Below are 53,529 nucleotides of genomic sequence, written 5' to 3' on the forward strand. Positions count from 1 at the left end.
CACTTCCCTGCGACCTGATCCAAACGACAGGCCCTAGTCGCAGTCGCGCGGCATGCCGCCTACCTGCCCGAGGAGATCCGTGAGCGGCTCGGCCTGCGGGCCGCCCCGCGGGCGACCACCCTCGGCCGGGTCCTGGCCCGCCTCGACGGTGACACCGTCGACGCCGCGATCGGTGCCTGGCTCGCCCCGTACTGGGGGAGCGCGTGCGCGATCTTGACGCCCACGTGGCCGAGACCGCCCAGGCCGATCACGGCGACCTTCTTGCCGGGGCCCGCGCCCCACGCTTGAGCGGGAGTATGTGGTGATGCCAGCGCACAGCAGCGGCGCGGCGATGTCCAGGGCCAGTCCGTCGGGGATGCGGACGACGTAGTTCTCGTCGACGACGACGTGCGTGGCGTAGCCGCCGTTGGTGGGCTCGCCGTCACGGCCGATGGCGTTGTACGTGCCGACCATGGGGCCGCCGGTGCAGTGCTGCCCCAGGCCGGCCTTGCAGTTGTCGCACTCGCGGCAGGAGTCGACTGTGCAGCCGGCTCGTCGCTGTCGCAGCTGCCAGGCCCCGGGATACACTGCTCCGCTCCACCTGACTGGAGGTCATCTGAGTGTTCCGCGCACGGGTACTTGCCGGTGCTCCGTTGGCTCTGGTGATTCTCGCCCTATCCGGCTGCTCTTCTCCCTGGGGCTGCACCGACACGACGGCGGAGCGCGGTGAGGCCGGTGTCAGGGTGCAGGTCGAGGACACGTCTGGGCGGCCTCTCGGCGTCACCGCCGAGGTCGTTGACTGGCGCCTTGAGCCCCACCCGCAGGTGCCCTCCGAGGGTGACCAGGTCCACTTCCACTACCGCTTCGACGGCGCTGACGAGACATCCGGCCCTGCAGTGGACGCCTGCGCGGTCGACAAGGAACGCGTGGCGCTGGGATGTCAGACGGTCTATTCGTCGGAGGCGTTCGGGCCGGACGGCGACCTCACAGGCGACGTCTGGCTCGCCGTAGAGCACCCTGAGCAGGTTGCCGGAGTGCTATTGATCCCCAATGACCAGTCCTACGACGGACGAACCTGCGAGCAGGACATCAAGGACGGTGGCGGGCCGCACCCTCCGGAACCAGCCGGCATGGGGGACCAGCTGTAACAACGGCCGACCCACTGAGGTGGATCATTTACCTGGGCCGGCGCGGTGGCGTCCACGCCAAGGCCGGTGACTGTGCCCGCCTGCCACCAGGGCCGAACGCCCTCGCCCGATCATCCTCGTCGTGTTCTCGGTGGCAACCGACGTGCCGCTCGTACCGGCCATGTGTCCTCGGAGCGCGCATGCCGCCCTTCACACCGAGTTGGGCAGGTCCGTGCTGGGAGCGCTACCTTCACATGGACCACGGCTTGGGAACGGGGGCTACGGGTGACGATGTCCAGCAGGGCCAGGGCATGGAGGTGGGGCTCGGTGCTCCTGTGCGCGGGCGTGTGCGTCGCCTTGCTGGTGGCTGCTCTCGGTGACCTGGGCACCGCCGATCGGGTGGCCAGTGTCGTGGGCGCGGTGCTGAGCGCGGTCGGTCTGGCGGTATCCCTCGTTCAGCTCTTCCGGGCAGGCGGCCCTGGGGCCACTGCGGCGGCAGGCGCGCGGTCGGTTCAGGCGGGCGGCAGCATCGGTCGGGCGGTCACCGGCGACCGTAACCGGCTGTCCGGCAACGCTCCGTCCCCGCCCGGCTCCGGCACTGCGGCCGCGTCGAGTACGTCGGGGCCACCGGGTGAGCGAGGCGTGTCGGCTGCCGGATCGATCGGTGAGGCGGTCACCGGCGACGACAACACGCAGTCATGAGGTGGTGGAGGCGACGGGATCCCCGCACCGGCCCTCACGGCCTTCCAGACGGGGATGCGGTGAACGACACGGCGGAGACCGGAGCCGAAGGTGAGCCTGCCGCCCCGGGCAACGGCACAGCCACTGCTGTTCAGTTGGGGCCACGGGCAGCCTATGCCGGCGGGGATCAGCACCTGGTCGTGACCGGTGACCGGAACCGGATCACCATCAACGGGGCGGTGCCACGCTCGTATCGACCGCGGGTACCCCGGTCCACGTACGAGTTGGAGGTCCGGGCCCTGGAGGCTGCCGGGTTCGAGGGACGCGAGGCGGAACTGGAGGCGATGGCACGATTCGCCACCGGCGGGACCCCGTCCGCCATGGGGTATTGGCGATGGCTGGCCCCGGCCTGGGCCGGAAAGACCGTGCTCATGGCCAGGTTCTACCTTCACCCACCGGCTGGGGTCGATGTGCTGGGCTTCTTCATCACCTCCCGTATGGCCGGACGTGCCGACCGTACGGCCTTCCTGGCGGCACTACAGCGTCAGTTGCAGGCCTATCTTCAGGACGCCGACTTGGACTGTGGCGGCTACGACGGGTTTCAGGACGCTCTCCAACTGGCCGCTGCCCAGGCCCGAGCCGCCAAGCGCCACCTCGTCCTGCTGGTTGACGGATTGGACGAGGACACCGGTGTCACCTCGGGCAGCTCCGGCTACAGCATCGCGGCGCTGCTGCCACGCACCCCGCCACCCGGACTGCGCATCATCGTCGCGGGCCGGCCGAGTCCACCCGTACCCGGAGACGTGCCCGACGGACACCCGTTGCGGGCAACGTCAATCGATCACGCCCTGGCCGCCTCGCCGGCTGCCCGCGCAGTCCGGCGAGACGCCGAACGCAACCTCGACGCCCTCATCACCGGCGGCGGCTTGCCGCAGGACCTCGTCGGCATGATCGCCGCCAGTGGCGGCGGCCTGAGCGCCGTAGACCTTGCGCGACTGACCGGCCAGACCACCCGCCGCATCGAACTACAGCTGGGCGGTGCCGTGGGCAGGGTCTTCCAGGATCGTCCCGCTCAGTGGGCCGTGGCCCCTGACGGCCGACCGGTCCGGCTGTACTCCTTCGCCCATCAGGAACTGCTCACCGGCGCGAGGAACCTTCTGGACCGCGCCGATCTGAACCGTTGTCTTGATCGCATCCACGCCTATGTCGATGAAGCGCGACGGCAGAAGTGGCCGCCCACGACCGCGGAGTTCTCTCTGATCTCCTATCCGCGCATGCTCCTCGAACAGCGTGACACCGTCCGCTTGAGCGAGCTGGGTACCGACTCGGACCGCCAGGAACGGCTCTGGAAGACCACCGGTACGGACACCGAGGCGCTCACTGAGATCAGGGACGCCCTGAGCCTGCACCGTGCTGAGCCTGAGCCGGATCTCCGCGCTTGCGTGCGCCTCGCATGGCACAAGAAGCGCCTGCAGGAGAAGGCGGCCGCGACCTCCCAGGAGGTCGTCCTCGCGTGGGCTGCTCTCGGATTCGTCTCCAAAGCCGTAGCGCTGGCCGGCTTGTGTGGAGATCAGTGGCGCGTCGGCGAGGTGTTCGAAGGCATTCTGCGTTCAGAACACGGTGTACGGCACATCGACTTGATCCTGGCAGCCGCCGGCGAACTGCCGGGTGCGGAACTCCAGGCAAGAGCACGAGCAGCCTGCGTCGGAGCCCTTACGCGGGTGGGCCGGCTCGAGGAGGCCCTGGACGTTGCTCACTCCCTCACCGACCTCGTCACGCAAGTGTCGGCGCTCGTCAGCATCGCCGGCGAACTGACGGATGCGGGACGGGGCGAAGAAGCCGTCGTCATCTGTCGTGAGGCCCTGGAGGTGGCCGGTCCCATCACAGCCGACGGTCCGCAGGTGTCCGCCCTGAGCGCGTTCGCACGGGCGTTGGCCCGAGCAGGTCGTATTCCAGAGCTCCTCGAGGTGGCCCGCTCCGACATCGCCACCTCGCATGCGTCCATGCTGGGTGCGGTAGCAGGGGCGCTGGCGAGCGCAGGCAGGCTCGAGGAAGCCTTCGCGGTGGCGCGGTCCCACGCCGCCGCCTTCCAAGCGTGTGCGCTGGCCTCCATCGCGGAGGCGCTGGCTCGTGCCGGCCGTGCCGAGCAGGCGCTGATCGCGCTTGAGCGGGCGAGGGGCGTGGCCCCGGGGACCGGCACTTTCGCCTGGGAGCAGACTGCGCCGCCGGCGGTTGCCGAAGTACTGGCCGGCGCCGGCCGGGGAACCGAGGCCCTCCGGGTGGCCCACTACATCACCGATCCCGGCCCACGAGCGTCGGCACTGGCTACGGTGGCAGCCGCGCTCGCCCGCAGGGGACAGCCCGAGCAAGCCAGGAGCGCTCTTCACCAGGCCGAGGAGACGGTCCGCACCATCACCTCCCCCGGTGCCCAAGCCGTCGCGCTCGGTTCAATCGCCCCGGCGATGACGGCTGCCGGCCGGACCGAAGAGGCCCTCAGGGTGGCCCACTCCGTCCCCGATCCCGGCCCACGAGCATCGGCACTGGCGACGGTCGCAGCCGCGCTCGCCCGCACCGGACAGCCCGACCAAGCCAGGAGCGCTCTTCACCAGGCCGAGGAGACGGTCCGCACCATCACCCAGCCGGAAAGGCGAGTCTCCCAGGTCGTTGCCGTCGCCCGTGTGCTGACGGACGCCGACCGAGCCGAGGATGCCGTCGATGTCCTTCGTGAAGCAGTGGAGACAGCCCGCTCGATCACCTACCCGCCCTCACAGGGGTCCGCACTGACGAACATCGCCGGAGCGATCGCCCGCGCCGACCGGGTCGAAGAAGCCCTCGCGGTGGCTCAATCCGTGACGGATCGGGTCTCGAAAGCGTCCGCACTGGCCGTGATCACGAACGAGATCGCAAGAACCGGGCAACTGGAAGAGGCCCTGAACCTGGCTCGCTCCATCACCGATCCATCCATCCTGCCGACCGCGCTGGGTGAGGTCGCGCGGGCCATGGCCCGCGCCGGCCGAGCCGAAGAAGGCATGGAGGTGGCCAGAGCCATCACCTCCCCCGAAACACGCGTGCGCGTGCTGTCCGCGATCGCAGGAGTGATGGCCCACTCGGGCCGGGCGGACCAAGCACTGGCTGTTTTTCACGAGGCGGAGGAGGAGACCCGCTCCATCACCAACTCCACCCGGCGAGTTTTGGCACTCAGTGAAGTAGCGGAAGAACTGGCCCATGCCGGGCAGGCCGAGCGGGCCGCGAGTGTCCTGCACCGGGCCGAGCAGGTGGTCTACGCCACCGACTCCGTCGAACGGCACACCATGGTGGGCGCGCTCGCTGAAGCGATGGCCCTCGCCGGCCGGGCTGAAGAGGCCCTTGCGCTGGCGACGTCCATCACCGACCCCGGGCTTCGCGCCTATCAGATAGCCCTGGTGGCCATGTACTTGGCGCCCATCAAGGGGGAAGAGGCCGTGCGAGCGGCCCGCTCCGTCTCCGACCCTTCCCTGCAGCCGACCGCGTTGGGTGCGGTGGCCGAGTCGTTTGCCCAAGCCGGGCGCCCCGAGGACGCCCTGCGGGTGGGCCGCACCATCCCCGACCCAGCCACACGAGCGTCGCTCGAGGCTACGGCCGCGAAGGCGCTGGCCCGTGCCGGGGAGGCCGAGGATGCCCTGCGGGTGGCCCGCTCGATCACCGACCCTGCCTTGCGAGCGTCCGCACTGGGCGCGGTCGCGGAGGCAAAGGGAAGCACGGCAGAGGGCCGGTCACTGCTTGCCGAAGCGCTCGGAGACGGTGATGTCGTCGAGCTTGTGCCCACATTCCCAGCGGTAGCGCCGGAAGCGTTGGATGAAACGGTGCGGTTCCTGCGTGTGACGCCCTGACACTCGCACACCGCGCGGTGCCAAGGCCCGAGCACTTGGACTTCACGGAGACCAGCCCCCGGGGGACACGGTGCTGTTCCAGGGTTCGGGCTGCGTCTCGCTGAGGAGGCGGTGTCTCGCTGAGAACGCAGCACCACTGCACGAACCCGGCGCGAGCGACGTGATCGGCTACGTCGACACGCCGGGCGGGGCACCGAGGAGCGCAAGCTCACCGACGGTCGGGGCGCCGACGTGGTCGTAGAGGTCCGCGCACGGGCACGATCACGCAGTGCCGTACTCCAGCCTTTCGGGCCCGTGAGGTCTGGGAGGCGGCACGTGCTCTGGACCGTCTGCTCGGCTGCCTCCTCCCCTCCGGGCGCGGTCTGCGCCGACAACTCCATGGCGACTCGACGATCCCTCCGCCTGTTGGTGTACGAGGTGCGGGGCCTTGACCTGCGGTGTCTGATGAAGGGACAGCGGTAGGGCATCGGCCGTGAGGCCGGCACGCGGCAATCCCTCAGACCCCCTTGGTGCGCTGGCAGGGGTGGGAGTGGCGGTCATGGCACTCGCGATCTGGACCGGTCTCGTGTCGTTCGAGCTGGTCACCTCTCCGAACTTTGGAGCCGTTCCGTCACAAAAGCCTCTGAGCTGCAGCTCTCTCAAACCGAATTGGTGATGCAGGAGAAATCACAGCGCGATGCTCAGCCGCTCCGCTTGCCGCGTCAGTACTGTGACTTCGCATGACCGACACCGAGATCGAGATCACCGCAGACCTGGTTCGCGACCTGCTGCAGGAGCAACATCCGGACCTTGCGGGGCTGGCCATCCGCGAGGTTGCAGGCGGCTGGGGCAACCAAATGTGGCGCCTCGGGGAGGAGTTGGCGGTGCGCATGCAGCGCATGGATCCCACACCGGAGCTCCAGCTCAAGGAGCGGCGGTGGCTGCCCGTGCTGGCCCCGTGCCTTCCGCTCCCGGTGCCGACCCCGGTGCGGTTCGGCGAACCGTCCGAGCGCTTCCCCAAGCACTGGACCGTGATGACGTGGGTTCCCGGCGAGCCGCTGGACCACGGCTCGATCAGCCGCGGCGACCACGCGGCCGACACGCTGGCGGGCTTCCTCCGGGCGCTCCACGTGGAGGCGCCCGCCGAGGCACCGACCGGCTCGGACTTCGGCGCTCATCCCAAGAAGTGCACCGACGGCTTCGAGAACTTCTTCCAGGCAGTTGCCCCCGACGACCTCGCTGCCGACACCCGGGCCGTGTGGGACGATGCCGTCGCGGCCCCCGAGTGGGATGGTCCGCCGGTATGGGTGCATGGCGACCTCCATCCCGCGAACGTCGTCGTCTCGGACGGAACGCTCTCGGGCATCGTCGACTTCGGTGCCATGTGCGCCGGCGACCCGGCCTGGGACCTCGCCGCCGCATGGGTACTGCTACCCGCGGGCTCGGCCGCACGATTCTTCGACACCTACGCGCAGGCAGACGAGGCGACGATCCGGCGCGCCCGCGGGCTGGCCGCGATGAAGAGCCTCTTCCTGATGCTCATGGGGCAGAACGGAGATCGGGGTCTTCCCGGCGGCAAGCCGAACTGGGGCCCTGTAGGCCGGGCGGCACTTGATCGTGTTCTGAGGGGCGTTTGACGCGCGCTTCTTCCAAGGTCATCGGCCGTGTGCTGCCCGTGGCCCTGATCGTGCTGGCGGTGCTTCTCCTCGGCGCCGATGGCGCCGGTACGCGGTCGCGGACCCGGCGGACGATGCTGGGCCAGGAGGCCAGCGAGCTCGGGGCTGACGAGCGCTCGATGCGGGCGCCGGTGTGGCGCAGGAACTCCACCGTTGTCCAGGCCCAGGAGGCGCGGTGCTCGGCGAGGTCGAAGTGCAGGAGCGTCCTCGGCCCGAGCGGAACTGCTCGATGAAACGGCCGGCAGTGCGGATGCCCGGGCCGAGCCCGGACGCCTGGGCGGCCTTCGCCCGGTGCGCGCTAGTAGCTGTCGTAGCTGGGCTTACCGTTCGGCCGGTAGACGCCGACGATGGTGCCGCCCTTCGTCGTCGAGACGCTGACCGGCTCCAGCGCAGTGGGGATCGCTCCGTCGGCGAACAGCCGCTTGCCGGTGCCGATGATCACCGGATGGATGGTCAGCCGGTACTCGTCGACGAGGCCGTGCTGCATGAGGGTCTGGGCGAGGTCGCCGCTGCCGACGACGTTGATGTTGCCGCCGTCGGACGCCTTCAGCTCGCGTACGGCATCGACGATGTCGCCCTCCAGCAGCGTGGAGTTCCGCCACTCGACGGACGTCAGCGTCCGAGACGCCACGTACTTGTGCATGCTGTTCATCCGATCGGTGAACGGGTTGTCGGGATCGGCGGTCGGCCAGTACGACGCGAAGATCTCGTACGTCTTGCGGCCGAGCAGCATCGCGTCGGAGTGCTCGTACCAGCCGGCGATGGCCGTGCCGACCTCCTCGTCGGCCACCGGTTTCTGCCAGCCGCCGTACTCGAAGCCGCTCTCAGCGTCCTCGTCCGGACCGCCCGGCGCCTGCATGACGCCGTCCAGCGTGAGGAACGTGCAAACGATGATCTTGCGCATGGTGCGCTCCCTTCGTCGACGAATAGACCGCGCGACCGCCGGAAACTCATCGGCGGCGCTTCCGCGTCTGCAGCACCAGGGGGTGTCGTCTGGATCAACCCAGCTGTGAGGTGCGGTACCTCTGGGCCGATCCGCGGGAGGTCTGGGGCGTGGGTATCCACGGGGGCACCGCGTAGGTGGAGGTGCCGAGGACGACGGAGATGCCGCGCTCGTGGGTGACGTCGAGCTCGAGGCGACCGTTTTACGGTTCCCAGGTAGCCCAGAACGACTCGTCGACGCGGGAGCCGCTCGCCCTGGAGGAGAGGTGGGTCCCGCCCGCCGGCGCCCCTGGCGGGCGGTTGCGGGGTGGCGTACGTCGTCACATGGCTGGTAGCCCCTGGCCGAAGTGTCGAAGCGCTTCACCTCACAACTCAAGTTAGTGAGGATCCTCTGGCTAATCAAGAGGAATGAAGGCAAGGCAGCCTTGCTTCCCGCAGGCATTGACACCACATCTAGGGCGATGGGAGCGTCGAAGCGCTTCACCATCTGGTGTCGCTTCCTCCTCTTGAGGATTTTCGTACGCCGTTGACCACAGCAACCACCGTGCCTGCCACTCCGGTTCGCCAGGCCGACCGCGAGCATCGCCCCCGCCGCGCCGGATTCCAGAAAGGACAGCGTCGTGTCCCGGAAGCCCAGGAAGAGAAGCGTCAGAGATTTCCTCGTGGCCCTGCTGATGGCGATCTCGCCGCTGATCGCGGCGTTCGGCCTGACCGGCGCCTCGGCCACCACCGCGTCGGCCGCGTCGCTGACCGAGGTGACCAACTTCGGCAGCAACCCCGGAAACCTGCGGATGTACGTCTACAAGCCCGACAGCGCTCCGGCACGCCCGGCGGTGCTGGTGGCAGTGCACTACTGCACCGGCACAGGGCCCACCTTCTACTCCAACACGGAGTTCGCCCGCCTGGCCGACCAGTACGGGTTCGTCGTCGTCTACCCGGACGCGAACGTCAGCGGGCAGTGCTTCGACGTCTCCTCGCCCCAGGCGCTCAAGCATGACGGGGGCAGCGATCCCACGAGCATCGCCCAGATGGTCCGGTACACCCTGCAGAACATGAACGCCGACGCCAACCGGGTCTACGTCACCGGCGCCTCGTCCGGCGCGATGACGACCAATGTCCTGCTCGGCGACTACCCCGACCTGTTCAAGGCCGGTGCGGCGTTCATGGGCGTGCCGTTCGGCTGCTTCGCCACCAGCGACGGCTCCGGCTGGAACACCGACTGCGCCACCGGCAAGATCACCAAGACCCCGCAGGAGTGGGGCGACCTCGTCCGGGGCGCCTACCCGGGGTACACCGGCCCCCGGCCGCGGATGCAGCTGTGGCACGGTACCGAGGACGAGGCGCTGTACTACGCGAACTTCGGTGAAGAGATCAAGCAGTGGACCAATGTGCTCGGGGTGAGCCAGACCCCGGTCTTCACCGACTCCCCGCAGTCGGGCTGGACCCGCACCCGCTACGGCTCCGCCGGCACCCAGGCACCGGTCGAGGCGAACAGCTTCCAGGGTGTCGGGCACAGCCTGCCCGCCAGCGGTATGGCGGCCCGGGCCATCGCCTTCTTCGGACTCGACGGCTCCGGCGGGACCACCACAGGTCCGATCCGCGCCGCCGGTTCGGGCAAGTGCCTGGACGTGCCCGGCTCTTCGCAGACCAACGGCACCCAGACGCAGATCTGGGACTGCAACAGCGGCGCGAACCAGACCTGGACCAGAACGTCGGCCAAACAGCTCACTGTCTACGGCGGTGCGAAGTGCCTCGACGCGGCCGGCACCGCGGCCGGCGCCAAAGTCGTGCTGTGGGACTGTAACGGCGGCACCAACCAGCAATGGAACCTCAATTCCAACGGCACCATCACCGGTGTGCAGTCGGGCCTGTGCCTGGATGTGACCGGTGCCTCCACCGCCAGCGGCGCTACCGTCGGACTGTGGGACTGCAACGGCGGCAGCAACCAGCAGTGGGGCCTCGGCTGACACCACCGGCCAGGACGGAGAGGGCTTCTCGAAACCACACTCGGTTTCGAGAAGCCCCTTCCGCTCGCGCGGACGCGGACCTGGTCCTCACCTCGCTGGAGTCGCACCTCCGGCGCTTGATCGCCTCCGTCGTCGAACTTCCGTGGGAGATCCGGTCGACCGATTCGCAGTTCCCGTGCAAGAACGGGATCGCGTCCCAGGATCCGTCGTTCTTCGGGCCCGTCGCTGCCGACGTTCGAGGGCTTCACCGATCGCTGGGTCCACACCGCTCGGGCGTGGGCACTGCCCGGGCGGTGGACGGCCACGCAGGGTCCCGAGCGTGAGCAAAGGGATCAGCGCCCACACGACACTTCCCACGGACTCGTCCTCCCGACCGGGGTGTCGGCGCCGCTCATCCGTGCCACAACCTCAGGCCAACTCCGAGTGTGCTCGAAATTCTGTGCCTGGTCCCTGGTACGGCTCCGTCATCGGGCAGGCACCCCATGGGCCATCGGAGGGCGGCTGGGCAAGGCCAGTGCTGTACTGGTAGGGCACAATTTCCTCCCTTGGAGGGCGCCATGTGCCCTTCTCCGCCGCCGGACCCGAACTCCTGGCGTGACCAACCCCGGCGATCCCGCCCGGGCGGGCCGCGTCGTCCCAGAGGGCCCCAGCACCTCAAGCATCCCTGGATCACCGCAATCCTGGTGATCTTCGGTCTCCTCTTGGGCCTAGGCGGCGTCGGCGCACTGCTTGATGAGGGCCAGGAGCGCACCTCTGGCACGACTGCGCCGGCACAGACCTCCACGACTCAGCCGTCCGACAACCCCCGACACGACTCGCCAGCGGGTACGACGAAGCCGCCTGCCGAGCCCTCCGACGGCCTCGCGGACACCCCCACCACGGAGCCGAACCCGCCCTCGACAGCTCCGCCGGGCGTGGTGGTGCTCCGCATCATCGACGGTGACACCCTCGAGGTGCGCGGCGACGGCCGGATCCTGCCGAAGGACGCCGTGGCCCGGGTGCGGCTTCTGGAGATCGACACCCCGGAGCGCGGTGCCTGTTTCGCCGACGACGCCACCGCTCGCACGACCACGCTCCTGCCGCCGGGCAGCCGTATCCGCGCCGAACGCGACGTCGAACTCACCGACCGCTATGACCGGTACCTGCTGTACGTATGGAACGAGCAGGGCACCTTCGTGAACGAGTCCCTCGTCCGCAGCGGTCACGCGGAGGCTGTCCTCTACCCGCCCAACGACAAGTACTGGACCAAGATCTCTGACGCCGAGGACGCCGCCCAGCAGGCCGGAGCCGGCCTGTGGACCGCATGCCCCGAGCAGCCGGAGACCCCCATCGCTCCCCCGGGCTCGCCTGACCCGCCTGCCCCGGACACCCCGACACACCCAGATCTCCCCGACGGACCTCCCGCTGGTGTCCCCGATGTGGACTGCTCGGACCTGTCAGGCCCTGTCTGGGTCGGCCCCGACGACCCTCACCGCCTTGACCGGGACGGTGACGGCATCGGCTGTGACGCCAACTGACCCGCTGACAGACCACGGTAGGAATAGCGCACGCTGCGAATACCGCCCATGCACCGGTTGGACGGGGTGTGAAGGCGGCAGAGTACGGGGCGTGGGTGCGGGCCAGGGTCTCCGCTTCACTCAAACCGCAACAGCACACCAGTTGCGGCTGGACGGCACCTACCAACCGGCGGCGAGGGGTTGGCGGAAATGCACATGGCGCGGGAAACGACCGAGGGCGATCGTCGGCGCGGTCACCGGCGCTCTGGCTTCTCCCCGGAGTCTGCTGCTCAGCAGGTACGACGACGGTGGGCGACTGCAGTACACCGACCGCACCACCACCCTCACCCAGAAGGCCGGCCGCACGGTCGCCGGCCCCCTCGCCCCGGCCGGGCCCTGACACCCCTGGACGGGCTGGTCGTTCTCCGCCGGATGGGGCACCAGGGAGACGCTGGACGTCACGCTCCGGCGTCCCGAGTTCGTGGTGGAGGTCGGCGTCGACGTCGACCGTGGCGCCGCCGGCCGGTGGCGCCACGCGGCGCACCCTGCACCGCTCCAGCACCGACCTCTCCCCCACGGAGGTGCCCCTCCTGACACCGCCGTCACCGTGATGGCGACGCAGCGCGGCGGCCCCGCCGGCGCGCAACCCCGGCGGGGCGGCGCCCCGATCCCCGGGCCGCGCCTGCGCCGCCCATCGCCCCTCAACTGCCAGCACGGACGGGCGCAGCGGCCGCAACGGGATGTGAGCTCGGATCGCGGATTCGAGGCGCTGCGCCAGCAGGTACCGGCGTGCATTCGCTGCCGACCAGATACCGCGCTCGGCATCTTCGACCGGCTCTGAGGTGAGCGAACGGTGTGGGTGCGGTCGGCGGTGCGGCGTGATTGATCGTTCAGGGATGCCTTGGCCGGAGACGCAGGGTCTATCGGAAGGCGGCGATGTGGCGTAGGGCCCAGTCGGCGAAGGTGCGGGGCGCGCGGCCGAGGAGCCGCTCGACATCGGGGCTGATGCGCTGCTCGGCGGGGGTGGGCTCACCGAGGATGGACAGTGTGGTCTCGACCACGGGCTCGGGCATAAACCGCAGCATCTGCGCGTGGGCCTCCTCACGGGTCTGCTCGATGAACCGGACCGGTTCGCCGAGTGCGTTGGCAATCGCCGCGGCCCGCTGGCGGGGCGTACTGAGGGCGGGCCCGGTCAGCTCGTATGTCTGTCCGGCGTGGCCGTCCTCCCGCAGGGCTGCGGCGGCGACCTCGGCGATGTCGTCCGGGTCGATGGTCGGCAGGCCGATGTCGGCGAACGGCGCGGCGGCGGTCCTTCGGGCGCGGACCGTCTCGGCCCAGGCGTACGCGTTCGAGTTGAAGCCTGCGGGTCGCAGGATCGTCCAGTCCATGCCTGACTGCTTGACGGCGTCCTCGATGGACCGTCCCAGGTCCCCGTGAGAGGCCGATTGCGGTCGGGTCGCGACTCCTTGGGAGGACAGCAGGACCACCCGCCCGACGCCGCCGGCCTTGGCGACCTCGAGGATGTGCTGTGGACTCAGCAGGTGCGCACTGGCGCCACCGCTTTGCAGGAACAGCGCGTCGGCTCCAGCGAAAACGGGCCGAAGGCTCTCAGGATCGACCAGGTCCGCCTGCGTGTACTGGATGCTCTCCGGCACGTGCGCATCCGAGATCCTCCGGGACGTCGCGGTGACCTGCGCACCGGCAATCGCGAGGGCCTGCACGAGCGATCGGCCGACGTTACCGGTCGCACCCGTCACTACGAACATGAACAACTCCCGTGTCAATTCAGCATGGTTGTCGCCGCCCGAGCGGGCGGGACCGCCGCGGAGAGCTGCTCTCCGGGCGACACGGGGACGCTAACACCGCCGATATAGTAGGTACCTATAGGAAAGTGACTATCCTGAGGGGTGTGCATGGCCAACGATGCCGACTGGGTGTCAGCCGCCACGACCGAGCCGGAACTCGCCTGTCCGACCAGTGCGGTCGTGGACATCGTGTTCAGCCGGTGGACCACGCCGATCCTGTGGACCCTCAACATGCATGGTCGGCAACGGTTCGTGGAGCTGGAGCGACGGATCGGCACGATCACACCGAAGGTACTGACCCAACGGCTGCGGCAACTGGAACGCGACGGCATGGTCGTGCGTACGTACCACCCGGAGGTCCCTCCTCGGGTCGAGTACGAGATCAGCGAGCTGGGCCGCAGCCTGGCCCCGCTCTTCGCGCACCTCGCCGAATGGGCTGCCGGCAACCTGGACAAGGTCGAGCAGGCCCGGCACGACTACGACACCGCTCCACCCCGGTAGCGCGTCAGTGAGAGGGCTGGATCCTTGCCCGACCTCCGGCTGCCTGGCTGCGACAGCGCCTGACCCGCCTCGGGGATGGTGCGGCGAAGGCCAGGAGCCTTGGCGAACTCGGCGGGAGCTGACTGCGGTTGTGGTCAGAGGCCGATGTCGGCCAGCCACTGGCTCGTGGTCCGGGGGGACTCCCAGCAGCTTCTGGGCGGAGGTCTCCGGCGCGATCGAGCGGCCGGGCATGGCGCTCATCGCCTGGTAGGCGCCTGCGATGTCAGCGGCGGCGCTCGCCCTGGTACTGGCCGACAAAGACCACGCCGGTGACGTCCGTGCGGTCGAGCAGGGCGACGACGGCGTCGGCGCTGTCCAGGTGGGAGGCCCAGGAGACGGGGACATCGGCCCGGATCGGGTAGGGCAGTACGCCGCGCTCGCGGACCGAGCCGATGACGCGCGGAATGAGCAGGTTCTCGAGGTAGAGCTCGGGCGCGATGACCCGCGTGGGACACGCCGCTGTCGGCCAGGCCGGCGGCCAGGGTCGCGGCGGCACCGCCGATGGCGGGATCGCTGGGGAAGCCGCTGGTGGAGAACATGACGCGGTCCGGCCGGGCCTCGCGAACGGCGGTGAGGATCTTGTGCGCGTGAGTCTGGCGGTCCTCCTGCGAGGCCACCGGCAGGTGGATGAAGACTCCCTCGGCGCCTCGGTATGCGTCGGTCAGGTCGGCGGCGGAGTATCCGGCGGCCAGGACGCGCTGCGCGCGTGCACGACGGTGTCGGGGTTCCGGGTCAGGGCGGTCACGGGCCTGCCCGCGGCGGCGAGAGCGGCGGCGACGGGAGTGCCCTGGGCGCCGGTGGCGCCAGGTGTCGCCCGGTTCCTCACGCTGCTCAACGGACCGTGGGCCACTTTGATCATGGGCGAGCTGCTCCACGGCCCTCACCGGTTCAACAAGTTGCGCGAGGCCCTGCCCGGCATCAGCCCGCACACCCTGACCGGTCGGCTGCGTCAACACGAGCGGCACGGCATCGTCACCCGTACGACCTACGCCGAGATCCCGCCGCGCGTCGAGTACGCGCTGACTCCTCTGGCGAGGGCTGGTCACGCTGAGGATGCGAGCCTTGCCCGCAGGGCGTCATTGTCGTCGTGGTGGACGACCTCTTCGAAGCGCAGTCGCAGTCCGTGCTTGTCCAGCAGCTCCGCCACGATCGCGTCGAGCTGTTCGCGGTGCTCCTTGGTCCGCGCCTGGAGGTACGCCTCGCGGACGTCTTCGGGCTCGTCGGCAAGGACCTGGTCCATGCGCTCACGGATGTAGCGCTTGAGGTTGATGTGCTCCATGAACACCTCACCGACTCCCGCCTCGACGAGCTGCCCGAAGAGGTCGTCCACAAGCTCGGGCTGGGTGGCGAAGTGGGGCAGGAGCGGGCCGACAAAGGCGTAGGTGCGGACACCGGCCTCGTTGAGTTGGGCCAGGGTGCGCAGGCGGCGGGAGGCGAGCGGGGCGCGGACCTCCAGCCAGCGGCTGACCTTGTCGTCGCTGGTGGTCACCGTCATGCCGACCTCAGCGCGCGGCAGACCGGCAAGTATGTCGATGTCCCGGGTGACGACGGGCGACTTGGTCAGGATGCGCACCAGGCCCGGGTACCCGACCGCTTGCAGTTCGCGCAGGATGCCGCGGGTGAGCCGGTATTTCGTCTCGTGGCCCTGGTAGGGGTCGGTGACCGAGCTGAGCAGCATCGTGCCCCGCCGCTTGTCCTGCGGCATCTTCGCCAGCTCTGTGCGGGCGAGCTCGACCGCGTTCTTCTTCACGTACAGGTAGTCGCCCCACTCCTTGACGGACCGGCCGAACTGCCGCCCCGCGAAGGAGGCGAAGCAGTACGCGCAGCCCAGCACGCACCCCGTGTAGGGGTTGATGACGTAGTCGTTCGACGGGGTCTTCGACTTCTGGATCAGAGTCTTCGCCTCGATCTCGACCGGTTGCATGGCCGACTTCCTTCCTGCTGTTGACCGTCCGCCTCCACGGCGGACGGGCTCTTGTGCTGTCCATGGGCGGCCGGCGGGACGCCGCCGAACCCACATCCTGGAACAATAATCCTAGGAAGTTGATTCCATGGAACATAAATGGTTGGCTGGGTGGCAGCTCGAGGCTCGCGGTCACGACTCCCGGGTCGGCTCGCGGAGTCGACGCCGGAAACCCGCCGTCACCCATCGATTCCAATCCGCCTCAAAGTGTTTCTGCGCCCTACGGGGGTGAGGAGTGAGTGTCATGACCGTTCCCGCCGTCAGCTCGGTCGCCTGGTTCGAGATCGGCACCGACCAGCCCGAGAAGGTCAAGGAGTTCTACGGCGAGCTCTTCGACTGGAAGTACGTCCTCAACACCAACACCCCGGGCGTCACCTACTACTCGGTGATGACACCGGGCGCCCAGCACCCGACCGGCGGAGTCTGGGACTCGGAAGGCCGCTTCCCCGACTACGCGGTCTTCTACGTCGTCGTCCAGGACGTCGCCGCGACCGTCGCCCACGCCGAACGACTGGGCGCTGAGGTGCTCATGGCGCCGGTCTCCGACTCCGCGGGCTTCACCTTCGCCCGGCTGCGGGACACGGCGGGCAACCACTTCGGTGTGTTCTCCGCGCCTGCCCCCTGACCGGTTCTGCAGGGCCGCGTCCCGCCCGTACTCCGCCTGGAGGTTCCGATGCCCGGCGCCAGCGCCACCAGCGAACAGATCCCCGTCCGTGTCCACGGCGGACCAACCGCCGTGATCGAGTACGGCGGGCTCATGTTCGTCACCGACCCCACCTTCGACCCGCCCGGTGAGTACCCCATGCCGCTCCCGGGCGACCACAGGCTCGTCAAGACCGCCCCTACCGCCGTCACCGCCGCCGACCTGGGCCGCGTCGATGCCGTTCTGCTCTCCCACGACGAGCACGACGACAACCTCGACCACGCCGGCCGCGCCTGTCTGTCAGAAGTCCCTGTCGTGTTCACCACGGTCAGCGGCTCCGGTCGCCTGGGCGGCAATGCTCGCGGGCTGGACGTCTGGGAGACCGCCGAGCTCAAGCGGCCCGATGCCGGCACCGTGACCGTCACCGGCGTGCCCGCCCGGCACGGCCCGGTCGGCTGTGAACCGATCACCGGCGACGTCATCGGCTTCATGCTCACCTCCGACGACCTGCCCCCGGTCTACGTCAGCGGCGACAACGCCGCCCTGGAGCACGTCAAGGAGATCGCCGAACGGTTCGCCCCGGTAGACACGGCGATCCTTTTCCTCGGCGGCGCCCGCATGCCCTTCGCCTTCGACGGCGCCCTGCTCACCCTCGACAGCGCCCAGGGCGCCCAGGCCGCGAAGACGCTCGGCGCCCGCCGGGTCGTCCCCGCCCACTTCGACAGCTGGGCCCACTTCACCGAAGGCCGAAAAGAGATCGAAACCGCGTTCGCCGACGCCGGCCTGGCCGGATGCCTCGACTTCGCCCGCTAGCAGCCGTGCCCGCACAACACTCTGGAGAACACACCATGACCAGCACGAACATCGACATTGCCGGCACCTACTTCCAGGCCGTGCAGACCGGCGACATGGCCACCCTCGGCGAACTCCTCGACGAGGCAATCGTCTGGCACCAGCCCGGTGCCAACCAGTTCTCCGGCGAGCACAAGGGGCAGGGCGCCGTCTTCCAGATGCTCGGCGGCATGATGGAGGCCAGCCGGGGCACCTTCGCCATCGACAAGATCCACTCTCTGATGGGCAACGGCGACCTGGTAGCCGCCACCATCCATTTCACCGGCCGCCGCGGCGACACGTCCCTGGCCATGGACGGCGTGGATCTCCTGCGCATCCAGAACGGCAAGATCACCGAGATGTGGCTCTTCTCCGGCGACCAGAACGCCGAGGACGCCTTCTGGGACCGCTGAACCCCACTTCGTCATGCCCGGCGGCCAGCCCGGCCGCCGGGCATGACGAACGGTCCCCACCAGAGTGAGAGGCATCGCATGCGGAAGATGACTGACGAGCAGTGGCGGGCGTTCGTCACGCACGGCACCCGCACCGGCAAGCTGTCGACCGTCCGGGCCGACGGCAGCCCGCACGTCACACCGGTCTGGTTCCTTCTCGACGGCGACGACATCGTGCTCACCACCGAAAAGGACGGCGTCAAGGGCCGCAACCTCGCCCGCGACGGGCGCTTCGCCCTCTGCATCGACGACGACCATCCCCCATACGCGTTCGTCATCCTCCAAGGACACGCCGAGACCTCCGCGCACCCCGACGAGATGCTGCACTGGGGCGGCCTCCTCGGCGCCCGCTACATGGGCAAAGACCGCACCCAGGAGTACGCCGCCCGCAATGGCGGCCCCGGCAACCTCCTCGTCCGTGCCCACATCGACAAAGTCATCGCCTTCAACGGCATCGCCGACTGAACGGCAATGGGCGGCTGGTGCGGGACAGGCGAGCATTGTCGTCTGCATCGCACCAGCCGCCCATTGGCGTGCCCGAGACGCCCCGGCTCACGAGGCCGACCGGCCGGGCTGCTTCGGCGCCCGCATCGCCGGAACCGGCTGCTGCCCCGCGGCCTTGCGCTCCGCGTCCAGAGCACGTCCGGCCGCCCGCAGCGTACTGAGGACCGCGGTCACCTCGCGTACCGACTCCTCGGGGATCACCGACCCGATCCGCAGTTCCAGCTCCTCCTCGAAGACCTTCAGCGCCCCGTCCACCAGCTTCCGCCCCTCAGGGGTGAGCTCGACGATCGAGGAACGGCGGTCGTTCGGATTGGCCTTCCGACCACACAGCCCCGCCGCCTCCAGACGGTCGACGACCTTGCTCGTGCCGCCCACCGTGATCGAGAACTCCTCCGCGATGTCCTGGATCCGCCGCCCAGGCCACCTCAACAGCAGGTGCAGCACCTCGAACGAGGTCAGCGCCAGGTCGTACTCCGCCCGCAACCGCTCCTCGATGCCGCCCCACAACTCGATCTCCAGCGAGACCAGCTCCCGGTACAGCAGCTTCAGGTCAGCGTCAGCCATTACTCATCTTCCAAAGAATTATCTTCCATAGACAGTTAATTGTAGGTCACCGCTATCGGGACTCTCCACGAATGCCGGGTGTACGTACCGACGTGGACGGGATGAAGCCAAGATCTCAGCCGGTCGTCGGTGGCAAGGGCCTGTGCTATGGGCCGAGCGTGGCCCGTCGAGCGCGGGTGTCACGAGGTCGCCTCCTGGGTGGTGCGGTAACGGTGATGCTGGGCGGCGATGTCGCGGTGGCGCAGGCGTGCGGCCAGCGGTGGCGGGGTGAGGGGCGAGTCTGCTTGGTGTTCCAGCGTCGCGGCCTGTGCGAGTCCGCCGTTGCCACCGTGCTCAACAAGCAGGACAAGAAGAAGCTCGTCCTCGCCCCCGCCCGCGCCGCGCGAACCTGGTTGGCCATGCACCGGCACCGCTGGCACACCCGCCACCAGATCCTGGCCCGAACCAGCCACTACCAAGCCCGAGCTGCACGGACTCACTCACCGTGAAACCACCGGCCGTCACACTAGTGGTGCCAAGCTCGCCCGCCCGTGTTGTGGATGAACCGCTGCAACACCTTGAGGGTGGTCAGGTACTCCTCGTCGGAGATACCCGCATGCCGTTCCGCCCAGAGCTCGTCCTGAAGGGCCGCGGCCTTGTCGTAGAACGCCCTGCCCTCAGCCGTGAGGCCCAGGCGCCCCTCGGCATCCTCGGTGATCCAGCCCTGGGCGATGATCGTATCGATCTCCGACTCCATGGTTTCCGGGCCGACGTCGAGGTAGTTCCGAAGGAGGCGGGACACTTCGTCACGGGTCTTCACGTTGTCGGCGCTTGCCACCTGCGCGAGGACCCACCACTGCGGTTGGGTGGTGCCGATCCCGGCGAGGGCGGCCCGGGTGCGGGCGATGACAGCCTTGTAGGCCGCCCAACTCCAGTAGCCGATGGGCTGCTTGATCAGGTCGGTGTCGCTGTGCGAGTACTCCATGGCCAGGATCCCTGTCGTTGTCTGAGTCGGTCCGACGAGATCGACCGTAGAAACTCAACTGGACTTGAGGTCAAGGGTGTACCGGTCGAGTCGTCCGAGAAGGCCTAGTTGCTACTCACTCACCGCGAGACCACCGGCTGTAGTACCAGCCGCCCTGCTGGCCCGCTCAACAGCGACCTGTGTCCATGCCGGCAAGCCCGAATGCCCGTGCCCAAGGAGACGCCGGTAATGCCCTGCAAGGGCGGCTCCGGGCCTTCGAACGGCGCATCACTGCCCTAGGGGTCTGAGCCAAAGGCAGCTCAGGGCCCACGCAGGCTCTGTGACGGGGCCGGTGACGGCTTGCCGAGCAACCGCTCACCAGCACGTCGACGATCGCCGCGAACAGCGTCTCATCAGGCGTGTCCTGCGTCCCGCCCCCTGCGGACGCATCGTCGGTGGAAGGATCAACGGCTTCGCGATCTCCCACAGTCCGTCCGGAACGATCCAACTCCATCTTCTACGCCCCGTACCGGCGTCAACGACCGCCTCACCACGAAGGACACACTCTTACTCCCCTGGACCCGCAACCGTGAAAGGTCCCACAGCGGAGGCGACACACGCGGAGATGTCCGTTTCCACGCCCGCCGCCAAGCCCTCCTCACAGAGACGGCCTCCCCTCTCGCGCAGGTCCAGGTAGAAGCGCGTGAACTTGCCGTCCTGCCTGAGGCCGTGGATGCGTTCGTCGATGTAACCAAGGTCGTTCAGGACCTTCCTGACCTTTGCAGGGGTGGGCTCCGAAACCGCCTGCAGCGCCTGGCCGATGCGCTGTTCGTGCTGGACGCTCATGCACCGGTCTCGGTCGTTCAGTTCCGCCTCGGGGCCCGTGGGGGCGCCAGGCTCGATCGGGACAGCCGGAGGGGTCTCGCCGGGGGCGAGGCTCTCCCTCCCCTCCTTCCCCGAGCCGGTTGGCCTCTTGTGAGACGGGCCTGACTCGGTCTCGGTCTGGGTCTCGGACTCGCTCTCAAGACACGGCTGCGCAACCTTGTGCAGCATCGCCATGAACCCCGCCTGCTCAGGCTCCGACGATGTGGCACTCTCAGCGGCGCTGACGCTGCTGGCCGGCTTGCTCTCAGACCCACCGTCACTCGGGCTCTCGCTCCCACAGCCGGCAAGCACCAAGGTCGCGAGCGCGGTTGCCGTCAGGGCACGTCGGGGGCGGACAAGTGGGCTGATGGAAGCGGAGATCCGTGTCATGGGCGCAGTCTCCGGCCGGCGTCGCGCGCCCCGCATGAGTGTGCGTACTCATATACACAATCACTCACGGAACGTGGCTGTGAGATCTTCCTACGCCTCATCCGCCTCACCACGTAGGACACGGCCTCAGACAGGTCAGCCCCTGGGCGCTGGTAATGCGCCTGCTTGACGCTCCTGGTTCAGTTCAGGCTCGCTGTCGCCATCCGTTCGGACCTGCCTCGGAAACAGCGCCCTGCGATGCGGCAGCCAGTGATCCGGAGCACGCCACGCCTGCGGTCCTGTCACTTCGAACAGCCTCCGCAGCTGTACGGTAACGGGTGGTCGACCGTGCCGTACCTGAGGTCCAGCCGTCCGGAAATGCGCGCACCCGTCAGCTTCAGGCCTGCGATCCCACCGTCGCGCGCCGGCCCGCCGACCAGCAGCGCCCGCAGGTGATCTCCATCAGCGGGATGCTGGCGCCCGCCTGATCACGCTGACAACTCGGCACCGGTAACACGCCCTTCCAGCGGTGCGTTGCCAGCCCGACCGGTGTTCAGAGGCGGGTACAGGTGTGAACGCGGATCTGCTACCTCGGCGGCGTTCTCTCCGGACGGCCGCCTCCTCTCCACCGTCGGCGACGACACGACCGTGCGCCTGTGGGAGCGGCCGGGCGACCCGTTCCCCTTGATGCGGCGTGCGCTGCTGCCGCTCGCGGCACGAACTCACTGGTATGACGGGCCGTCGGAGAAGTGTTCTCCCGGGTCCATATGGTGGTCGTGGGCGGCAACAACGTATCGGTGTTCACGGCCCGCGGTCTGCTCCACGTTCAAGGTATTGCCCTCCCCAACCCACCGTGCTTAAGGTCACCCCGCTTGTCGAATCGATTCGATCGATTCGATCGATGCGACAGAGCCGACGAATCCCGAGACGGGCCTGGTGGAGGTGGGGATGACCACGATCAAGGACGTCGCCCAGCGGGCAGGCGTCGCGCCGAGCACCGTGTCGTACGTCCTGAGCGGGTCGCGCAAGATCTCCGAGGACACCCGACGCGCGGTGCAGGTCGCGATCGACGAGCTCGGATACCACCCGCGCGCGAGTGCTCGTACGTTGCGCAGCGCACGGACCCGGGTGCTCGCGCTGGCCGCGCCGCGTGTGCCCGGGGCGTACCGGGCGGTCGACGGTCGGTTCGCGATCGACGTCACCGACGCCGCCCGTGTGCACGGGTACGACGTGCTGCTGATGACGGACAGCGACGGTGTCGCTGGGCTGCGCCGGGTGGCCCGCAGCAGGCTCGCGGACGCCGCGGTGCTGATGGCCGTCGAGGACCGCGACCCCCGTGTCGAGGTCCTGCGCGAACTGGGCTTCCCCGGGGCGCTGCTCGGTCACGACGATCACGCGGCGCTGCCCTGGACCGACCTGGACTGGGATGCCGCCGTCGCCCTCGCCGTGCGCGAGACCGCCGCTGCCGGACACCGGCGGATCCTCTTCCTCTCGTCGGCCGAGCACGAGGTCGCCGCGCGCCGCGGCTATGCCCTGCACGGTCTCGCCGGCGCCCGGCGGGCGGCCGTCGAGACCGGGGCCGATGTCCGCGTGATCCCGTCCCACTGCGACCCGGACGTCCTCGCGCGGCGGCTGAGCGAGGCGCTGGCCGCGCGGCCCGTCCCGACCGCGCTGGTCGTCCAGCACCTGATCCTCCTCCCCCGCCTGCTGGACGTGGTGGCGGCGGCCGGGTTGCGGGTCCCCCACGACCTGACCGTCGTGCTCGTCGGCAGTCTCCCGGACGAGCTGGGCATCCGGCATCTGCCGCGGATCGATCTGCCCGTCGCGGAGATGTCCACGGCCGTGACCCGGCTCGCCATCGGCGCGATCGGTCCCGGCCTCGACGACCGGTCATCGACTTCGCAGGAGCTCACCGCGGCACCTGCCTCGAGCATGCCTTCCGGCACGCCGCACCACGTGATCCAGCCGCGGATGGCCGGACCCGTTATCGCCCCGCCGTCGCCCAGCTGACCATTTGGACCGCCCGTACGGCACGGCCGGCGACGCACCGTCGTCGGACACCGCAGTCCAGAGCCGCACATGTAACGGAGGACCGCCTTGCCGTTGTTAGCAGGACGCATCAGAACAAGACGCGGACGCGTTCCCGCACTCGCCGCCACGCTCGCCGCCACCCTTGCCTGTGCTGTCGTCGCGCCATGGCTGACCGGCTGCGCCGCGGAGCCCGACCCGGGCACCGTCACCGTGCTCAACTCGGCGACCGACACCGCCGAACACACCGCCAACCAGCGGTTCTTCGACCGCTGCGGCAAGCCGCTCGGCTTGAAGGTCGAGCAGATCAGCGTGCCCGCCGACCAGATCGCCTCCAAGGCGCTTCGGATGGCGTCGTCCGACTCGCTCACCGATATCCTGGAGCTCGACGGCTCGGAACTGCCCCAGTTCGCGCAGACCGAGGGCCTGCGGCCGCTCGACGAGGTCGGGGTCGACACCTCCGGCCTCTCCGCGAGCGCGAAGTCCCTCGGCTCGTACGACGGCACCCAGTACGGCATCGCCCGTTCCGTCAACTCCCTCGCGCTGATCTACAACACCGAGCTCCTCGAGGACGCGGGCATCGCCGCGCCCACCACCTGGAAGGAGCTGCGGGCCGCCGCGAAGAAGCTGACCGCGGGTGACACGTACGGGATGGCCTTCAGCGCGAGCCCGAACGCGGACGGCGTCTACCAGTTCCTTCCGTTCTTCTGGTCCGCGGGCGGTGACGAGACCGAGATCGACAACGGCAGGGGCGAGGCCGCTCTCCAGCTCTGGAAGGACCTGGTCGCGGACGGTTCCGCCTCCAGGTCCGTCGTCAACTGGAACCAGCAGGACGTCAACGACCAGTTCGTCGCGGGCCGCGCCGCCATGATGATCAACGGGCCGTGGCAGGTGCCGGTCCTCAACGCCCAGAAGAACCTGGACTGGGCGGTCGCGAGCATTCCGGTGCCCGAGGCGGGCAAGCCGGCGGTGCCGCCCATCGGCGGCACCGTCATGGCCGTACCGAAGAACGACGAGGACCCGGCCCGCGAGAAGAACGCCGGCAAGGTCCTGAACTGCCTCAACTCCGAGGAGAACCAGCTGCAGTGGGGCGAGTCGGTCAACAACGTGCCCACCCGCGCCAAGGCCGCACAGGCGTACGCGAAGCAGAACCCGAAGCTCGCCGCCTTCGCCGAGCTCGTCACCACCGCCCGCTCCCGTACCGCGAAGGTCGGCACCGGCTGGCCGGCCGTCGGCGACGCGCTCGCGGGCGCTTTCCAGTCCGTGCTGACGGGCCGGACCAGTCCGGAACAGGCCCTGCACCGGGCCCAGCAGCAGGCTTCGACAGGGAAGTGAGGAACCGGCCATGACCGCCATCACCTCCTCGGCGCCCGCCACGGGCACCGCTGAAACGAAGTCCGCCTCCGGCCGCGCTCCGCTGCGCCGCGAGCTGCTGCGCTGGCTCTTCGTCGCTCCCGCGCTCGCCTACATGGCGCTCTTCTTCGGCTACCCGCTCGTCCGCAACATCGTGATGAGCTTCCAGCACTACACGCCGAAGACCTACTTCACCGGCGAAGCCCCGTTCAACGGCTTCGACAACTGGCGGGCCGTCTTCGCCAACGAGTTGTTCACCGACGCCCTGTGGCACACGGCCCTGTTCACCGTCGGCTCGCTGCTCGGCCAGTTCACCGTCGGCCTGGCCCTCGCCGTCTTCTTCTCCCGCCGCTTCCCGCTCTCCGGCTTCGTGCGCGCCATCCTGCTGCTGCCGTGGCTCGTGCCCATGGTCGTCTCCGCCGTCGTCTGGCGGCGCATCCTCGACCAGGACCACGGCATGCTGAACACCGCTCTCCACGCGGTCGGCCTGGTCCCGCAGGACGGCGTGCCGTGGCTGAGCAGCCCCGGCGTGGCACTGCTGTCGGCGGTCCTGGTCAACATCTGGATCGGCATCCCGTTCAACATGGTCATCCTCTACGGCGGCCTCCAGGAGATCCCGCGCGACCTGTACGAGGCCGCGTCGCTCGACGGCTCCGGCCCATGGCGGACGTTCCGCAGCATCACGCTGCCGATGCTGCGACCGGTGATCACCGTCGTGCTCGTGCTGGGCTTCATGTCGACGGTGAAGATCCTCGACCTGATCCTGGCACTGACCTCGGGTGGGCCCGCGGACTCCACCCAGACCCTGGGCACCGTCACGTACCAGCTCTCCTTCCTTCAGCTCGACTTCGGCCAGGGCGCCGTGGTGGGCAACGTCCTGATCCTCATCAGCGCGGTCTTCGCCGTGCTGTACCTGCGGGCCAACCGCGCCGACTTCGGCAAGGGGAAGTGACCGTCGATGAACCGACCGATGAACCGACCGGTGACCCGACCGGTGAACCTTCTCCGCGTTCGTTCGGTGTGGAACACCGCCGCCGCGCTGCTGATCCTCGCCGTGCTCCTCTTCCCTGTGTACTGGATGCTCAACACCGCCCTTCAACCCGAGTCGAGCATCGCCGCCACCGAGTGGTTCCCCCTCTCGCCGTCCCTGAAGAACTTCGACACGGCGATCAGCACCCAGGGCGGCTCGCTGCTCACCAGCCTCGGCGTCGCACTCGGCGCCGTCGCCGTCTGCCTCGCGCTCGCCGCGCCCGCCGCGTACGGGCTCGCCCAGTTCGGACTCCGCGGCGGGCAGGGCATCGTCTTCGCGACGCTGATCACGCAGATGGTTCCGGGCATCGTCATCGCCAACGCCCTGTACAGCGCCTATGCGCAGCTCGACCTCGTCAACTCCTATCTGGGGCTGATCCTGGCGGACGCCTCGCTCGGTCTGCCGTTCGCGGTCGTACTGCTGCGGGCGTTCATGGTGTCGATCCCGAGCGAGGTCGTCGAAGCCGCCATGGTGGACGGGGCGAACCGCTTCACCGCGTTCGTACGGATCGTGCTGCCCATGAGCCGCAACGCCCTGATCACGGCGGGACTGTTCACCTTCCTCTTCGCCTGGTCGGATTTCATGTTCGCGCTCACCCTCAACACCACTGACGACGTCAAGCCCATCACGCTCGGCATCTACCAGTTCGTCGGCGCACATGTCAGCGACTGGGGCGCGGTCATGGCGACCGCGGTGCTCTCCGCCGTACCGGCCGCGGTCCTGCTCGTCGTCGCCCAGAAGTACATCGCCGCCGGGATCACGGGCGGGTCGGTCAAGTAGGGCGGTTATGTTTCTCCGTCCGGGGCGCCGTCGTCGGTCTGATCGAGTGATCGAGTTCAAAGGGGCGGGCGTATCGCCAGGGCGTGCGTCAGTGAACGGACATCAGTGCGCGGTGAAGCCACCATCGACGGGGAGAGCTGTTCCCATGTCGGCGACCATCGGGGTGTCGATGACGCCGGGGCACACGGCGTTGATGACGCCCGCATCAGTCACTACAAAACGACGCGGACACAGCCCCTGAAACCGTCCAGCAATCAGTGCAAACACCGTTGTGAGGGTGTGCCTCGATGAGCTGGAGTTCGTCGAGGAACACCCTCGGCGGGGGTCGCGGTTACTGGCTGAGTAATTGTGTGCTCGCCAGTTCGCTGTAGAGAGCGTCACCTGTCATGAGCTGGGCATGGGTGCCGACCGCCCGTACTCGTCCCGCCTCCATGACCACGATCCGGTCCGCTCTGGTCACGGTGGACAGGCGGTGAGCGACTACCAACACTGTGGTGTCAAGGGCGGTTTCGGTGATGGTGTCGCGCAGCGCCGCCTCGTTGGCCGCGTCGAGCTGGGAGGTGGCCTCGTCGAGCAGCAGCAGTCCCGGGCGGCGTAACAGGGCGCGTGCGATCGCCACGCGTTGCCGTTCGCCGCCGGAGAGTCGGCTGCCGCGGTGGCCGACGTCGGAGTCCAGTCCACGGGGAAGGCGGTCCGCTACCGTGTCCAGGCGGGCCAGCCGCAGGATGCGGGCGAGTTCCTCGCTGGTGGGCTCGACGGTGCCGAGGGTGAGATTGTCGCGCAGGGTGCCGGCGAGGACGGGGGCGTCCTGCTCGACGTAGCCGATGGACGCGCGAAGCCGGGACAGAGGCCATTGCTGCACGTCCCTTCCGTCCAGGAGCACGCGACCGGAATCGGGCTCGTAGAAGCGCTCGATCAGGGAGAAGACCGTGGTCTTGCCCGCGCCGGACGGGCCGACGAAAGCGGTCAGCCCGCGTGCGGGAATGGAGAAGGAGACCTCCTGGTGGATGCGGGGCAATCCGGGGCGGTAGACGAAGCACACCCGGTGGAACGCCACGCCGAGCGGCGATCCGGCGCGTTCGGAGGTCGTGGTCAAGGAGGTGTCCGGGGCGGCGGAATCCGCCTCGGCAGCGCCGGTTCGCTCGCCGTCGTGGACTGTTGTGTCGCCTTCCCCCACCTGCTCCGCTTCCAGCTTCTCGATTTCCAGCTTCTCGACTTCCCCGATGCGGACGGCCGCTGCCGAGCCGACCTGGAGCTGACCGACGCCTTCGACCAGTTGGCCGATGCGCGGAGCCAGGGTGAAGAGGTAGAGGAGGAACGCGACGAGGGTGGAGATGCTGATGGCGCCGGAGGTGACGCGTGTGCCTCCCACGCCGAGCACCACGAGGAAGCTGACCTGGAAGACCACCGCCGACGACGTGGCCGACACCGCTTCCCACGCCGCGGCGCGTACCCCGGTGCGGCGGGCGTCCTCGGCCGCCCGGTGCAGCGCCGCCGTCTCCCGCTGCTCGGCGCCCGAGGCCTTGACCGTGCGGAAAGCGCCGAAGACCCGCTCCAGCGCGGCCCCGATGTGACCTACCGACTCCTGTGTGTGCCGGGTGGCGCGGCCGATGCGTGGGGCCACGACCGTAACGATGACGCCGACGAAGGCGATCACGGCGAGGGTGACGGACAGCAGCACGGCATCGAGCAGTCCCATCATGACGACAGTCGCCGCGGTGGCCAGCGTGCCGGTGACCGCCGCGGACATCGCCTGGGGCGCGGTCTGGAGCAGCAACGCCGTATCGGAGGTCACGCGGGCGATCAGATCGCCCGGCTCGGTGCTCTCCACCACGGGCACCCGCAGTCGCAGCAGACGGTCGGTCAGCCGGCACCGGGCGGCGCACACGATGGACTCAGCCGACCATTGCAGCACGTAGTGGCTCAGACCGACGAAGAGGGCCCCGGCAATCACCAGCAGACTGAGCACAATCACCGGTCCGGCCGCGGGCTGTCCCAGGCTCATGTCGTCCATCACGCGCTTGGCTGCCAAAGGCTGGACCAGGCCCATGACGCTGCCCATGAGTCCCAGGGCGACACCTGCGGCCATCCGCCCCCGCTGCCCACGCAGCTGACCTGCGAGGGCCCGGTACCCGGGCCGGAAGCCGCCCGGGTCCTCATGTGCACCGGACCCGGCGCGGCTGCCGGGTCCGGGAGGCGTCTCGACGAGGGGTGCCGTGCTCATCGGCTCACTCCACCGCGAAGAAGCGCCGGAAGTAGTCAGGCGAGGCTCCCTCACCGACGAGGACCCCTTCGGCCTCCACCCAAGCGTGTGCCGCAAACGGCGGGCGGCTACGCACTCCTACACACCAGGTGGGCCACTGGCCGTATACACGGCACAGCAGGACGGTGGCCAGGGACCTGGACAGGCATCCCTTGTGGCCTCCTGCGGCGAGGCTCACGGCGAGCACTGTCTCGCGTGCCGTGCTTGCCTCGGCGAGGGTCGCGGGCCTGGCGCCGCGGCGCAGCCGACGCAGGACAGCGCGGATACGGTCGGGCGGTTGCGTGGCCAGCACATGGGCGCAACACACGACCACCCGGGCCAGGAAACGGCGGGCCGGTGGGACGGAGCGTGGGCGGTACGGGACCGCCTCCGACGTTGACATGCGTGGCTCTCCGGTCTGGACGGACGGGGCTGGGCAGACGGCCTGTACGGCCATAGCCGAAGGACGGATCAGGCGGACGCATGGATTGCGCACCGACAGGCCGGGATTGGGGCTCAAGAGATGAGGAGTCCTGCGGAACACAGCTCTTCGACGATGCGGCGGACGTCCTCGGTGGCCCGGTCGACGTCGACGTTCTCGTACCGTGTGGTCAGGACCTCGACTGCGCGCTCCGCGCCGTGGCCGTCGAGGAGCGCCTGCAGGACGATGGCAGCGGTCGGGTTGAGGGTCCAGTACTCGGTGCTCCGCTGGTCGAGCAGTGCCATGCCGTACTCGGTCTCGGTCATCAGGACGCCGGGCTTCAGGGCAAACACCGGTTCACCTCTCTCGGTTCTCTCGGTTGGCGGCGGACAGAGCCGCGGATACAGAAGAGGGGTGGGGCGGGGCGGTGTTCCGACGGCTGGACGGCGCGGCCCGGCGAACGGGTGGTGGCGTCATCTCCCGTGAGCGCAACCAGACTTCGCAGGCGATGGTCGGGTGCAGCAGATAACTCTCCTTCTCTGCGGAGAGAGCACGACGGCACCATTCACGCAGCACCCGCTCGTCGACCAGGCCGAGCCGGGCGAGCCGGGAGTCCTCGCACAGGGCCAGCAGTGCACGGCGATGCTCGCGCAGCCCCGCTTCCTCCTCGAGCGTGGCGTTCGCCTTGGTGTCGCGGCTGCGGCTGGCTTCCGGGACGATGCCGCGCATGGCCTCGACGATGAGCGGCTTGTAGCACCACGGGGTGATCCGCTCTTGCGGCCGGACGGCGAGGGCCGCCTCGATGACGCGGGTGTCGTAGTAGGGGGCGCTGACGGCGATTCCCAGCGGAGCGGCCATCTGCCCGATGTGCCGAGCCACTTGGGAGATGCCGTCCATCGCGACCAGCTCGCGGTGTTCGCCGTGTCCCCTGCCCCGGGGTCGGACCTCGGACCTCGCCGCACGGAGTAGTTCGCGCGCTGCGGTGAGGGCATCGGGTGTGGCCCAGGGCGGCATCCGGGGCGGAATCGCCCAGCCTAGCAACGGCTCGTTGTCGGGCACCGCCGGTTCGGTCAGATCGCGGGCCACCTGGTCGAGCCACGCCCGGTAGGGGCTCCGGTCCAGAAGCTGGCGCAGCACTCTCCGCCGGGACCAGCGGTACTTGGCGGCGTATCCCCGCACGGCCTGCACGGCGATGAGGGGGTGGGTGAGCAGCAGCGTATGCAGACGGGCGGGCGTGCCGGCCAGGAGCTCGTCGCCGCCCAGGCCGATGAGGTGGAGGCCGGACCCGCGGGCGGCCGCCAGTTCCACGATGCCCATCCGGCGGTTACGGTCGACGGTGAGGATGCTGGGTGTGTCCAGGACGTCCTCAAGGGCGTCGATCCCGAGAAACGTCATGGCCACTTTCTGGGCGGGTACGACGTGATGTTCGATGCCGTTCAGCGCTTGGACGGTCCGCTCGGCCCAGTACACGTCGTCACCGGCCTCGTCATGGAGGGCGGCGGTGTAGGCGACGACCTTGGCGCCCCCGCGTGCCGCGGTGCAGCACAATGCTGTTGAGTCGAGCCCTCCCAGGTCCGACGTCACCAGGTCGCGCCCGCGGGTGCGCACCTCGACCGCTTCGGTGAGGGCTTCCCTCAGACGCGCGGCGCCGATGGCGAGCGGGACGACGGGGTCAGGCGGTGACCACCACCGCATGGTGCAGGTTCGCCCGTCGGGGTGGAGCGTCAGACAGTGCCCGCCGGGCACGGCCTGTAAACCGCGCCACAGCGGATCCCCCGCGCTGGGATACGGCGCGCCGAGGGTGAGCAGTTCGAGGGCGATTCGCCTCTCGTCCAGTTCGGCACCCACCAGTTCGGCGAGTACATCAGCCCGGTCAGACGCCACGCTCACCGGTCCGTGGCCGGGCGTGCCGGTCCGGGCATGAAACACACGGCGCAGATCCACGGCACCGGCCCGCATCCGTACACGGCCGCCGCCGCTGACAATCAGGTGGAAGCTGCCGGGCCAGTCGGCCGCGCGGTCCACCGCTGTCAGCGAGGCGGCGCCGTCGGCCGCGGCGGCGGCCCGCTCGGCGTCCCGCGCCGTGACGGCGTGTTCGCCGATCACCGCGACGCGCGTCCCGCCGTGCTCCGCCATCACGACGGTCTCCGGTGCCCAGCGGCCCACCAGCCATGGGCGCCCTGACGCATGCGGCAGGCTCCGGTCCGAGTAGCAGAGCGCCTTGGCAGCGAGGGCCCCGGCCGCGTCGGTGTCGGGCAGGACGACGAACCAGGCGGATACGGCCTGGAGTGACAAGGACTGATCCATGGGCCACGGTCTCCGGTCGGCGATGCTCGGAACAGAGGGCGGGTGGCGGCCGGCTGCCGCCACCCGATGGCCGGACCGGCTTAGCGACCGGCCGTACGCGCGATGCCCGGACCGCTCCGCGGTCGCGAGTGGCCTCTGTCAGAGGAGCTGCTTGCCGCCGAGGACGTCCTTCGGGCCCGTGTTCTTGATGCCGGTGACCTTGCGGAAGCTGCCGGCCTTGGTGAGGGTGGGGCGCTCGTAGGTCATGGTCTTTCTCCTTTTCACGCAGGGACGGTGTGCACAAAAGGCGCCTGTGCTTCGGATTTCAGCGACTGCCATCACGGAAGTCGAAAGCGGGAAATCCGAAGGACAACAATAAGTGCGACTAGCGTGATATCGCAATAGCATTCCATTGACATTGAGTGGCACTTAGGGGGCGCGCATTTCAAGTGCGCTACGGGTGGACAACCCTTTGCGCCCCCGCGACGGCAGGGCGAGCGGCCGCGAATGCACACGTGCCGGCATCATGAGTCCGTCACCTCGGACGACGCCACAATCAAATCGCGTGATGACCCGGCAAGCCCTACCATCCAGTCGCCTTCTGCATTTCTCCTGGTCAACGGCCTGACGGTGGGGACTACAACAGGCGGGTGGCATCCGTGAGGCGGGCCATGCTGTACGTCCTGTCGTGTCAGCCAGGCTGCGGCCAGCGCTGCCGTGCGCGCCACGATTCAGGCCATTTCAAGGTCTCAGCGTCGCAGTACGTTGACCCGCTCGTTTCGTGCCGTCCTCGCAGGCTCGCCTGGCACCGCGAAGAGCGCCGTCACTGGGTCCTCGCCCGCCGCAGCGTCAGCCGACCCGAGGAGATCTCCCACTACGTCGCCTACTGTCCGGCCGACACCACGCTGGACGAACTCATACGCATCGCAGGCAGCCGCTCGGCTGTCGAGGAATGGTTCCAGACCGGCAAGCAGGAGTGCGGCCTGGACGACTACCGGGTCCGCCGCTATCCCGGCTGGCGCCGCCACATTACCTTGGCGATGCCCGCCCACGCCCGCCTCACCGGCCGCCGTCCCACCCCCCAACGGCCACATCCTGCACTGGTCGACATGGCGCCGTAGACGCCAACACCAAGCCCGCATCAGTCACTGCAAACGACGCGGACACAGCCCCTGAAAACCGCCCAGCAATCAGTGCAAACACCGCTGCAGTATCAGAGGTCATCTCATTGGCTCGGCAGGCTGCGAGCGTGGTGGGGATCCGAGCGTGGTGGGGATCATTGAGCGACTGGTGCGGGATGAGGTGTGGGAGTTGTTCCAGCGTGGTGCCGGCGGCGTCGCCGCGGCCTCGAGGAGTCGGTCGGCGCAGGCACAGTGACCGGGCGGGGCCACGGCCCGGCCTGAACTCCTCCCACCGCCTGGTGTGGGCGGACGGCGGTTATGCCGGAAGCCCAGTCGACTGGGCCCGCGAGAAGCTCCGCCTCTCGCGGGAGATCGTCAGACGCACCGACGACACGACGGGGTCGTGGTGGTGCCGCGCAGGTGGGTAGTGGAGTTGCAGGGCGAGCCGAAAATTTCCTCCGCCCATAGAGGCACTTGGCCAGTGCGAAGGCCGTGGGAAGTGAGTTCCTGCAAAACGGCGTCCGACGGAAGGCGTCCTCAGTGGCGTCACACTTCCGGGACGACTTCTTCGACTGCCTGCCCATGCGTGGGACACGCACCTCTCTCTTAACCGGGAGCCGGTGGGCGAACTACCTGAGCACACGGGTCCGAACTCCTGGTCAAGCCTCGCCCCGCCCCGAGTCGGCTTGTAGTGCGTAGGCACCAGGACAGGTGAGTGGCTGGTCCGGGTGCACCAGGCCAAGACGGGTGCGGGGGACGATGCCCGTCAGGGCGCCGGAGGGAAGTGTGGGAGGCGCGCGGGATCTCGCGCATTCCTCTTGTCCAGTGGTGTCTGGAGTGATTCGCAGGTGGCGGCTTTTCTTTACCGGATCGGGCGGTGGGCCTTCCGGCGGCGTCGGCTCGTGGGTGGTCTGTGGCTGGGGGGTCCTGGCGGTGCTGGTCGTCGCCGCTGCCGCCGTGGCGCCGGCGGGGGCGGAAGAGGGCCTCTTCATGCCCGGCGCCGAGTCTCAGAAGGCGTTCGATTTGCTGGACGAGCGACAGTGAAAAGGGCGTCCCTGTCCGAAGCCGTGGTCTCCCCGGCCCGCATCGGGTGGCTGCCGATCGGTGTCCTCGGCATCTTGGCACTCGCCCTCGGCACCCTGCAGTCAGTGGTGGAGCCTGCGCTCCCGCTGCTGCAACGTGAGCTGGGGGTCAGTCCTTCCGAAGGGGCCTTGATCGGCAACGCATTACTCATCACCGGCGCGGTCATCACACCCGTCGCAGGAAAACTCGGCGACCGCTACGGCGGAAAGCGGGTGTTGGTCCGGCTGATGGGTGTGGTCTCGGTGGGTGGTCTGATGGCCAGCCTCGCGCCGAACCTGCCGGTGTTGTTGGTCGGTCAGGTATTGCAGGGCGTCATGGTGGGTGCGCTGCCCCTCTCATTCATCCTGGTGCGCAAACACCTCACGGCAGGAGAGTCACAGGCGGCGATCGGGCTGGTCGTCGCGCTGTTCACGGGCGGCGGCATGGTGGGGACGTTGTGTGCCGGGCCGATCGCGGAAGGACTGTCCTGGCAGTGGATGTTCGCGCTACCGACGATCGCGATCATCGCCACCACGTTGGGCGTGACTCGGCTGATGCCGCATGATCCGCCGATCCAATCGGACGACGGGATCGACTGGCCTGGCACGGTTCTGCTGAGTGGCACGTTGCTCGCGTTCATGCTCGGGCTCGTGACGGTGACGAGGGACGGCGGCGTGCCGTCACTTGCGGTCGGTGCCATCGCGGTGGTCGTGGTCGCCCTCGCGAGCGGGTGGGTCGTCGTCGAGCGCCGGGCAGCCTCGCCGATGGTCGATCTACGCATGCTGGCAAAGCCGGCTATGTGGAACGCATGCGTGCTCACCTTCGTCATGACCGCCAGTTCCGGGATGGTGCTTTTCTCCTCCCGCAGTTGTTCGCGGTATCGGCCGAGGGGTACGGATTCGGAGCCAGCACCACCGACATCGGACTGTTCCTGCTGCCCGGCGCCATCGCCGGGGCGGTAAGTGATTCGGTCGGCGGGATCGCGGCGCGGCGTTTCGGTCCGCGTGCCGTGGTCATCGTGGGCACCGTCGTCACGGCCGCCACGATGATCGCCCTGGCGTCGCTGCACACCGCGGAATGGCAGCTCGTCCTCGCGAAGGTGCTGACCGCGTTCGCCGCGGGCGTCGGTACCACGGCGTTGCTTGCCGGCACGGCCACCGCCATCGAGACCAAGGACATCGGCATCGCCACCGGCCTGCTCGTGGTGACTCGCGTGATCGGCGTCGCCCTGGGCGCCCAGCTCGCCGGCGCGATCCTCGACGCCGGAGCCGAGCCGATGACGGGCCGGCCGGCCGAATCGGCTTTCGTCACAGGTTTCGCCGTCGCCGGCCTCGTCGCCGCGCTGTCACTGCTCGTTGTCCGCATCACGAAGAAAGGAGTCCAGGCATGACGTCTACCGGGCTGTCGATGGACGTGAGTACTACCGCGAAGCGCACAGTTCTGATCTCCGGGGCGAGTATCTCCGGACCCGCGCTGGCGTACTGGCTGCACCGGTCCGGATTCGCGGTCACCGTGGTGGAGAAGGCAGGCGCACTGCGCGACGGTGGTTACCCGATCGATGTCCGCGGTACCGCGATAGAGGTGGTCCGGCGGATGGGAATTCTGCCGCACCTGCAGGACGCGCACATCGACTCGCGTCGCTTCACTTTCCTCAACGCCGATGGCAGTGAGGTGGCTTCGCTCACCCCGCGTGCCGTTGCCGGCGGTGTCGAGGGACAGGACCTCGAGGTGCGTCGGGGGGATCTGGCCGCGAACCTCTACGCGATAGTTCGCGACGACGTGGAATTCCTGTTCGGCGACTCCATCGACACCCTCGACCAGTCCGAACGAGGGGTCGAGGTTCGTCTGCACAGTGGGCAACGGCGCACCTTCGACCTGGTGGTCGGCGCCGACGGTATGCACTCACATACCCGGGAGTCCCTGTTCGGCCCCGAGGAACAGTTCCACCGCTACCTCGGCTACTGCTTCGCCATATTCACCATGCCGAACACCTTCGGGCTCGCCCGCGAGCTCGTGTTGTGGAACACGCCGGGGAAAGCCGCGGCCCTCTACGCCGTCGGGGACAACGACGAGTTGCACGCCTTCCTGAACTTCCACCAACCAGAACCGCCGGTCGATGCCCTCCGGGACCCCGACGCCCAGCGGGACCTGGTCGCCACGATCTTCGCAGGAGCGGGATGGGAAGTCCCTGGCCTGATCCAGGCCATGCGCGACGCGGATGACCTGTTCTTCGACACGGCCGGTCAGATCCGTATGCCCCACTGGTCCAGCGGCCGCGCCGCGCTCGTCGGCGACGCCGCGTACGCGCCCTCGTTCCTCACCGGACAAGGCACAAGCCTTGCGTTGGTCGGCGCCTACATGCTCGCCAACGCCCTGGCCACACACCGCGATTACACTGCGGCCTTCGCCGCCTACGAGCGCGACATGCGCGAGTTCGTAGCCATGAACCAGGCACTGGTCGACAACGGTGCGGCCACGCTCTTCCCCACCACAGTGCGGGCCCTGGAGCAACGCAACACCATTTTGCGTGACCTCGTCACCATGCCCTCCGCGAGCGCACGACCGGCCCACTCAGCCCTGACGCTGCCCGAGTTCGCGGCCGATGCCGTGACCTGATTGTCCAGCCGGACTTCTCCATTTCCGCTGTTCGAAGGCTTGGGTGGGGGGAGGGCAGGGGGACGGCAGGCCGGATGTGCGACTACGTGCGCGGCCTGCTCGGCTCCATGGGCCCCATGAACAGCTGGTAACTCGCCGAATTCGCGGGGCACTCCCCCTGGGAGTGACTACAACGCCTGCTGTCCCAAGCCGCGGGGACGTCGACCGCCGCCGCGGCGACCTGTTGCCCACCCCGAACAGCAGGCCCGCTCCCCGATCGAGATGCCGGGTAGCGGTGATGACGGGAGTGGCCAGCGGCGTCCACAATGTCGCGGCCAGGGGTGTTCAGACCGCGGACCGGCACGCTCTGCCGGTTTCGGACTACGAGAGGCGGTCCGCGCCGCCTGCGGGGCCGGCTTGGGCCAGGCCCGTCCGGTAGGCGATGACGACGAGTTGCGCCCGGTCGCGGGCCTCCAGCTTCGTCATGGCGCGCTGTACGTGGGCGCGAACGGTGAAGGGGCTGAGGAACATCCGCTCGGCGATCTCCTGGTTGGACAAGCCGGTCGCAACCGCAGCCACCATCTCGCGTTCTCGCGGAGTGAGCGCCGCGAGCTGTTCGGAGTGGTGCGGCGAAACTACCTCCGGTGTGGCCAGGAAACGGGCCACCAAGGAGCGGGTGGCGGCGGGAGACAGAAGGGTGTCGCCGTCGGCGATCGTACGCACGGCGTCCAACAGGTCCTCGGCCCCGATGCCTTTGCCGATGAAGCCGCCGGCCCCGGCGCGCAGCGCCTGTGCGACGTACTCGTCTGTCTCGTACGTGGTGAGAATGAGGATGCGGCTGGCCCGCAGTTCCGGGTCCGCGCAGATCTCCGACGTGGCGGTGAGACCGTCCACCTCGGGCATACGGATGTCCATGACCACCACGTCCGGGCGCAGCTCCCGGGTGAGTCTCACCGCCTCCCTGCCGTCAGCGGCCTCGCCGACCACGGTGATGTCGTCGGCGCTGTCGAGAAGCATCCGGAAGGCACCGCGCAGCAGGGCCTGATCGTCGGCGAGCAGCACCCGGAGCGTCACGGCGCATCCCTCGTATCGCCGTCGCCCGTCCGTCCGTTGCCTGACCCTCCGTCGCCCATTCGCCCCTCGATGGTTGTTGCTCCGTCAGTTCTCCGCGTCGTGCCCTTGGCGGGCGGGAGGGGCAGCTGGGTGGAGACGAGGAAGCCGCCCTCCGGGCGCCTGCCCGCGGAGAGGTGTCCCCCGACCGCGGTGGCACGTTCACGCATTCCGATCAGACCGTAACCGGGCGGACGGTCCGCCGCCGTGGACGCACCCGGTCCCGTGGATGCGGTCGGCGCCGTGCCGGAGCCCTGGCCGTCATCGGCGACGGTGATGGTCACGCGATCGCGGTTCCAGACGAGGTGTACCCGGGCGCTACCGGTGCCGGCGTGTTTGGTCACGTTGGTCAGGGCCTCTTGGACGATGCGGTAGGCGGTGAGGTCCACTCCCGGCGGCAGCGGCCTGGCCGTGCCCTCCTGTTGGACCGACACCTCCAGACCCGCGCGGCGGAAGGACTCGAGGAGCGTGGAAAGCCGGGACAGCCCGGGCGCCGGTTCGGCGGGCGTGGCCGCGTCCCCGGACTGACGCAGCAGACCGACCGTGGCCCGCAGGTCGTCGAGCGCGTCCGCGGTGGTTTCGACGAGCTCCTTGAGGCTCATGCGGGTCTGCTCCGGGCGGGTGTCGAAGAGGTGGGCGGCGACCGTGGCCTGCGCGTTGGCCAGGGTGATCTGATGGGCCACGAGGTCGTGCAGTTCCCGGGCGATGCGCACCCGTTCCTCGGCCACTCGCCGGCGCGCCTCGCTGTCCCGGCTCTGCTCGGCCCGCCGGGCCCGCTCCTCCACGGCCGCCAGGTAGGCCCGTCGGTTCTGCACCGAGTGACCGAGTACGCCGGCCACCAGAGGAAACACGGCCACCACTGCCATCCGGCTCGCGTCTTTCCACGAGAAGTCCCCGAACAAGGGGATGGAGGCAACCAGCACCGTGGAGGTGAGCAACACCGCGCTCGCCGCGCGCCGTTCGGTGCGCGCGGCGAGCGCGTAGGAGTAGGCGGTGATCACTACGGGGGCCACGATGAGTGGGGTCAGCAGGAGGCCCAGGGGCGGCACCAGCACGCCGACCGCGGTCGTGGCCGTCAGGGCGGCCAGGGGTGCCCGGTGCCGCACCGGCAGTACGGCACAGGACACCACGGCGACGACGTAGGCGGCGGCAGGCGGCGCTGACAGCGTGTCGTCGACCTGTATCACACCACCGAGCAGACAGAACGCGAACGCCGTCGCCGTGATCGCTGCCTCCCGCCACCACGCACCGCGTGGCCGTGGCCCGCCGCCACCCGGTTTCGTCATGGCCGGCTCAGTCCCGGCCTACGGGGAGCCGCCGCACCGCCGCGTTCGGCCCGGTCGCGGAGACCGGGACGTGCCGGCTCAGTGCCTCACCTTCGATATCCACATTCGGCAGCACACGGTTCAGGATACGAGGCAGCCACCAGGCCCGGTGGCCGAGCAGTGCCAGGACCGCGGGTGCGATCGCCATCCGGACCACGAAGGCGTCGAAGGCGACGGCGGCGGCCAGGCCGACACCCATCGTCTGGATGGTCGGACTGCTCATCCCGATGAATCCGGCGAACACGCTGATCATGATGATCGCCGCCGCGGCCACCACACGTCCGCTGTGCCGGAAACCGTTGACGATCGCCTCGCCGGGGCACGCGCCATGGGCGTAGGCCTCCCGCATCCGGGTGAGGAGGAAGACCTCGTAATCCATGGCGAGGCCGAACACGATGCCGATGATGAGAATCGGCATCAGCGACATGACCGGTCCGGTCTGCTCGATGCCGACCAGGTCCGCCGCCCAGCCCCACTGGAAGACGGCGACGAGGACGCCGAAGGCGGCCCCCACCGACAGCAGGAAGCCGAGCGCGGCCTTGACCGGGACCAGGACCGAGCGGAAGACCACCGTCAGCAGGAGCACCGCCAGGCCGATGACCACGGTCAGGTAGGGAATGAGGGCGTCTGACATGGCTTCGGAGATGTCGATGTTCATCGCGGTGGTGCCGGTCACGAGGATGGCGGCGCCCGTGTCGGCCTCGACGCCCAAGACCGCGCCCCGGATCGCGTGCACCAGGTCCTTGGTCTCGCCGCTGTTCGGCGCGGTCTGCGGGACGGCGGTGAGAACCGCCGTGTCCTTGCTCCGGCTGAGCACCGGCTCACCGACCGACGCGACCCCGTCCACTCCCCGTACGGTCTTGACGACCAGCTCCGAGGTGGCCCGGGGGTCCGCGGACTCCGACGTGTCCACGACCACGGTCAACGGGCCGTTGAAGCCGGGGCCGAAGCCCTGTGACAGCAGGTCGTAGGCACGGCGCTGGGTGGTCTCCACCGACTTGGACTCGTCTCCGGGCAGCCCGAGTTCGAGGCTCAGCGCCGGTAGCGCGACGGCCCCGAGACCGAGTCCGGCGATCAACAGCACGGGCACCGGCCTGCGCAGCACGAACCGCGCCCAGCGGGTGCCGAGCCCAGGCCGGCCGACCGCGGTGGGCACCCGGTGCGGGCGCTCGCTCCCCGGCCGGGTGGTCTTGCGGACGGCACGGGACAGTACCCGCCGACCGAAGAAGCCGAACAGCGCGGGGACCAGGGTGAGTGCGACGAGTACGGCAAGGGCCACGGCGCCCGCGCCGCCCATGCCCATCTTGGTGAGTTCGGGTATTCCGACGACCCCCAGCCCGGCCAGGGCGATGAAGACGGTCGCACCGGCGAAGACGACGGCGGATCCGGCTGTGCCCACCGCCCGGCCGGCGGCCTCCTCCGGCTCGCTGCCCCGGGCGCGCTCGTCGCGGAAGCGGGAGGTGACGAAGAGTGCGTAGTCGATGCCGACCGCAAGGCCCAACATCAGTGCCAGGATGGCGACGGTGGACGTCAGGCCCAGTGGAACGGCCAGCGCGGAGACCAGGCCGAAGGCGATGGCCACGCCCACGAGGGCGGTCAGCAGCGACAGTCCGGCCGCGACCAGTGACCCGAGGGCGAGGACCAGTACCACCGCCGCCACCGCCACGCCGATGATCTCCGTCGTACCGCCCGGTTCCTCCTCCGCGTCCAGGGCCGAGCCGCCGATCTCCACGGTCAGCCCCGCGTCCCGGGCCCGGCTCGCGGCGTCCTCGAGGGCGCTCTTCGTCGGCTGGGTCAGGTCGACGGCGTCCGCGGTGTAGGTGATCGTGGAGTAGGCGATGGTGCCGTCCTCGCTGACAGCGCCGGTCTCATAGGGGTTGGTGGTCGACGCGACCTGATCGCCCCCGTCCAGCGAGCCGAGCGTGTCCTCGACGGCCGCCTTGTTCTCCCTGGCCGTCACCCGCTGCCCGTCCGGAGCCTGGAACACCAAACGGGCCTCGGCGCCCTGGGAGTTGCTCTGGGGGAAGCGCTCGTCCAGCAGGTCGAACGCCTTCTGCGACTCGGTGCCGGGCATGGAGAGGTCCTCCTCCTCCCCGGTCGGCGCCATGGCGGCGGCGCCAATGGCCAGCAACAGGACACCCAGCCACAGACCACCCACGAGCCGGCGCCGCCGGAAGGCCCACCGTCCGATCCGGTAAAGAAAGGTCGCCACCTGTCGATCACTCCAGACGCCGCTAGGCAAGGGGAATGTGCGAGATTCACGCTCCTCCAACCCTCCGCTCCAGCGCCCCGCCGGGCATCGCCCCCCGCCACCGTCTTCCCCTGGTGCGCCCGCACCAGCCGCTCACGTGCCCTAGTGCCTGCGCACTACAGGCCGACTTGGGCCGCCGGGCGGGACTTGACCTGGAGTTCAGTGGCCTGGGCTATAGCCGGACTGTCACGGCCGTGACCGAGTGGGGCGCGCCGACGGTGTCCCACCGGGACTCGGGCTGCGACACGGACACCGCATGAGCCATGCGAGCACAACCCAGCCTGCTGGTCCGAGAATCGCAGATCGGGTGGTCACGGTGGTCACGGTGGCCACGCACAGCCTGGAGCAGGTTTGAGCGGCATCAAGCACGTAAAGGTCTCGCTGGACTCCGCGACGAACGTCGCAGCGCCGGGCGATGCTGCTCGACCGGGAAAGCCGAGGACATCCGTGTCGGAACATGAGCCAGCCGTCCGCTACACCGAAGTCGCGAACCAGGATGTGCGCAGTCTGCGGACGCGTTACTGCCGGTTGCACACCGACGGAGGCGCACCGGTCGCCGAACTCGAGGCGCTCTCCTTCCGCGTCCGCTTCGGCGCGGTCGCCGTCGCCGCGGAAGGCATCGGCGGCGTGGAGACCCGGCCCGAGTTCCGGCAACAGGGACACATGAGCCGGCTCCTCCGCCGGGCGCTGGTCGGCATGGCGCAGCGGGTGGACGTCGCGTTCGTGTCCGACGGTGTCGAGGGGGTGTACGAGAAGTTCGGATTTGTCGGCGCTGTGGCGGACGGGGCTCTGGTCGTCCCCGTGCGCAACGTGGAACGCGCGACCGGGAAGGATCTGGCGGCTGCCGTCCCGGGTTTCGACAGCGGCTCGGCCGCGGATCTGCCGGCGATGGTCCGTCTGTACAACACCGCTCACGCTCAGCGGCCCTGGACCCATGAACGGCACGTCGGCTGGAACCGGCTCGTTCCCCAGGCCACGTGGAAGCCCGGGTCACAGACCCTGGTCCTGCGCAACCACGACTCACTCGCGGGCTATGCCGTGCTGGAGGGCCGGGCCTTCGGCGACCCCTTGGGGTCGGTGGTCGTGGACGAGTTGGTGGCCGAGGACGCAGCTACGGCAGCCCGTATGCTCGCGGCCCTCGCCCGGCTGTGTTGGCGGAGACGCTTGAGCGAATTCACGGTCCGGGAGCCGGCCGACAGCCTGGTAGGTCGCGTGGCACGCCATATGGGCTGCACCGAGCAGCGCGGGTTTCGACCGAGCGGCGGCATGATGGCGGCGGTTCTCAACCGGTCGTCGCTGGTGCGCAAGCTCGAGCCCGAGCTGCGTCGGCGGGCCGGCGGACAGCGGCCGGACCAAATTTACGACACGGCGCTCGCCGCACTGCGACGCGGCGATCTGATCCCCGATGACACGGCGCTCGTCCGGCTGCTTCTCGGCCACTGGTCGACCGGCGACGCCGATGCGGTGGGCGTGGCGATGCCCGACCGGTACCGCGACCTCTGCTCGGCTTGGTTTCCCGGAGGCAGCACTTTGCCCCTGCCGGCCCCGTACGCCCACCGCCTGGACCGCTACTAGTACTCCAGCGTAGATCGTGATCTTGTTGCGGGAGTGCGGTGAAGAGGGGGCAGCGGTCAGTCGTCGACGAGATCGAGCTGGGCAGCACAGGCGTCCGCTACTCGAGTCCTTCGAGACGGCGGGCATCTTTGATCTCGCTGATCCTGGCAGCTGTCATCGGGGTCCACTCCCTCCTCTGTCCAGCGGCACGGAGGGCTTCTCCAACCTCGCTGAGCTTCACGGAGGACAACACGCCCGCCCGCTCGATCAGGTCGTCCCGGGCCACGGTGGTCAGCCATGTGCACGGAGTAAAGCCTGGACGCGGGAACGCGAACCGGAGCACGCCGTCGAAGGGCAGTCCTTCCGGGGCTCCTACGGCCACTTCAACGCCCAAGCCGCTGATGTCGACGCCCGCTGGCGCGACGACCTGCATCGCCTGAAACCCGGATGACTCCTCGTCCGAGAGCAGCACGACCGGGCGTCGCTCATCGAAGTCGACCCACCAGACTTCACCGCGTTGCATGTGTCCTCCTGGCACGAGACGGCGGGCGAACGCTGCGTGCCCCGTGCGGGACACGGAAGGGATGCGGCCCCGTCTTCGCACGTCGTGACCGAGGGCCGGTGAAGACGGGCGCAGCCACCGTTGATCATCGGTGTGTGAAGACTGAAGATCATGCGGTGGCCGCGAGTCACAGCGTAGACCCTGCCCGCTGGCAGGAGACGTTCGAAGTCCTGATGTCCCGGACAGCGGGCCGGTTCGCGCGGGTTGAACCCCGGCGTCGGGTGCGGGACTTGGTGCTGGGGCTGCTGTCGGACCTGCCGCGCAAGAACTGCTGGAGCATCGCCGAGCGGGCCCGGCAGGCCAGTCCGCGTGGAATGCAGCACCTGCTCGGCGGGCCTAAGCGGGATGCCGACACCGTACGCGATGACGTGCGCGAGTACGTGCTGGAACATCTGCACGACGACGATGCGGTGCTGGTCGTCGATGAGACCGGGGACGTGAAGAAGAGCACGCACACCGTGGGTGTCCAGCGCCAGTACACCGGCACGGCCGGGAGGATCGAAAACGCTCAGGTCGCTGTCTACCTCGTCCATGCAGGCCGCCGTGGACACGCGGCGAGCGACCGCGAGCTGTACGTCCCGCGCTCGTGGACGTGCGACCCCGGACCGCTGCCGGGCGGCGGGACTGGGCGAGGACACCGTCTTCGCGACCAAGCCGGAGCTGGCCGCCCGCATGATCGGCCGGTTCCTTGAGCGGGCACTGTGTGGGCTGGGTCGCGGGCGATGAGGTCTACGGCGGCATCTTCAAGCTGCGGGCCGCGCCGGAAGGGCGCCAGGTCGGCTACGTGCTCGCCGTTGCTTGCTCGGCCGAAGTCACCACGGCTGCGGGGAAGGCCGGGCAGATGCCCTGGCCGTGAAGGTGCCGAAGTGGGCCTGGCTGAAGCTGTCGGCAGGGGCCGGCGGCAAGTGGCACCGCTTCTACGACTGGGCCGTCATCGGCCTGGCCGAACCCCGCCTCGGCAGCCACCAACTGCTGATCCGCGCCGCAACCGCAGCACCGGTGAACTGACTTACTACCGTTGCCGGTCGCCGGCTGCGGTGCCTTTGGCCACGCTGGTGCGGGTCGCCGGGTCGCCGACGAGCACCAGGTCCGCCGGTTCACCTCGTGGTCTCGCTGGGTCACCCTGGTCATGCTCGCCCGCGCCTTTCTCGCCGTCGTCCGCGCTCACGGACACGCCCGCCATTCCGCCCCGGACGGGCTGATCCCGCTCACCTGCAACGAGATCCAGCGACCGTTCACCACGCTCGTCGTCCGGCCCGTGCACGGTGCAGCCCACCGGCTCGGCTGGTCCGACTGGCGACGCCGCCAGCAGGCCCGAGCCCAGGCCAGCCATTACCGCCGACAAGCAAGCGAATCAGACCCGAAGATCACGATCTACGGCTGGAGTACTAGCCGTTCATCGAATATGGAGGTCACCGAGGCTTCTCCAACCAGTGTTGACGGGTAGGCGTCGAGGTCTTCCAGGATAGGAAATTCCTACACTGAGCCTTTCCAACCTCTCACTGAAGCTGCGAGGTGGAGGGTCCTCATCCTTGATGGTGTTCCAGGACGGGTGGTGGTACCTGGACCCCGCAGGGGAGGTACGCGGCGCGATCGTCCTGGACAACCTCATTCACCGCGGCGACATCCCCGTCACCATCGGCGTTTTCGTCGATCCTGGCGTCTTCCCCGATGCGGAGAACCCGAAGAACCGCAACAACGAGTACGACGCCTTCGACGACCAGTACGTCACCTTTCTCCTCACCGAGATCATCCCGCGAGTTGCGCAGCGCTATACCATCGCCCTGGCGCCCGAAAGGTGGGGCATCTGCGGCGGGAGCAGCGGCGGCAACTGCGCCTTTACCGCCGCGTGGCTGCGTCCGGACAAGTTCCGCCGCGTCATCGGATACCTGTCCAGCTTCGCGCAGATGCCGGGCGGCAATCCCTTCCCAGACCTCATCACCCGCGTCCCCCGCAAGCCGCTGCGCATCTTCATGCAAGGCGGCCACCGCGACCTGCACTGGAATGAGCCGCAGCGGAACTGACTCGCCGAAAACCTGCGCGTGGCAGCCGCTCTCGCTGAAGCGGGCTACGACTTCCGCCTTGTCCTGGGAGACGGCGGACACAGCCCCAACCACGGCGGCGTCCTGCTGCCGGACGCTCTGCGCTGGCTGTGGCGGCCTAGCGAGGATTGATCGATACCTGCTTGTCCAACCTGGCGTCGGCTGCGGTGAGGGGGGCCGCACCCTGGTCGCACAAAGGCGTGAAGCTCCTGGCGGCGAGTTCACAACTGAGATCACTCGCTTGACCAGGGGCCACGGTATACCGCTAAATCCGTGAGGCCGTGGACCTCCTGTCCGCGCTGGTCCCCGAACTGCGGTGGTCCTTGAACCGGATCAGACAGTGATCGAGTGCCGGGTCGCCGAGCCGCATTCACCGATCAGCGGCCAGCACTGCCGCGAGGCCCTCTTGCAGATCTTTGACGAAATACTCGGGAACCTCCAGCGACGGGAAATGTCCCCCGCTTTCGGGCGACCTCCATCGGACGATCTGCCGGTACCGCTCCTGTGCCCAGGGGCGCGGACACTTCTCGACGTCGCGGGGATACATGGTGAGTGCCGACGGGACGTCGACTCGAAGTTCGGGGTCGAGCGAGTTGTGGCTTTCGTAGTAAATGCGGGCGGCCGATGCGCCGGTCCGCGTCAGCCAATACAGGGTGACGTCGTCGAGAACGCGGTCCCTGGAAATCGTCTCGAACGGGCTGTCTTCGGTGTCCGACCACTCCGCGAACTTGTCGAGGATCCACGCAAGAAGCCCGACCGGTGAGTCGACGAGCGAGTAGCCGATGGTCTGCGGTCGGGTCGCCTGCTGCTTCGCGTACGCCGCGCGGTGGCGCCAGAAATCGCGGGTTTCCTCGGTCCACTCGCGTTCCACCGCCGTCAGCCCGTCCGTTGTCAATCCGGGCGGTCCCTCCGCGAACGTCGTGTGGATGCCGAGAACGTGCGCCGGGAACCTGCCGCCGAGAACCGTGGTGATATTGCCTCCCCAGTCACCGCCGTGGGCTGCGAACCTGTTGTAGCCGAGCCTTCCCATCAGTTCCACCCATGCGGCCGCGATCTTTTCGGTGCCCCACCCGGTGGTGGCCGGCTTGTCGCTGTAACCGAAGCCTGGTAGCGACGGGACCACGACGTGGAACGCCGGCGCGTCTGCATCTTTCGGATCTGCCAGCTCGTCCACTACGTCGATGAACCGAGCAATGCTGTCCGGCCAGCCGTGCGTCAAGATCAGAGGAGTGGCATCCGGGCGCGCGGATCGGCGGTGCAGGAAGTGGATTCCCAGATCATCGATGGTCGTGCGGAACTGGCCGATGCGGTTGAGGCGCGCTTCGAACGACCGCCAGTCGTACCCGGTGCGCCAGTAGTCCACGACATCGACGAGGTCGGCGAGAGGAACGCCCTGATCCCATCGGCGAGGGTCTGGCGCGGCGCGATAGACCGTCTCGGCCTCCGGTAGTCGCGCCGCGGCCAGTCGCGCGCGCAGTTCGTCGAGGTCGGCGTCAGTTGCGTGGGCTTCAAATGCTTGCACGTCGCTGGTCGGACGGGGCATGGGACCTCCTGGCCATCGCGGAACCGGCTACGACCTTTCGCGAACCGGCTAAGACGGTTCTAGCGTGTCTTCATGCCGACGCGCAACCAGCTAAGGTGGTTCCATGCGTGCTGGATTCCCTGACTTCCGCCTCGGCAATGTGCTGGCGACCAGCTTCACGGGCACTCTGTCGGAGCGTCACGGCAACGCCGTGGAGCGCATTCCCACGCCACACCGACTCGTCGACTGGCTGGCAGTGAACGGCCTCGCCGTGGACTCCTGCACCACTGCGCAGCTCGACCTCGCTCGGGAACTGAGGGAGTCGATTCACGCCGCTGCGACAGCGGCCGCGATCCAGGATCCTCTCCCGGCATCTGCGGTCCAGGTCATCAATGACTGCAGCACTCAGGGTCGGGCCGCGGCTGTCCTGACGCCGGAGGGTAAGCGGCGATGGCGGCTCAGCTCAGATTCCTGCGTGGAAGATGCCCTCAGCGTGATCGCCGCCGACGCGATCAGCATCATCGCGGGCGAACGAGACGGAAAACTGGCCTTGTGCGCTTCACCAACCTGCCAAGCCGCCTTCTTCGACACCAGCCGAAGTCGCACCCGCAAATGGTGTGACATGAACACGTGCGGGAATCGCCAGAAGAAGGCGCGCTTCAATGCCAACCATCGAAAAAGCCCCAGATCAGCGGAGTGATCGTACCTCAGTACATCCAAGTGGGACCCACGTCACGCGGCGGCTGGCGCATGAGCCGTTCGGCCACCGCCCCACGACGCTGCTGCACCGCGGGCGAAGGTCTCCCGGGGCGGGCTGGAGTGGGCACCGCAGGGCGGTGAGGTCGATCAACTCACCGTTAGTCGCGTCGCAGCAGGGCTGGGGGGCCTGGCATACCGCGAACAGCGCGACCTTCGCCGAGGCAAGCGACGTCCGATCGATGGCCCTCACCGCATGCCTGGTGGCCCATCAGGTTTGGCGACAAGTACGCATGGTGATCATCGATCCCATCCCCATTCGACGTTCTTGCCTTCTTCGGCCGCCCCGTACCAGCAGCGGCCGATTGAAGCGATCACCGGGCGCCTCGAGCACCTCCGCCGCTCCGCCCGGGGACAGCCCCCGGCGGGCTGTTTGGAGCCGCCGCCATCGGCCGCCGGGGGTCAGTAGTCGACGCTCGGGTACCAGCCGCCGCGGCCCTGCGGGGTCAGGTCCAGGAGGTGCCAGACAGGGGTCAGGAGGTCGATACCGCGCTCATCGACGTCGTCGGCCATGCGCGGGTGCGCGGAGTAGAAATGACGGACCGTGCCGTCGCCGTCGCGGGTGAAGACGGAGACGGTGGAGTCCTGTTCGCCGTCCTTGTCCTCACTGCCCAGGTCGTACTTGAACGTGCTGTCACCGCAACTCAGGAGCCGTAGCCGGTGCCAGCCGCGGTTGCGGGCGTGCTGTCGGAGGGTGGGCACGTCGGCGGCCGCGGCGATGGCGAAGTCGGCGTTCCGTGCAATGTGGTGGGCGATGCCGTTGAAGCCGTCGATCCAGAGAGTGCACATCGGGCAGGGGTCGGTCTGCGCCTTGCCGTACATGAAGTGGTAGACGATCAGCGGGCGGTCCATGGCCGTGAAGAGCTGACTCAAGGCAACTTCGCGGACCGGTGTGTCGCCGGCGTCCAGATCGGCGGGGCCCTCGATGAAGACGTAATCGTCGACGGGTGGCCCCTGAGGGAGCGCCCGTCGCTGCGCCGCGACCTTCTCTCTGTGCCGCATGAGGTCGATCTCGGCCAAGCGCAGTTCCTCGCGAGCGGCGAGGTACTCCGCCGATTCGCCGGCCAGTCTGGTGTGCCGCAACATCCCGTCCTCCTGGGCTGGCCATCCCCCGGCCTCGATCCGGATCACGTGCTCCCCGCTCCCGCGGTCCCGAACCGGCCCTTTCGAGTCTATGGCGGCTCCACGGTCGGCGACAGTTGAGCGAAGTGGGCCAACCGGTGGAGGTCCACATGCCCGCTCGAACCGGCCGCGGCGCTGCCGTCGCCGCGGTCCTTACCGCGACCCTGCTCGCAGCCGCTCCGCACGCCACGGCCCACTGCGGCTGCGAGGAGCACAAGACCTCCCCGCCCATCGCGGATGGCCCCTCGCCATCCGGCGGTGACATCCCCGAGGAGTTCATCGAACGCCTCGTCCGTCTCGCACTCCGCCTCGGACTCCCCGAGAACCGCGACGGCGGAGGCGGCGGAGGCGGCGGAGGCGGAGGCCCGGGCTGAGCCTTGGGCGGCGGTACGGGAGCGGATGATGGTTGCGCAGCGGCTGTGCCAGGCGATCAATGACCATGGCCTGGAGGCGTTCGTCGAGTGTTTCTGCCCCGACCACCGCAGTGAGCAGCCCGCCAGGTCCCCGACCTCAGGGCGGAACTGCTGGCCTCGGCTCACGCGGACGGTACCGAGTGGTCGTAGTGGCGCTGGCACGGCACCCGCCAGGACAGCACTCTTTTTGAGATCCGCGGGGACAGCACCCTTTTTGAGATGCGCGGGGTCATTGTCATGGGCTTGCAAGGCGAAACGAGCAGCTGACGCTGCCGGGACGGTCGGGCCGATCCCGCAGATCAGCCGCTGGGGATCGCAGGCCACCCACGGACGAAGTCCCCCTGCCGCTCCCCCAAAAGGAGGGCGTGAGTCCTTCCCCTCGGGATACGGTCCTGCCATGTCCCGATCACCCGAGATTGATCTCTCCCCGTCCTCCGTCACCGCGGATGACCTCGATCTTGCCGTGCAGCTCGCTGTGGCGGTCCTGCGCAAGGCGCCCTCAGCCGCGTGGGACAGAAGGGCGGGTTCCCTGGAATGGGACTGCTGGGAGACCGTCGAGCACCTCAGCGACGACCTCTTCGCATACGCCGTGCAACTGGGCCCCAGGACACCGCCCTTGGCCGGCGAGGTGCCCTTCGTGTGGGAGAGCAGGCGGACCGGCGGCCCTGCGAACGCCGTTCACGCGGACCGTAAGGCGGGGCCCACCGGCTTGCTGCAGGTGCTGGAGGCCAGCGGCGCGCTGTTGGTCGCCATGGTGCGCACGACCTCTCCGGAGGTTCGCGCCTACCACGTCTTCGGCACATCCGACGCCGAGGGCTTCGCCGCGATGGGGATCGTGGAGACCCTGGTGCACACGCACGACCTTGCCCAAGGGCTCGGGCTCGCCTGGGACCCGCCCGCAGATCTGTGCTCGCGGGTGCTCGCCCGGCTGTTTCCGGACGCACCGTCGTCCACCGACCCATGGCCCACCTTGCTGTGGGCCACCGGACGGGCCGAACTGCAGGAGCGCCCTCGTCTGACCACATGGCGGTGGGACGGCACGCCCCGGGCCTAGGCCAGGTGTCGCCGCCGGGAGGGTGGCCAGACCTCCGCTGAGAGCGGTCGCCATGCGCGGCATAGTGTGATCAACATGATCGGACGCCTGTTCTCTCTCGTCATTGACTGTCCTGCCCCGTCTGAGCTCGCGAGCTTCTACGAGAGCCTGTTGTCGCTGCCGCGGGTGGAGGACTCGTCTGACTATGTGGTGCTCGCGGACACAACCGGCACGCAGACCGTGACCTTTCAGCGTGTCGGCGGTTTCCGGCCGCCCCAGTGGCCCGATCCCGATCGTCCGGCGCAGATGCACGTTGATGTGATGGTCGAGGACCTGGATGTTGCAGAGGCGAAGGTGCTCGCCCTGGGCGCCACGTTGCTCGAAGGGTCGGACAAGCCAATCGGCTACCGCGTGTACGCCGACCCAGTTGGACACCCCTTCTGCCTCATCACATGCGAAAGCTTGACGCCCAGCAAGTAACGGCGGCGACCACGCTGCCTGAGGGCATGCGAGCGACACCTTCATGTGAACCACCGCGCAATGCCCTGTAGAAGGCCGTGACCAGGCGGTAAGGCGCACCGCTGGCACGGGCCCATTCCCCCACTGAAACGGGGCAGGGCCCAGCCGCACCTATGCTCGCCGTCTGTGCCACCGTCGGCGCGGTGCTGACGAGCGGCGGTAAGGAGGCGCCCTCCCGATCCCGCGCGCACCCCGCCTGCCGCCTCCACTCCGGTCACCGGGCAGCCCGCGACCGCCGCTTCACCACCCGCTACCTTCGCACCGGCGCCGGAGGACGGCCACGACGAGGAACCCTCTGCGCGTTGGGCCCTTCGTGATCGAGTCGGGCGAGGTGGTGGCGACGATGGTGAGCTTGCCGGTCTGGACGGCGGTCAGTCGGTGCGTGCACCCCCTGGCCGGAGGGGTGCACGCGCTCGCGTCACCAGGACGGGGGACCGACGGTGCCGGTCCGCTGGTGGGTGACCCTCCTGTCACCGGGCCCGGCGGAGGCTCCCGGTGCAGGCATCAGCCGGAGAAGGGAACGGCGTCGGCGGGGTCGGCGTGCCAGTTGGTGGCGATGGGCCTGTCGACCGTGGCCGTGTCGGGCAGGTCGAGGGTGATGGTGTTGGCCTCGTCGCCCGCGATGGAGAGGTGGAGCAGTTCGAACTGCTTGCCGTAGTCGTTGTCGGTGGTCTTCGGATTGATGCCGGCGTAGGCGGCGGTGGAGCCGGAGAGAAGGACATCCTCGCTGACGGCATGCTCGGCCGCCGACACCGCGGTGTCGGGGGTGTAGCCGAAGGACGCGGAGGGGAACACTCCCTTCAGGTGGCAGGTGACACCGGACTTGGCCTTGGCAGTGACGAGGTAGTAGCCACCCGCCTGCGTCTTCGAGCTGACCTTGAACGTCAGATCGTTGGTCTTGCAGGCCCGCACGGTGGTGCTCCGGCTATCGGCCGCCGCATTCGCGGTGGCGGTGGCGGCCAGGGCCACGGACGCGAGGGCGACCAGGGCGAGACGGGCAGAGCGGGCGGCGAAGAGGGATCGCATCGAGATCTCCATGGTGCTGAAGTGGTCGTCCAGCGAACTGCTTGGACGACCGAAGCTTGTTCCGCCATCCGTCCCGCCCACCACACAAGACGCTCACTATGGGACGCCGGAACGCTGGAACGGGCACTGACCAGCACAGACGCCGACGGCCTGGAACGGGGTGCCGGGACACGGACACGGGGAGCCGCTGATCCCGTGAGCGGGCCTGTGCCAGGTGCCGGCGCCCCCGCAATCCGGGGAGAGCGAGTCTGAAGCCGACCGTGATGCAGCGAAGCGCGGGTCCACGCCCCCGGCCGGGGTTCGACGCCTGCCACCGAACTTCACACCGTCGACCGGCGCGCGTCAGCAACGGGACATACAGAAGCTCACGGCCGGACGACCGTGGCCATGTGGTGTGGGCAAGGCGGTAGGGCTCGGTCCAAATCTGGATGACTGCGAGGAAGCCCTGCGTGGTGGCCTCGGTGCCCAGGACTCGCAGGCGGTCTGACTCACGATCGATCGATGCAGGACAAGCCTCAGGGCCTGGAATTTGCCGCGAACATCCGCCGCCAGGCCCGTGATCCCCCGGTGGCTGATGACCACGGCACGAGTCGCGTCCCCCACCACACCTTCGTAATCAACGATCAGGGAGCTCCTCGTCGTACCGCCAACGATGCACGACCTCGTCAGGCGGCATCGTGGATGACGAGCTTGAACTCGGCGAGGGTGAGAAGGCGCGGGTTGGCGTCGTTGTGCGTGACACGGAGCGCGACTGGGGTGCCCGGGTCGATGAAGACGCCGTGGTTCTTGACGTAGAACTGGCCGCCGGGCGTCGGCGTGCGGTGCTCGGTCGCCGTGGTGTCGTTGGGGTTGGGCGTCAGGCCCAGCGGGTCACGTACGTACTGGTCGCGCAGCTCGCTGTAGCCGCCCATGCCGCTGGCGGCCTCCCACTGGATCATCGCGTGCAGGTGGCCCCAGCCGGCTTTGGACGGCCAGATCAGGCCGCTGCGGTCGTCTGTCGCCCAGTCACTCACCACGTAGCCGTCCGGCTGGACGGCCTGGTGCATCTCGAATGGGTCCTTCGACTCCGCCACGCCGAAGGGGAAACGGACGATCTTGTACGCGGTCCCCGGCGCGATCAGCTGCGGCGTATCGACCTTGAGAGAGCAGACCTGCACGCCGGGCACAACGCCACCATCCGTAGCCATGGTTCAGCACTGCCCGCCGCCGGCCGGCGCCATGCCCACGCCGTCGTCCCGTGATGCGCCATACCCTTCCGATTCAGGAGCCCGGCCAGCGGCCCAACAGCTCCGAAAGCGTGGTCGTCCTGGTGAGATAACCCGACCCTTGTGAACAAGGGTCGGTACAGCCCAAGGCTTGCCGTTCCATGGCCCCCAGATGTGCGCGCGTATCTCTGGTCGGCCGACGCCCCTTCGGGGTGGCGGTGCCTGCGAGTCGGGACCCTCGCCCCCGTGCGGGTTGTCTTTGCGGATGGACACGGCGCCCTCGCCACCGCACGTCAGAGGTCTGGCGCAGATCGGCTGGGGAATCGCTTGGCAGTGCTCGGCGGAGAGATCATCATGTGGGGATGTCTGAGAACCGATCCACTGTGGCAAGGGCTGTGGTGCGGCTTGCCCAGTACACGAAGGCGGACCAGGAGGAGATCCTGGGCAACAGCGATGATCCCTTCGGTGTCGCCTGGACCGGTCTGAGCTGGCTGCCGAAAGAAGAGCACTTCGGCATCAGGCACGACGGCCGACTCGTGGCACATGCCGGCTTGCTGCGACTGCCTGTCACGATCGGCGACGCCGAGACAGAGGTGGTGGGCGTCGGCGGAGTGGCCGTCGCACCCGGCATGCAAGGTCAGGGGCTGGCGCGGCTCGTCGTCGCAACCGCACTGGAGCACGCCCGCACGATGGGTCCTCAGCATGCACTCCTCTTCTGCCGTCCTCCCCTCGTGTCCCTCTACCAGCGCCTCGGATGGCACCCGCTCGACGAGGAGGTACTCGTCGAACAACCCGAAGCCCGCCTGGTGACCATGCCGCTCCGGACCATGGTGACGCCCCTGCGCGACGACGCCCGCTGGCCCTCAGGGCCGGTACGGCTGCTCTCGCTCCCTATGTGACGAGCCCGGCACCGCCGTCCGCCAAGATGAAGGACAATCCTGCGGCTATCTTGAGCCGCCACGCGGATCGAGGGGAGA

General features: G+C 68.7%; 46 protein-coding genes and 9 pseudogenes. 31 read left to right on the plus strand and 24 right to left on the minus strand.

The window, feature by feature from the left end; translation table 11 throughout:
* Positions 1 to 197 precede the first annotated feature (197 nt).
* A pseudogene (locus tag GTY47_RS22560) lies at positions 198 to 528 on the minus strand (alcohol dehydrogenase catalytic domain-containing protein); the annotation flags it as partial.
* Between the two features lie 71 nt (positions 529 to 599).
* Here GTY47_RS22560 and GTY47_RS22565 point away from each other — a divergent pair.
* From GTY47_RS22565 to GTY47_RS22580, 4 genes are all read left to right on the plus strand, one after another.
* On the plus strand, positions 600 to 1,127 hold the full coding sequence (locus GTY47_RS22565; RefSeq protein ID WP_010047152.1) for a hypothetical protein: 528 nt from the start codon (positions 600 to 602) through the stop codon (positions 1,125 to 1,127).
* A 740-nt stretch (positions 1,128 to 1,867) separates the two neighbouring features.
* Positions 1,868 to 5,656: a tetratricopeptide repeat protein gene (locus GTY47_RS22570; protein WP_158688458.1), complete on the plus strand. Its 3,789-nt coding sequence runs from the start codon at positions 1,868 to 1,870 to the stop codon at positions 5,654 to 5,656.
* A 719-nt stretch (positions 5,657 to 6,375) separates the two neighbouring features.
* Positions 6,376 to 7,272 carry an aminoglycoside phosphotransferase family protein gene (locus GTY47_RS22575; RefSeq protein WP_010047155.1) on the plus strand — a complete coding sequence of 299 codons (897 nt, stop codon included), beginning with the start codon at positions 6,376 to 6,378 and terminating at the stop codon, positions 7,270 to 7,272.
* Entirely contained in the window at positions 7,269 to 7,544 is a 276-nt protein-coding gene (locus GTY47_RS22580) for a hypothetical protein (protein WP_158688459.1), read from the plus strand. The genes GTY47_RS22575 and GTY47_RS22580 overlap by 4 nt, the downstream gene beginning before the upstream one ends.
* 65 nt (positions 7,545 to 7,609) lie before the next feature.
* Here the strand turns inward: GTY47_RS22580 and GTY47_RS22585 are convergent, their stop codons facing one another.
* Positions 7,610 to 8,215: a dihydrofolate reductase family protein gene (locus GTY47_RS22585; protein WP_010047159.1), complete on the minus strand. Its 606-nt coding sequence runs from the start codon at positions 8,213 to 8,215 to the stop codon at positions 7,610 to 7,612.
* Between the two features lie 712 nt (positions 8,216 to 8,927).
* Here GTY47_RS22585 and GTY47_RS22590 point away from each other — a divergent pair.
* Together GTY47_RS22590 and GTY47_RS40350 are read left to right on the plus strand one after the other, a co-directional pair.
* Positions 8,928 to 10,220 (plus strand): PHB depolymerase family esterase, encoded by a 1,293-nt coding sequence (locus GTY47_RS22590; protein ID WP_102514953.1) that lies wholly within the window; start codon positions 8,928 to 8,930, stop codon positions 10,218 to 10,220.
* 914 nt (positions 10,221 to 11,134) lie between these two features.
* Positions 11,135 to 11,737, plus strand: a complete 603-nt coding sequence (locus tag GTY47_RS40350) for a thermonuclease family protein (RefSeq protein WP_010047163.1) — start codon at positions 11,135 to 11,137, stop codon at positions 11,735 to 11,737.
* Between the two features lie 899 nt (positions 11,738 to 12,636).
* Here the strand turns inward: GTY47_RS40350 and GTY47_RS22600 are convergent.
* Positions 12,637 to 13,482: an NAD(P)H-binding protein gene (locus GTY47_RS22600; RefSeq protein WP_010047171.1), complete on the minus strand. Its 846-nt coding sequence runs from the start codon at positions 13,480 to 13,482 to the stop codon at positions 12,637 to 12,639.
* Between the two features lie 147 nt (positions 13,483 to 13,629).
* Here GTY47_RS22600 and GTY47_RS22605 point away from each other — a divergent pair, with 147 nt between their 5' ends.
* Positions 13,630 to 14,022, plus strand: a complete 393-nt coding sequence (locus GTY47_RS22605) for a helix-turn-helix domain-containing protein (protein ID WP_010047173.1) — start codon at positions 13,630 to 13,632, stop codon at positions 14,020 to 14,022.
* Positions 14,023 to 14,284: 262 nt separating this feature from the next.
* Here the strand turns inward: GTY47_RS22605 and GTY47_RS40355 are convergent, their stop codons facing one another.
* Together GTY47_RS40355 and GTY47_RS41145 are read right to left on the minus strand one after the other, a co-directional pair.
* Entirely contained in the window at positions 14,285 to 14,557 is a 273-nt protein-coding gene (locus tag GTY47_RS40355) for a hypothetical protein (RefSeq protein ID WP_029181682.1), read from the minus strand.
* A 165-nt stretch (positions 14,558 to 14,722) separates the two neighbouring features.
* On the minus strand, positions 14,723 to 14,920 hold the full coding sequence (locus tag GTY47_RS41145; protein WP_197709802.1) for an NmrA family NAD(P)-binding protein: 198 nt from the start codon (positions 14,918 to 14,920) through the stop codon (positions 14,723 to 14,725).
* Between GTY47_RS41145 and GTY47_RS41150 the strand changes: the two are divergent.
* A pseudogene (locus GTY47_RS41150) lies at positions 14,919 to 15,038 on the plus strand (winged helix-turn-helix transcriptional regulator); the annotation flags it as partial. The gene GTY47_RS41145 and the pseudogene GTY47_RS41150 sit on opposite strands and share 2 nt — an antisense overlap.
* Positions 15,039 to 15,103: 65 nt before the next feature.
* On the opposite strand, the gene GTY47_RS22620 reads toward GTY47_RS41150, so the two are convergent.
* Positions 15,104 to 15,985, minus strand: coding sequence for a radical SAM protein (locus GTY47_RS22620; RefSeq protein ID WP_010047177.1), 882 nt, complete (start codon positions 15,983 to 15,985; stop codon positions 15,104 to 15,106).
* Positions 15,986 to 16,268: 283 nt separating this feature from the next.
* Here GTY47_RS22620 and GTY47_RS22625 point away from each other — a divergent pair, with 283 nt between their 5' ends.
* The 4 genes from GTY47_RS22625 (at position 16,269) to GTY47_RS22640 (ending at position 18,415) form a co-directional block, all read left to right on the plus strand.
* Positions 16,269 to 16,649 carry a VOC family protein gene (locus GTY47_RS22625; RefSeq protein WP_010047179.1) on the plus strand — a complete coding sequence of 127 codons (381 nt, stop codon included), beginning with the start codon at positions 16,269 to 16,271 and terminating at the stop codon, positions 16,647 to 16,649.
* A gap of 48 nt (positions 16,650 to 16,697) precedes the next feature.
* Positions 16,698 to 17,480, plus strand: coding sequence for an MBL fold metallo-hydrolase (locus GTY47_RS22630; RefSeq protein ID WP_010047180.1), 783 nt, complete (start codon positions 16,698 to 16,700; stop codon positions 17,478 to 17,480).
* Positions 17,481 to 17,515: 35 nt separating this feature from the next.
* Positions 17,516 to 17,911 (plus strand): nuclear transport factor 2 family protein, encoded by a 396-nt coding sequence (locus GTY47_RS22635; protein WP_010047182.1) that lies wholly within the window; start codon positions 17,516 to 17,518, stop codon positions 17,909 to 17,911.
* Positions 17,912 to 17,989: 78 nt separating this feature from the next.
* Positions 17,990 to 18,415 (plus strand): PPOX class F420-dependent oxidoreductase, encoded by a 426-nt coding sequence (locus tag GTY47_RS22640; protein WP_010047183.1) that lies wholly within the window; start codon positions 17,990 to 17,992, stop codon positions 18,413 to 18,415.
* A gap of 87 nt (positions 18,416 to 18,502) precedes the next feature.
* Here GTY47_RS22640 and GTY47_RS22645 read toward each other — a convergent pair whose 3' ends face one another.
* On the minus strand, positions 18,503 to 19,018 hold the full coding sequence (locus GTY47_RS22645; protein WP_010047185.1) for a MarR family transcriptional regulator: 516 nt from the start codon (positions 19,016 to 19,018) through the stop codon (positions 18,503 to 18,505).
* A gap of 284 nt (positions 19,019 to 19,302) precedes the next feature.
* On the opposite strand from GTY47_RS22645, the gene GTY47_RS22650 reads away from it, so the two are divergent.
* Positions 19,303 to 19,506: a hypothetical protein gene (locus tag GTY47_RS22650; RefSeq protein ID WP_158688460.1), complete on the plus strand. Its 204-nt coding sequence runs from the start codon at positions 19,303 to 19,305 to the stop codon at positions 19,504 to 19,506.
* A gap of 17 nt (positions 19,507 to 19,523) precedes the next feature.
* Here GTY47_RS22650 and GTY47_RS22655 read toward each other — a convergent pair whose 3' ends face one another.
* From GTY47_RS22655 to GTY47_RS41155, 3 genes and pseudogenes are all read right to left on the minus strand, one after another.
* Positions 19,524 to 19,982, minus strand: a complete 459-nt coding sequence (locus GTY47_RS22655; protein ID WP_010047191.1) for a MarR family winged helix-turn-helix transcriptional regulator — start codon at positions 19,980 to 19,982, stop codon at positions 19,524 to 19,526.
* A 346-nt stretch (positions 19,983 to 20,328) separates the two neighbouring features.
* A pseudogene (locus GTY47_RS40360) lies at positions 20,329 to 20,465 on the minus strand (IS5/IS1182 family transposase); the annotation flags it as partial.
* A gap of 63 nt (positions 20,466 to 20,528) precedes the next feature.
* The gene (locus GTY47_RS41155) at positions 20,529 to 21,215 is read right to left on the minus strand and encodes a hypothetical protein (protein WP_010047193.1); all 687 of its coding nucleotides are present in this window, start codon (positions 21,213 to 21,215) and stop codon (positions 20,529 to 20,531) included.
* 927 nt (positions 21,216 to 22,142) lie between these two features.
* Here GTY47_RS41155 and GTY47_RS22665 point away from each other — a divergent pair.
* The 4 genes from GTY47_RS22665 (at position 22,143) to GTY47_RS22680 (ending at position 26,385) form a co-directional block, all read left to right on the plus strand.
* A complete protein-coding gene (locus GTY47_RS22665; RefSeq protein ID WP_010047195.1) occupies positions 22,143 to 23,204 on the plus strand; it encodes a LacI family DNA-binding transcriptional regulator in 1,062 nt (353 codons plus the stop codon).
* A gap of 87 nt (positions 23,205 to 23,291) precedes the next feature.
* On the plus strand, positions 23,292 to 24,557 hold the full coding sequence (locus GTY47_RS22670; protein ID WP_029181683.1) for a sugar ABC transporter substrate-binding protein: 1,266 nt from the start codon (positions 23,292 to 23,294) through the stop codon (positions 24,555 to 24,557).
* A 10-nt stretch (positions 24,558 to 24,567) separates the two neighbouring features.
* Positions 24,568 to 25,527, plus strand: coding sequence for a sugar ABC transporter permease (locus tag GTY47_RS22675; protein WP_010047199.1), 960 nt, complete (start codon positions 24,568 to 24,570; stop codon positions 25,525 to 25,527).
* Positions 25,528 to 25,653: 126 nt separating this feature from the next.
* Entirely contained in the window at positions 25,654 to 26,385 is a 732-nt protein-coding gene (locus tag GTY47_RS22680; RefSeq protein WP_231911214.1) for a carbohydrate ABC transporter permease, read from the plus strand.
* A gap of 102 nt (positions 26,386 to 26,487) precedes the next feature.
* On the opposite strand, the gene GTY47_RS22685 is transcribed toward GTY47_RS22680, so the two are convergent.
* The 6 genes and pseudogenes from GTY47_RS22685 to GTY47_RS22710 all read right to left on the minus strand — a co-directional run bounded on the left by GTY47_RS22685 (position 26,488) and on the right by GTY47_RS22710 (position 31,601).
* Entirely contained in the window at positions 26,488 to 26,652 is a 165-nt protein-coding gene (locus tag GTY47_RS22685) for a hypothetical protein (protein WP_158688461.1), read from the minus strand.
* 64 nt (positions 26,653 to 26,716) lie between these two features.
* Positions 26,717 to 28,609 carry an ABC transporter ATP-binding protein gene (locus GTY47_RS22690; protein ID WP_010047205.1) on the minus strand — a complete coding sequence of 631 codons (1,893 nt, stop codon included), beginning with the start codon at positions 28,607 to 28,609 and terminating at the stop codon, positions 26,717 to 26,719.
* 4 nt (positions 28,610 to 28,613) lie between these two features.
* Positions 28,614 to 29,084 (minus strand): lasso peptide biosynthesis B2 protein, encoded by a 471-nt coding sequence (locus GTY47_RS22695; protein WP_324604471.1) that lies wholly within the window; start codon positions 29,082 to 29,084, stop codon positions 28,614 to 28,616.
* Between the two features lie 59 nt (positions 29,085 to 29,143).
* Positions 29,144 to 29,401, minus strand: coding sequence for a lasso peptide biosynthesis PqqD family chaperone (locus tag GTY47_RS22700; RefSeq protein ID WP_010047209.1), 258 nt, complete (start codon positions 29,399 to 29,401; stop codon positions 29,144 to 29,146).
* Positions 29,402 to 29,516: 115 nt separating this feature from the next.
* Positions 29,517 to 31,355 (minus strand): annotated as a pseudogene (locus GTY47_RS22705) (asparagine synthase-related protein); the annotation flags it as partial.
* Positions 31,356 to 31,493: 138 nt separating this feature from the next.
* Positions 31,494 to 31,601 (minus strand): keywimysin-related RiPP, encoded by a 108-nt coding sequence (locus GTY47_RS22710; RefSeq protein WP_158688462.1) that lies wholly within the window; start codon positions 31,599 to 31,601, stop codon positions 31,494 to 31,496.
* A 536-nt stretch (positions 31,602 to 32,137) separates the two neighbouring features.
* On the opposite strand from GTY47_RS22710, the pseudogene GTY47_RS22715 reads away from it, so the two are divergent.
* The 4 genes and pseudogenes from GTY47_RS22715 to GTY47_RS22730 form a co-directional block, all read left to right on the plus strand.
* Positions 32,138 to 32,455, plus strand: a pseudogene (locus tag GTY47_RS22715) (IS701 family transposase); the annotation flags it as partial.
* Positions 32,456 to 33,303: 848 nt separating this feature from the next.
* Positions 33,304 to 33,493, plus strand: a pseudogene (locus GTY47_RS41905) (hypothetical protein); the annotation flags it as partial.
* A 17-nt stretch (positions 33,494 to 33,510) separates the two neighbouring features.
* Positions 33,511 to 34,907, plus strand: a pseudogene (locus GTY47_RS22725) (MFS transporter).
* Positions 34,904 to 36,133 (plus strand): FAD-dependent monooxygenase, encoded by a 1,230-nt coding sequence (locus tag GTY47_RS22730; protein ID WP_010047214.1) that lies wholly within the window; start codon positions 34,904 to 34,906, stop codon positions 36,131 to 36,133. Before GTY47_RS22725 ends, GTY47_RS22730 begins: the two are co-directional and overlap by 4 nt.
* Positions 36,134 to 36,493: 360 nt before the next feature.
* On the opposite strand, the gene GTY47_RS22735 is transcribed toward GTY47_RS22730, so the two are convergent.
* From GTY47_RS22735 to GTY47_RS22745, 3 genes are read right to left on the minus strand one after another with little or no spacing between them, the layout of a single operon-like run.
* Positions 36,494 to 37,186 (minus strand): response regulator transcription factor, encoded by a 693-nt coding sequence (locus GTY47_RS22735; RefSeq protein WP_010047219.1) that lies wholly within the window; start codon positions 37,184 to 37,186, stop codon positions 36,494 to 36,496.
* On the minus strand, positions 37,183 to 38,508 hold the full coding sequence (locus GTY47_RS22740; RefSeq protein WP_010047221.1) for a sensor histidine kinase: 1,326 nt from the start codon (positions 38,506 to 38,508) through the stop codon (positions 37,183 to 37,185). The genes GTY47_RS22735 and GTY47_RS22740 overlap by 4 nt, the downstream gene beginning before the upstream one ends.
* A 7-nt stretch (positions 38,509 to 38,515) precedes the next feature.
* The gene (locus tag GTY47_RS22745; protein ID WP_010047224.1) at positions 38,516 to 40,759 is read right to left on the minus strand and encodes an MMPL family transporter; all 2,244 of its coding nucleotides are present in this window, start codon (positions 40,757 to 40,759) and stop codon (positions 38,516 to 38,518) included.
* A 390-nt stretch (positions 40,760 to 41,149) separates the two neighbouring features.
* Here GTY47_RS22745 and GTY47_RS22750 point away from each other — a divergent pair, with 390 nt between their 5' ends.
* Positions 41,150 to 42,373, plus strand: coding sequence for a GNAT family N-acetyltransferase (locus tag GTY47_RS22750; protein ID WP_231911061.1), 1,224 nt, complete (start codon positions 41,150 to 41,152; stop codon positions 42,371 to 42,373).
* Between the two features lie 97 nt (positions 42,374 to 42,470).
* Here the strand turns inward: GTY47_RS22750 and GTY47_RS22755 are convergent, their stop codons facing one another.
* A complete protein-coding gene (locus tag GTY47_RS22755; protein ID WP_010047232.1) occupies positions 42,471 to 42,875 on the minus strand; it encodes a type II toxin-antitoxin system PemK/MazF family toxin in 405 nt (134 codons plus the stop codon).
* 212 nt (positions 42,876 to 43,087) lie between these two features.
* Here GTY47_RS22755 and GTY47_RS22760 point away from each other — a divergent pair.
* The 3 genes and pseudogenes from GTY47_RS22760 to GTY47_RS41680 all read left to right on the plus strand — a co-directional run.
* Positions 43,088 to 44,271, plus strand: a pseudogene (locus GTY47_RS22760) (IS701 family transposase); the annotation flags it as partial.
* Between the two features lie 178 nt (positions 44,272 to 44,449).
* Positions 44,450 to 44,938, plus strand: a complete 489-nt coding sequence (locus GTY47_RS22765) for an alpha/beta hydrolase-fold protein (RefSeq protein ID WP_010047240.1) — start codon at positions 44,450 to 44,452, stop codon at positions 44,936 to 44,938.
* Between the two features lie 18 nt (positions 44,939 to 44,956).
* On the plus strand, positions 44,957 to 45,088 hold the full coding sequence (locus GTY47_RS41680; RefSeq protein WP_267880850.1) for a hypothetical protein: 132 nt from the start codon (positions 44,957 to 44,959) through the stop codon (positions 45,086 to 45,088).
* Positions 45,089 to 45,326: 238 nt separating this feature from the next.
* On the opposite strand, the gene GTY47_RS22770 is transcribed toward GTY47_RS41680, so the two are convergent.
* Positions 45,327 to 46,499, minus strand: a complete 1,173-nt coding sequence (locus GTY47_RS22770) for an epoxide hydrolase family protein (protein ID WP_010047241.1) — start codon at positions 46,497 to 46,499, stop codon at positions 45,327 to 45,329.
* Between the two features lie 103 nt (positions 46,500 to 46,602).
* Here GTY47_RS22770 and GTY47_RS22775 point away from each other — a divergent pair, with 103 nt between their 5' ends.
* On the plus strand, positions 46,603 to 47,178 hold the full coding sequence (locus tag GTY47_RS22775; RefSeq protein ID WP_010047244.1) for a CGNR zinc finger domain-containing protein: 576 nt from the start codon (positions 46,603 to 46,605) through the stop codon (positions 47,176 to 47,178).
* A 25-nt stretch (positions 47,179 to 47,203) separates the two neighbouring features.
* A pseudogene (locus GTY47_RS22780) lies at positions 47,204 to 47,398 on the plus strand (ISL3 family transposase); the annotation flags it as partial.
* 238 nt (positions 47,399 to 47,636) lie between these two features.
* Here the strand turns inward: GTY47_RS22780 and GTY47_RS22785 are convergent.
* On the minus strand, positions 47,637 to 48,320 hold the full coding sequence (locus GTY47_RS22785; RefSeq protein WP_010047246.1) for a DUF899 family protein: 684 nt from the start codon (positions 48,318 to 48,320) through the stop codon (positions 47,637 to 47,639).
* A 146-nt stretch (positions 48,321 to 48,466) separates the two neighbouring features.
* On the opposite strand from GTY47_RS22785, the gene GTY47_RS22790 reads away from it, so the two are divergent.
* From GTY47_RS22790 to GTY47_RS22800, 3 genes are all read left to right on the plus strand, one after another.
* Positions 48,467 to 48,730 (plus strand): hypothetical protein, encoded by a 264-nt coding sequence (locus GTY47_RS22790; protein WP_010047247.1) that lies wholly within the window; start codon positions 48,467 to 48,469, stop codon positions 48,728 to 48,730.
* A 436-nt stretch (positions 48,731 to 49,166) separates the two neighbouring features.
* Positions 49,167 to 49,823, plus strand: a complete 657-nt coding sequence (locus GTY47_RS22795) for a maleylpyruvate isomerase N-terminal domain-containing protein (RefSeq protein WP_010047248.1) — start codon at positions 49,167 to 49,169, stop codon at positions 49,821 to 49,823.
* A gap of 75 nt (positions 49,824 to 49,898) precedes the next feature.
* Positions 49,899 to 50,282, plus strand: a complete 384-nt coding sequence (locus tag GTY47_RS22800) for a VOC family protein (protein WP_029181687.1) — start codon at positions 49,899 to 49,901, stop codon at positions 50,280 to 50,282.
* Positions 50,283 to 50,825: 543 nt separating this feature from the next.
* Here the strand turns inward: GTY47_RS22800 and GTY47_RS22805 are convergent.
* Both GTY47_RS22805 and GTY47_RS22810 read right to left on the minus strand, forming a co-directional pair.
* Entirely contained in the window at positions 50,826 to 51,347 is a 522-nt protein-coding gene (locus GTY47_RS22805) for a DUF4232 domain-containing protein (protein ID WP_040904242.1), read from the minus strand.
* Between the two features lie 665 nt (positions 51,348 to 52,012).
* Positions 52,013 to 52,534 (minus strand): hypothetical protein, encoded by a 522-nt coding sequence (locus GTY47_RS22810; RefSeq protein WP_029181688.1) that lies wholly within the window; start codon positions 52,532 to 52,534, stop codon positions 52,013 to 52,015.
* Positions 52,535 to 52,914: 380 nt separating this feature from the next.
* Here GTY47_RS22810 and GTY47_RS22815 point away from each other — a divergent pair, with 380 nt between their 5' ends.
* Positions 52,915 to 53,451 carry a GNAT family N-acetyltransferase gene (locus tag GTY47_RS22815; RefSeq protein WP_029181689.1) on the plus strand — a complete coding sequence of 179 codons (537 nt, stop codon included), beginning with the start codon at positions 52,915 to 52,917 and terminating at the stop codon, positions 53,449 to 53,451.
* Positions 53,452 to 53,529: the final 78 nt, after the last annotated feature.

This window comes from Streptomyces sp. SID5464 (assembly GCF_009862985.1).
GTDB lineage: Bacteria > Actinomycetota > Actinomycetes > Streptomycetales > Streptomycetaceae > Streptomyces > Streptomyces chartreusis_D.

What these genes read in the sequence shown, in the direction of transcription:
- GTY47_RS22790 (WP_010047247.1), top strand. Translation starts at nt 48,467, where the DNA reads ATGCCCGCTCGAACCGGCCGCGGCGCTGCCGTCGCCGCGGTCCTTACC.
- GTY47_RS22770 (WP_010047241.1), bottom strand. Translation starts at nt 46,499, where the DNA reads ATGCCCCGTCCGACCAGCGACGTGCAAGCATTTGAAGCCCACGCAACT.
- GTY47_RS41145 (WP_197709802.1), bottom strand. Translation starts at nt 14,920, where the DNA reads ATGATCAAAGTGGCCCACGGTCCGTTGAGCAGCGTGAGGAACCGGGCG.
- GTY47_RS22620 (WP_010047177.1), bottom strand. Translation starts at nt 15,985, where the DNA reads ATGCAACCGGTCGAGATCGAGGCGAAGACTCTGATCCAGAAGTCGAAG.
- GTY47_RS22585 (WP_010047159.1), bottom strand. Translation starts at nt 8,215, where the DNA reads ATGCGCAAGATCATCGTTTGCACGTTCCTCACGCTGGACGGCGTCATG.
- GTY47_RS22730 (WP_010047214.1), top strand. Translation starts at nt 34,904, where the DNA reads ATGACGTCTACCGGGCTGTCGATGGACGTGAGTACTACCGCGAAGCGC.
- GTY47_RS22740 (WP_010047221.1), bottom strand. Translation starts at nt 38,508, where the DNA reads ATGACGAAACCGGGTGGCGGCGGGCCACGGCCACGCGGTGCGTGGTGG.
- GTY47_RS22590 (WP_102514953.1), top strand. Translation starts at nt 8,928, where the DNA reads ATGGCGATCTCGCCGCTGATCGCGGCGTTCGGCCTGACCGGCGCCTCG.
- GTY47_RS22805 (WP_040904242.1), bottom strand. Translation starts at nt 51,347, where the DNA reads ATGCGATCCCTCTTCGCCGCCCGCTCTGCCCGTCTCGCCCTGGTCGCC.
- GTY47_RS22635 (WP_010047182.1), top strand. Translation starts at nt 17,516, where the DNA reads ATGACCAGCACGAACATCGACATTGCCGGCACCTACTTCCAGGCCGTG.
- GTY47_RS22665 (WP_010047195.1), top strand. Translation starts at nt 22,143, where the DNA reads ATGACCACGATCAAGGACGTCGCCCAGCGGGCAGGCGTCGCGCCGAGC.
- GTY47_RS22810 (WP_029181688.1), bottom strand. Translation starts at nt 52,534, where the DNA reads ATGGCTACGGATGGTGGCGTTGTGCCCGGCGTGCAGGTCTGCTCTCTC.
- GTY47_RS22575 (WP_010047155.1), top strand. Translation starts at nt 6,376, where the DNA reads ATGACCGACACCGAGATCGAGATCACCGCAGACCTGGTTCGCGACCTG.
- GTY47_RS22710 (WP_158688462.1), bottom strand. Translation starts at nt 31,601, where the DNA reads ATGACCTACGAGCGCCCCACCCTCACCAAGGCCGGCAGCTTCCGCAAG.
- GTY47_RS22625 (WP_010047179.1), top strand. Translation starts at nt 16,269, where the DNA reads ATGACCGTTCCCGCCGTCAGCTCGGTCGCCTGGTTCGAGATCGGCACC.
- GTY47_RS22600 (WP_010047171.1), bottom strand. Translation starts at nt 13,482, where the DNA reads ATGTTCGTAGTGACGGGTGCGACCGGTAACGTCGGCCGATCGCTCGTG.
- GTY47_RS22690 (WP_010047205.1), bottom strand. Translation starts at nt 28,609, where the DNA reads ATGAGCACGGCACCCCTCGTCGAGACGCCTCCCGGACCCGGCAGCCGC.
- GTY47_RS22605 (WP_010047173.1), top strand. Translation starts at nt 13,630, where the DNA reads ATGGCCAACGATGCCGACTGGGTGTCAGCCGCCACGACCGAGCCGGAA.
- GTY47_RS22800 (WP_029181687.1), top strand. Translation starts at nt 49,899, where the DNA reads ATGATCGGACGCCTGTTCTCTCTCGTCATTGACTGTCCTGCCCCGTCT.
- GTY47_RS41155 (WP_010047193.1), bottom strand. Translation starts at nt 21,215, where the DNA reads ATGACACGGATCTCCGCTTCCATCAGCCCACTTGTCCGCCCCCGACGT.
- GTY47_RS22675 (WP_010047199.1), top strand. Translation starts at nt 24,568, where the DNA reads ATGACCGCCATCACCTCCTCGGCGCCCGCCACGGGCACCGCTGAAACG.
- GTY47_RS22815 (WP_029181689.1), top strand. Translation starts at nt 52,915, where the DNA reads ATGTCTGAGAACCGATCCACTGTGGCAAGGGCTGTGGTGCGGCTTGCC.
- GTY47_RS22775 (WP_010047244.1), top strand. Translation starts at nt 46,603, where the DNA reads ATGCGTGCTGGATTCCCTGACTTCCGCCTCGGCAATGTGCTGGCGACC.
- GTY47_RS22655 (WP_010047191.1), bottom strand. Translation starts at nt 19,982, where the DNA reads ATGGAGTACTCGCACAGCGACACCGACCTGATCAAGCAGCCCATCGGC.
- GTY47_RS22640 (WP_010047183.1), top strand. Translation starts at nt 17,990, where the DNA reads ATGCGGAAGATGACTGACGAGCAGTGGCGGGCGTTCGTCACGCACGGC.
- GTY47_RS22795 (WP_010047248.1), top strand. Translation starts at nt 49,167, where the DNA reads ATGTCCCGATCACCCGAGATTGATCTCTCCCCGTCCTCCGTCACCGCG.
- GTY47_RS22785 (WP_010047246.1), bottom strand. Translation starts at nt 48,320, where the DNA reads ATGTTGCGGCACACCAGACTGGCCGGCGAATCGGCGGAGTACCTCGCC.
- GTY47_RS22680 (WP_231911214.1), top strand. Translation starts at nt 25,654, where the DNA reads ATGCTCAACACCGCCCTTCAACCCGAGTCGAGCATCGCCGCCACCGAG.
- GTY47_RS22765 (WP_010047240.1), top strand. Translation starts at nt 44,450, where the DNA reads ATGGTGTTCCAGGACGGGTGGTGGTACCTGGACCCCGCAGGGGAGGTA.
- GTY47_RS22755 (WP_010047232.1), bottom strand. Translation starts at nt 42,875, where the DNA reads ATGCAACGCGGTGAAGTCTGGTGGGTCGACTTCGATGAGCGACGCCCG.
- GTY47_RS22645 (WP_010047185.1), bottom strand. Translation starts at nt 19,018, where the DNA reads ATGGCTGACGCTGACCTGAAGCTGCTGTACCGGGAGCTGGTCTCGCTG.
- GTY47_RS22695 (WP_324604471.1), bottom strand. Translation starts at nt 29,084, where the DNA reads ATGGCCGTACAGGCCGTCTGCCCAGCCCCGTCCGTCCAGACCGGAGAG.
- GTY47_RS22630 (WP_010047180.1), top strand. Translation starts at nt 16,698, where the DNA reads ATGCCCGGCGCCAGCGCCACCAGCGAACAGATCCCCGTCCGTGTCCAC.